Consider the following 55,851-nt stretch of genomic DNA (forward strand, 5'->3'; position numbering starts at 1 on the left):
CACAGCCCGCCAGCGACAGGAGCACGACCATCGCCGCGCGACCCAGGCCCGGCTTGAGCCGGCGTGCCACCTTGGCAGCACGGGTCCGAATGTCTGTTTCGTGCCTGATCCTCTCCATCCCCATCTCCGTTTTCGACGAGTCGTTCGTCGCTGTGGAAATGGTCAGGAGGCCGGTGTGTTCCGGCCATGACTCGTTCGAGTCAATCTCAGGCGCGCTACCGGCTTCAGTCCACCCGCCGCGCCCCGATCGCCAGGGCCCCGGCGGCGATCACGACCACCACCATCGCGGCGGTCAGCGACCAGTTGTGGGCGATCACGCCGATCAGCGGCGGGCCGATCAGGAAGCCGCTGTAGCCGATCGAGGACACCGCCGCGATGGCCGCCGCGCTGCTGCTGCCGGGCACCCGGCTGGCGGCGTTGAAGAGGATGGGCACGATCGGCGCGAGGCCCGCACCGATCAGCGCGTAGCCGATCATCGCCACCGTCGGCGAGGCACTGGCCAGCACGACGGCCATGGAGACGGCCGTCAGCGTGGCGCTGCTGCGCAGCAGCAGCTTCTCGCTGACGCGCGCGCGCAGGAAGTCGCCGCCGAAGCGTGCCGCCGCCATCGCGCCGGCGAAGACCGCGTAGCCCGCCGCCGCCCGGTCCTGCGGCATGCCCAGTTCCTGCTTGAGGTAGAGCACGCACCAGTCGTACATCACGCCCTCGGCCGTCATGCCCGCGAAGATCAGCAGGCCGATCAGCAGCAGCAGGCCCTGGGGCCAGACGAAGTGGCGCTGCTCCTCGCCCGGTGCCGGCGGGGCCGGTCGGGCGTCGAGCATCGAGCGGTTGGCGATCGCGAGCGCCACGGCCAGCAGCAGCGCCACGCCACCGAGCTGCGCGGCCGCCGGCACCTCGGCCCGCAGCATCGCGGCGGCCATCGCCGCGCCACCCATCGCGCCCAGGCTGAAGCAGCCGTGCAGGTTGCCCATGATGGGCTGGCCGCCATCCCGTTCCAGGGCCGTGCCTTCCGAGTTGATGCTCACGTCGAACACGCTCATCGACATGCCGAAGGCGACGCTGGCGAGCATCAGCACCCAGACCGACGGCCACAGCAGCGCACTGCCCAGCGCGCTGCACAGCACCAGGCCGGTGATGAGGCTGGCCCGGCGCGCGCCCAGGTGGCCGATGAAGCGCCCGGCGAAGAACACCGAGCTGACCGCGCCGACGGCGGCGCTGAACAGCACCGCCGACAGCACCGCCTCGTCGATGCCGTAGCGGTCCTTGATCGACGGGATGTGGGCGCCCCAGACGCCGCTGAGCACGCCCAGCACCGCGAACAGCGTGCGGGTGGCCCAGCGTGCGGCACGCAGGCGCTGCTGCTGCGGCGTGATGCCGGAGCCGGGCTCCAGCGTGGCCTGCAGGGCCGGCGTCATCGGATCGGGCGTGGTCATGGTCGCGGTTTCCTGGGCGGGGTTCAGAGCTTCACGGGTGCGCCGGTGCGGGCGCTTTCATAGACCGCGTCGAGCAGTTCCATGACGATCAGCCCTTCCTCGCCCGAGGCGGGGTGGGGCCGGTCGGCGAGGATGGCCTCGGCATAGTCGTGCATGGCCGACCGGGCCGGCGTCTTCGGCACGTGGATGTGGGTGTCGAGCTGCGCACCGCCGCCGTCGCTGAAGATGAAGGCCTCGAACTCGTAGCCCTCGCCGACGTTGCGCTGCAGCAGCCCGGCCTTCGTGCCCAGCAGCCGCGTCTCCATCAGCTCGGCCTGCTGGATGTGGGCGGCCCAGGAGGCCTCCAGCACCAGCGAGGCACCGTTCTCGAACTTGATGTAGGCGCTGGCCAGGTCCTCGACGTCGAAGGTCTTGCCGCTGGCCTGGGCCGCCTCGCGGGCGATCGGGTCGTAGGTCGCGCCCATCACCCAGGTCGGCTTCGGGTAGCCCATCAGCCACAGCGCGAGGTCCAGGCGGTGCACGCCCAGGTCGATCAGCGGACCGCCGCCGGCCAGCGCCTTGTTGCCGAACCAGCCGCCAAAGCCGGGCATGCCGCGGCGGCGATGCCAGACGGTGCGGCCGAAGTAGAAGTCGCCGAACTGGCCGGTCTCGACCTGCGCCTTCAGGGCCCGCGAGGGCGCGCTGAAGCGGTAGCTGAAGTTGATCATCAGCCGCTTGCCGGCGGCCTTCGCGGCGGCCAGCATCTCGCGGCCCTCGCTGGCGTTCATCGCCATCGGCTTCTCGCACAGCACATGGCAACCGGCGGCCAGCGCGGCCAGCGTCAGGTCCTTGTGGAACTTGTTGGGCGTGCAGACGCTGACCACGTCCAGCCCGCCAGCGGCCAGCATGGCCTCGGCGCTCGCGTGGCGGCCGGCGATGCCGAACTGCTCGCCGACCGCTTCGAGGCGGGCCGGGTCCGGGTCGGCGAGGGCGACGACCTCGACGTCCGGGTGCTGGCGCCAGCCCTCGATGTGCATGCGGCCGATGCCCAGGCCGATCACGCCGATGCGCAGCTTGCGCCCGTTCGGGGCGGTGGTGGTGACGCTGGCCGACGCGGTGGCCTGCTTCTGGTCGTCGGTGCCCGTGCTCACGTGATGTCCTTCTTGTCCTGCACCACGCCGGCCTTGGCGAAGTGGATGTTCTTCGGTGCGATCGGCTCCAGCGCCGGGCTCATCGGGCAGACGTCGACGATCTGCACGCGCGGGTTGGCCCACTGCACCGCGTTGGCGAGCACGCGCTTCACGTTGGCGTCGAAGTAGGTCGGATAGGCCTCGTGGCCGGGGCGGAAGTAGAAGATGCGGCCGTGGCCACGCTGCCAGCACAGGCCGGAGCGGAACACCTCGCCGCCCTCGAACCAGGAGATGAAGACCGTCTCGTCCGGCTGCGGCACGTCGAAGCGTTCGCCGTACATCTCCTCGTAGGGCAGCTCGAAGAACTCGCCCAGGCCGGCCGCGATCGGGTGCGAGGGCTCGACCACCCACAGGCGTTCCTTCTCGTCGGCCTCGCGCCACTTCAGCGAGCAGTTGGTGCCCAGCATGCGGCGGAAGATCTTCGAGAAGTGGCCCGAGTGCAGCACGATCAGGCCCATGCCTTCGAGCACGCGCTTCTGGACCCGGTCGACGATGGCGTCGGCGACCTTGCCGTGGGCCCGGTGGCCCCACCAGATCAGCACGTCGCAGTCGGCCAGGCGGGCCTCGGTCAGGCCGTGCTCGGGCTGGTCCAGCGTCGCGGTCGTGACCTCGACCGGCAGCGCGCCGGGGTTCAGGCCGGGCACCTCGCGCAGGCCGGCGGCAATGGCGCCGTGGATGCCTTCGGGGTAGATCGCCGCGATCGCGGGATTGGCTTGCTCGTGTTCGTACTCGTTCCAGACGATGACAGAAATCTTCGACTTCATCGGAATGTCTTTCAGGTGGGGAATGGGGGGGTCAATCCGCTTCGGAACATCCGAGCTTGCGAGAAGGACAGCCAGCAGGATAGATTCGGCGGGCTGCCCCTCTCAAGCGCAAGCAAAGCCAGAAAACTGCGATCGATGTCAAAAATCCTGGATCACCGACCCGACTGCCCGGCGCCCTTCGTCGACCCCGTCGACCGCCATCCCGACGTCGACATGGCGCTGGCTGCCCGGCTGCGTGCGCAGCTCGACGCCTTTGCCAACGGGCTGGGCCGCGAACACTGGCCGCTGCACCGGCCGGCCTCGGCGGGCGTGGCGCGGGGCGAGGGCCATTTCCACCTCGCGCCCGAGCTGTTCCTGCAGGTCTGCGGCTGGACCCGCTTCGGCCTGCCGCATGGCGCGGTGCGGGTCGGGCCGGGCGAGGCGCTGCTGATGCCGGCCCGGCTGCTGCACCACGAGCAGGTCGGCCGCGAGCCGGGTGGCGAGCCCTTCTGCAATGTCGTCCTCTATGCCGACGGCAGCGTGCTGACCTGCCACGTCGCGCACGAACATGCGCCCGGCACGCCCGGCATCCTCTACCTGGAGGCGCGCCAGCATGCCCAGGCCGCCCGCGCGCTCGACTGGCTGAGCCATGCCGCCGAGGTGCCCGACGTGCCTGAGGCGGCCGAAGCGGCCGACTGGCAGGTCCGCGCCCTGGTCATCGCCACGCTGGCCGGCGCACGCCGCGTGCTCGACGAGGCCGGCATGCCGGCGGCCCGCTCGGAGCCGGCCGCCGTTGCGCGGCTGCGCATGCTGATCCAGAACCAGCTCGGCGACCAGGACCTGAGCGTGCGTCGCCTGGCCGAGCAGAGCGGCGTGAGCGCCGACTACCTGTCGCATCGCTTCCGGTTGGCCAGCGGCGAGCACCTCGTGGCCTACATCAACCGCCAGCGCATGGAGCGCGCCGCCCGCCTGCTGGCCGACACCGACATGGCGGTCAAGGAGATCGCCTGGGCCTGCGGCTACGCCACGCCGGGCTACTTCATCCAGAGCTTCCGGCGCCACTTCGGCGACACGCCCGGACAGTGGCGCAGCGCCCACGCCCAGCCCGCCGCGCGGGTGGCCTGAGCGGGGTCCGGGCCGGTTCCGAACCCAACCGAATCGCGCAAAGCGCGGCATCATCCGCGCCACGCCGGAGACGGCACGGACCGCGGGCGCGGTCCGTCGCCCGGCGCATCGCCTGGAGGAGGAAACCGATGATCCCGACGCTGCAACCGCGCATGGCGCCCGCCGCCATCCTGGCCCTGGCCTTGGTCACCACCGCGCTGCCGGCCGCCGCGCAAGCCACCTTCACGCTGGAGAGCCCGGACCTGGCCTCCGGCACTTTCGGCAACGACTTCGTGCTGGGCGCCTTCGGCTGCCAGGGCGTGAACGTGTCGCCGGCGCTGGTCTGGCGCAATGTCCCGGCCGGCACGAAGTCGCTGTCGCTGCAGGTCCACGACCCGGATGCGCCCACCGGCGCCGGCTTCTGGCACTGGGCGGTCTACAACCTGCCGGCCAGCACGACCGGGCTGCCGCGCGGCGCGGGCAATGGCGCGGTCAAGCTGCCGGGCGCGGCCTTCGGCGGCAACACCGACTTCATGGACACCGGCGCGACCGGCGGCAACGGCAACTGGGGCGGCCCCTGCCCGCCGCAGGGCGACAAGCCGCACCGCTACAACTTCACCCTCTACGCCCTGGCCGTCGACGACCTCGTCGCCGCTGGCGGCGTCCCGCGCACCGGCTCGGCATCGCTGATGTCCTTCGTGCTGAACAAGGGCCTGGGCGACAAGCTGCTGGGCAAGGCGACGTTCACGGCGACGTATGGCCGGTGAGTGTTGGCCCCCGGTCACGCGGGTACGCGTGATCCGCCCCCCCCATGGGGGGCAGGCGCAGGCCGGCTTGGGGCGGCCCGGCGCCGGCCTGCGGGCGCGGCAGGTGAGGGTCCTTGCTTCGTTCGATGGTGTCGGCGATGGCATCGGAGACCTGTTCTTGCGGCGGGCCGGCGCCAGCCCTGCCGAAGCGTTCAACGGGGCTCGGGCTCGTGGCCGTGATTCCGCGGGGTCCTGGCGCGACGCTGCCGCCGACGCTCAATGCTTCAACCCCCGCGTTGCCGCCTGGGCGGCGCACCAGCCCTTGACCTGTTCGGGCGGGAGCGGGCGGCTCCAGGCATAGCCCTGGGCGGCGTGGCAGCCGACCTTGAGGAGCCAGGCGGCGGTCTCGGCGTCCTCGACGCCGGTGACGACGACCTGGGCGCCGAGGCCGGCGGCCAGGGTCAGCAGCGAGCTCAGCACGGCCGCGCCGCGGTCCGGGGCGCTGCCGCCCAGGCCGCTGTACAGGCGCTCGGGCGACGGGGCCGGCGCGGCATGGCCGGGGCTGCGGCCGAGGCTGCGCAGGTCGACCTTCAACTCGGCGAAGGCGCCCAGTTCGGCCAGCGCGAGGTAGGCCGACAGGCCGCTGCCGAGGTCGTCAACGATCAGTCGCACGCCCAGCTGGCACAGCCGGTGGATCACGTCCTGAGCCACCGCGCCGGGCTGCGACAGGGCCGTCGCCGGCAGTTCCAGCATCAGCGCCTTGGCCGGCCACTGGTGGGCCTCGAGGATGGCGCCCAACCGTTCGGGCAGGTCCGGGTCATCCAGCAGGCGGGCCGACAGGTTGATCGACAGGGCCGGCACCAGGCCCTGTTCGCGCCAAGGCGACGCGGCACGCAGCGCACGCTCGAGCATGCGGTCGGTCAACTGCGCGATCAGCGCGTGGTGCTCGGCGATCGGGATGAAGGTCGACGGGCCGACCGGGCCCCAGCTGGCGCTGTGCCAGCGTGTGAGCGCTTCGAGCCGGCGCAGGGTCCAGTCCAGGCTGCCATCGGCGCCGGGATGCAGGTTGACGACCGGCTGGAACACCAGCCCCAGCTCGTCTTGGGCCAGCGCGTGGGCGAACTGGGTGGCCAGCGCCTCTTCGGTCGGCGGCGGCCGCACGGCGTCGGCGCGCATCAGGGTCGCGGACTGTGCCGTGCCCGCTCCGGTGCCGGCGCGCAGGCCGAGGCGGGCGTCGTAGACCGCCACCTCGCGGCGGCTGTGCTGGGCCTGCTCCATCGCGGCCTGGGCATGCAGCATGACGCTGCGCGCGTCGGTGCCGTGCTGCGGGCACAGGGCGATGCCCACGCGCACCTTCGGGTCCAGCGAGCGGCCGTCGACCATCACCGGTCGGGCCAGCTGCTCGGTGATCTTGTGCGCCATCGCGGTGGTGCCGGCCACGCTGTTGTTGCCCAGCAGCAGCGCGGCAAAGGTGTGGCCGCCGATGCGGGCGTAGCTGTCCGATCGCCGACCCAGCCGCTTGAGCCGTCGGGCCAGGGCCTCGATCAGCGTGTCGGCGCCGGCGCTGCTGAGCGTGTCGGTGCTGCCCTGCGGCCATTCGAAGCCGATCACCAGCGTGGCGAAGGCGTTGCCGCCGCGCATGACCGAGGCCGCCGCCTGCTCAAGCCGGTCGAGGAAGAGTTCGCGGCTGGGCAGACCGGTCTGGCGGTCGGCCAGGCCCATGCGGCGCAGGCGGCTGTCGGACTCGGCCAGCGCGGCTTCGAGTTCGTGGCGGCGCAGCGCGCGCATCAGGCTGGCGTTGAGCCGCTCGAAGGGCAGGCCACCACCGGCGGCCTGCAAGGGGCTGTCGGGGCCGATGTCGCCGTAGCCCAGCAGCAGGGCCACGGGCTGGCCCGGCTGCGGCTGCAGCGCATGGCGCAACTCGCTTTCGAGTTCGCTGTGGGCGAAGTCGGAGGGCGGGCCGGAGAGGCTGTCCAGGCTGGTGTCGACGAAGGGCGCGGGCATCGAGTGCTCGCGCAGCAGGGCGGCTGCGTCGGCGCCGCTGAGGCCTTCGAGCTGCCGCAGGTCCAGGCCCGGCAGCTGGCCGCTGCGCAGGCCGGGTGGCACGTCGCCGCCGTCGTCGAGGATCACGATGCGCAAGGTCTTCATGGCGGTCGCGGCTCCCCGGAAACAGCGGTGGAAAAGCAGTTTTTGATGCTAGCACTCACCCAGGAAAAAACGGCTCATCGCCAGGGCGCAGGCCTCGGGCTGTTCCTCGGGGATGAAGTGGCCGGCGCCGAGGGCCTGTCCGGTCACCGGGCCTTCGCAGACGGCCTGCCAGTCGGCGATGGGATCGAACAGGCGGTGCACCACGCCGCGCTCGCCCCACAGCACGTGCAGCGGCGCGGCGACCTTCTGGCCGGCGCTGCGCGACATGCGGTCATGGACCAGGTCGATGCTGGCGGCGGCGCGGTAGTCCTCGCAGGCGGCGTGGATGCCGGCGGCGTTGCAGAAGCAGCGTTCGTAGTCGATCAGCGCCGGTGGCTCGATGTGGTCGAGCCCGCCGGCGCCCCAGCCGCCGAGCTTGGCGTGCAGGTAGTAGGTCGCGTTGCCGCCGATCATGCGTTCGGGCAGCGGTGCGGGCTGGATCAGGTGGAACCAGTGGTAGTAGGCGGAGGCGAAGGCCATGTCGGTGCGCTCGTACATCGTCAGCGTCGGCACGATGTCGATGACGCAGAGCCGGTCGACCCGCTGCGGATGGTCCAGCGCCAGCCGGTGCGCGACCCGGCCGCCGCGGTCGTGGCCGCAGACGTGGAAGCGGCGATGGCCCAGCGTGTCCATCAGCGCGATCAGGTCCTCGGCCATGGTGCGCTTGCTGTAGTTCGCGTGGTCGGCCAGGCCGGGCGGCTTGTCGGAATCGCCATAGCCGCGCAGGTCCGGCAGCACCAGCCGGAAGTGCGGCGCCAGCCGCAGGGCGATGCGGTGCCACAGCGCGTGGGTCTGCGGGAAGCCGTGCAGCAGCAGCAGCACCGGCGCGCTGTCGTCGTCGATCGGCCGACCGCCCAGGCGCGCGAACAGCCGCACGCCGTTGACGTCGAACTGCTGCGGGTGGAAGCCTTCGAACCAGGCGGTGTGCAGGCTGGACATGGTGTGCTCCGTGGGGAAGGTCAGCGGGTCCGGCCACGATGGCAGCCGGGCCCGACCGCGAAACAATAACCGCGCGCCGCTGTCCCTGCCTGCCCCGCTGGCAAGCCGGCCGCGCGCCCCGCCACTTGCCTGGCCACTAGCCCCGCCACTAGCCCCGCCACTTGCCCCGCCACTTGCCTGGATCGACGCCATGACCGATGCATCGCCTGCCCGCGACCTCCCGACATCCCCGACGCCATCCGGCTGGCCCGACGACGCCTTGCGCCTCGGCCCGCCTGCGCCCGGCGCCGACGGCCGCGCGCCGCTGCTGCTGATCACCGGCGGCAGCCGCGGCATCGGTGCGGCGACCGCCCGGCTCGCGGCGGCGGCGGGCTGGCAGGTGGCGCTGACCTACGCCAGCGACGCGGCCGCCGCTGCCAGCGTCGTGGACGCGTTGCACCAGCGTGGCCGGCGAGCCCGCGCCTGGCCGCTGGACGTGGCCGACGAGGCGCAGGTGGTCGCCGTCTTCGCCGAGGTCGATGCCTGGGCCCTTGCCGAGGGGCTGGCGCTGCGCGGCTTCGTCAACAACGCCGGCGTGGTCGACCAGGCCCGGCGCTGCGACGAGATGAGCGGCGAGCGCCTGCGCCGCATGGTCGGCATCAACCTGCTGGGCGCGATGTACGCGGCCCGCGAGGCGGTGCGCCGGCTGTCGACGCGGCATGGCGGTGCCGGCGGTGCGATCGTCAACGTGTCCTCGGTGGCGGCGCGGCTGGGCGCGTCCGGCCAGTACGCCGACTACGCGGCGACCAAGGCCGCGCTGGACACGTACACGCTCGGCCTGGCGCGCGAGGTGGCCGACGAGGGCGTGCGCGTCAACGCGATCCGGCCCGGGATCATCGACACCGCCATCCACGCCAGCGGCGGCCAGCCCGACCGGGCGCAGCGGCTGGCCTCGCAGATCCCGATGCAGCGCGCCGGCACGGCCGAGGAGGTCGCGCAGACCATCGTCTGGCTGCTGTCGCCGCAGTCGTCGTACACGACCGGCTCGATCGTCGAGGTGACGGGCGGACGCTGAGGCCGCCGCGGACGACGCGGGTCCGCTTCAGCCCGGACAGCCGTCGACCTGCCGCGCGCCGGGGCGGCACAGGTCGCGGTCCAGCCACAGCTCGTAGACGTCGCCGGCCGGACGGGCCAGCCGCAGGTGGACCAGATCGGCGGTCTGGCCGACCTGGTCGCTCGACATCCGCCGCATCCAGCGCGCCAGGCCCTGGTGGCTGGCGCCCTGGCTGCGGATCTCCGTGCGGCTGGGGGCCTGGTCGCCGACCAGCGCCAGTTCCGGCACCCGCCAGCCGGCCTCGGCCAGCTGCGTGGCCAGGCGCATCGCCAGCGGGCGCTGGGCCTCGTCGGCCAGCTGGATGTAGACGATGGGCTGCGGCAGGCGGGTGTAGCCGGTGATGCGCTCGCGCACCTGCTCGGCCTGGGCGCGGGCCTCGGGGCCCAGCACGGCGGCGGTGTCGACGAAGCGCAGCACCGCCTGCCGGTGCAGTACCAGCGTCAGCGGGCTGGCCTGTTCGAGCAGGCCCAGCGTGTAGCGCGCGGCCTCGGCCACGGCGGCCGAACCGGCGCGGTGCAGCAGGTTGGCCTCGGCCCGCTCGACGGCCATCGGCAGCACGTCCGAATGCAGCTGGCTGGAGACGGTCAGCTCGCTGGCGGCGCTCCAGCGCAGCTGCGGGTCGGCCGCGTAGAGCGCGTCCAGCCGCTGCGCCAGCTCGCGTTGCAGTTCCGAGGATGCCGGCACGCGCGAGGCGAGCAGCGCCAGCGCCGGCGCGTCGGCACCGAACAGCAGGTCGCTGGAGGGAGGCGGGCGCAGCGCGGCCAGGGCGGCCCGCTCGGCATGGGCGGCCACGGCCTCGATGTCCGGGCGAACGGACTTGCCGGCCGCACGCGCCGGGCCGCTGCCGGCGGCGGTCGGCTCCGCCGGGATCACCAGCCCGCCATCGGCCAGGACCGAGGCGACCGGTTCGACCGCCAGCCGATCGGTCGGCCGCAGGACCGCGCCCGGCTCGTCGTCGTCGGACAGCACGGCCATCAGCCGCAGGGCCTCCTGGCGGCGCGCGGCGGGCAGGCCGTCGTGGTCGCGCAGGGCGGCCGACAGGTGCAGGCGGGCCTGCACCAGGTCGTGCTCGCGCACCAGCAGGTGGGCGAGCTGGACATGCGCCAGGCCCAGTTCGGGCGCGGCCTCCAGCGCGCGTTCGTAGGCCCGCCGGGCGGCGACCAGGTCGGGCGTGACCGAGAACTGGGCCTGCTGCGCCAGCGTCATCTGGGCCTGGGCCTCGCGCTCGTCCATCGCCGCCAGCCCGACATGGGTCGCCGCGCCGATGGCCAGCGCCAGCGCACCGACACCGGCGAGCTGGCGCCAGGTCCGGCTGGCCGGCGCGCTGGCCTCGGCCAGCGGCGCGTCGCGCTCGTCGGGCAGGAAGCCCAGCGTCGCCAGCTCGGTGGCCAGTGCCGCCAGGTCGGTGCCCCAGTGGCTCTGGCGCAGCGCCAGCGCCGGCTGCGCGGCCAGCGAGACCAGGTCGGGCGGCAGGCCGTGGGCCATCAGGGGCGGCGTCTGGTCGATCCGCAGCGCCTGCAGGTGGGCCCGGCCGGCCTGGGCGGCCAGCAGGTGGCGGCGCACCGGCTCGATCGGGGCCTGCGCGCCGTCCGCGCCGGGGTCGGCTGGCAGGTCGGCGTAGTCGGGCGTCAGCAGCACCAGCAGCACGCTGCCGGGGCCGAGCAACTCGGAGACCTCGACATCGTCCTGGCGCTCGACCAGGTCGATGACCGGCTCGCCGAACAGCTCGCGCAGCCCGACGGCCAGACGCTGCGCGGCGCGCGCACCGGCGGCGCCCCGGTGGCTCAGGCAGATCGGTGCGTGGACGGGCATGGTCGGCTGGGATGGGGAATGGGTCAGATCAGGATCGGCGCCTGCGTCAGCAGGGTCGCCACCGGGCCCAGCGTGTACAGGTTGGGCGACTGTGTCGGCGGCAGGCCGGCGCGGATGCGGCTGTGGAACAGGCGGTGGTTGCCCTTGAACTTGCCGCCGTTCCAGACCTTCAGCAGCTGCTCGGTGAAGGCGCCGTTGTGCTCGCCGTCCATCGAGGTCTGGTTGTCCTGGCAGCCCGAAATCAGCACCACCGAGGCCTTGAAGCGGCTGACGATGCCGGTCAGGCGCGTGCTGTTGGGCGCGATCGTCAGGCTGGCCAGCACCGCGTCCGGATCGGCGCTGGCGGCGCGGCCGGCCGCCGTCCTGGCGATGTCGCGCTGGAGCTTGTCGTAGAAGGCCTGGTGGGCCGCGTAGGTGCGCCGCGCGACGGCGGTGGGCATCTGGCGCGGGCGCGGGCCGATGGGTGAGAGGCCGGGGATGGGCGGGGCGGCGCGGACCGAGGTGCCGCTGTGGCAGCTGTCGGTCAGCACGAGGATGCGCACGCCGGTGGCGAAGCGGCTCAGCGCGAGGTAGGTCTCGTCGTCGATCAGCTGGCTGTCGTAGAGGCACCAGGTCTCGTCGAGCTTGTCGTCCTCGTCACCGGTGACGTCGTCGACCTGGCCGCCGTGGCCCGAGAAGGACAGCAGGAAGTAGTCGCCCGAGACCAGCTTCTGCGCCGCCTTGTCCAGCTCGGCCAGCACCCGGGCGCGGGTCGCGGCCTTGGTCAGCAGCACGGTCGGCTTGATGCCGCGCGAGGTCGCGACGGCGGCCATGTCGCGGGCATCGGCCTCGCAGGCCACCAGGTCACCCGACCAGCCGCCGTAGTGCTTCGGGCTGACCGAGTTCAGGCCGATGTGCAGCGACAGGCCGATCGGCTTGCGCGCTGCCGGGGCAACGACCTTGCTGCCGGTCTTTTTCGCGGCCGCGCGCTTCGTGGCGGCGACCTGTTTCGTCGCGGCCTTCCGGGCGGTCGTCTGTTGCGCGGCTGTCTCGGTACGGGCTTGTGCCATGTCTTGCTCCTGAGCGTTCGTGATCTTGTGGTGACGGACCGTCGTCGACGGACCGCGCGCATCTGTGTGCCTTGGGGCACCAACGGCCGACGAGTACAGCGCACCGCTTCGCGCGCTGTCCAGTGCCGAGCCGTATCTGAAAGTGTCGATGTGCCGCGGATGCCTCAGAGGCCTCGGATGCCTCAGATGCAGCAGGCGACGTGTGCCAGCGGGTCAGCGCGACCGCGTGGCCTTTTTTGCCGCAACCTTTGCGGCGGCCTTCTTCACTGCGGCCTTCTTCGCCACCGGTGGTGCCGAACGCGCCCGGGCCGGTGGCTGGTCGGTCAGGAAGCTGTTGTTGACCCAGCCTTCCAGGTCGGTCGGGCCGGCCACCTCGACGCGGCTCCAGCGGCTGCCGATCTCCAGCAGCAGCAGCTCGGTGCCCTGCTTCAGCGCCGGCGCGACGGCCGGCGCCGAGGCGTCCGGGCCGCTGCGGATGTTCAGCGACGTGGCGGTGACCCAGCGGTGCGGCAGCGCGTCGTCCTCGCGGCCGATGGCATGGGCGCGCACCGAGGCGAGCGGGAAGGCCGGGCCCGGATCGGACTTGCGGCCAGGCGCGATGTCCTCGTGGCCGAGCACGTCCTCGAGGTGGTAGGTGCTGACCAGCAGCTCGGCCAGCTCGGTCGCCCGCGCGATCTGCACCGGCGTGTAGGCATGCCAGCCGCGCACCGGGCCGCCGTTGCGGTGGGCCGCCAGGCGCACCTCGCTGTCGGGGATGGTCAGGCCAAACCACGAGACATGGTGATCGCCGACCTTGTCGAGCACGCCGGCGTTGTCCATCTCGATGCCGATGCTGGCCGAGTTCAGGCCGGTCAGGCCGTTCCAGGCGCTGACGCCGGCATGCCAGGTCACGACGTTGAAGGGCGCCAGCTGGACGATCCGCCCGTCGCGTCCGAGCACCAGGTGGGCCGACGCGTTGCCGCTGGGCTTCTGCGTGCACAAGGAGGTCACGGCGCTCTCCATCGAGCTGCCGGCGGTGTAGTGCATCACCAGGTAGCGCGGGTTCAGCGGTCCGCCGATGTTGGGCGTGGCCTTGAAGGAACAGCCTTCGCCGACGAGCCGGTGGTTCTCGATGCGCAACATGACGGACCTCCTGGGTGAACGGGGCCCGATGTTGCGCTGAGCAGCCGGCGCTGCACCAGTGCCCCGTCGCCTGTTCGGGCCACGGGGGTGCCAACGATTTCGCAGTTCAGGACGGCGCGGCGCGGCCGGCGCCGAAGATCGTCTTGCGGCTGGCCTGGACCGGGGCGCCCCGTGTGGTGCCGGGCTGGCTACGATCGTGCCGCGGTTCCACAGCATCCCCAGGCATTCACACAGCACCCACAGGAGCGAGCGCATGGCCAGCAAGAACACCATCTGCCTCTGGTACGACGGCACCGCGCTGGACGCGGCGCACTTCTATGCCGAGACCTTTCCCGACAGTGCCGTGCGGACGGTGCTGCGGGCGCCGGGCGACTACCCCTCGGGCCACGAGGGCGACGTGCTGACGGTCGAGTTCACGGTCATGGGCATCCCCTGCCTGGGACTGAACGGCGGGCCGGCCTTCCGCCACAGCGAGGCCTTCTCCTTCCAGGTCATCACCGAAGACCAGGCCGAGACCGACCGCCTGTGGCGCGCCATCGTCGACCACGGCGGCCAGGAAAGCGCCTGCGGCTGGTGCAAGGACCGCTGGGGCCTGTCGTGGCAGATCACGCCGCGCGCGCTGATGGCGGCCATCGCCGACCCGGACCGCGCCGCCGCCAAGCGGGCCTTCGAGGCCATGATGGAGATGACCTGCATCGACATCGCCGCGATCGAGGCGGCCCGCCGGGGTTGAGCTGCCGGACGGAGGGGTCAGCCATCCACCGGTTGTAGCGGCGTCTCCAGCACGAGTTGATAGAAGGCGAGATCCAGCCAGCGGCCGAACTTGAAGCCGACCTGCGGCAGCGTGCCGACGTGGCGGAAGCCCATGCGCTCGTGCAGCGCGATCGAGCCGGCGTTGGACGCGTCGATGCCGCCGATCAGGCAGTGCTTGCCCTGCTCGCGCGCGGCGGCGATCAGCGCCTTCAGGATGGTCACGCCCAGGCCGCGGCCGCGGTGGTCCTTGTGGACGTAGACCGAGTGCTCGACCGAGTACTTGTAGGCCGGCCAGGCGCGGAAGGTGCCGTAGCTGCCGAAGGCCAGCAGGCGGCCGTCGGCATCCTCCAGGCCGATCACCGGGAAGCCGCCACGCGCCTTGGTCTCGAACCAGGTCTGCATGCTCTCGGGCGGCCGGGGCTGGTAGTCGTACAGCGCGGTCGACGTCGTGATCGCCTCGTTGAAGATGTCCAGGATGGCCAGCGCGTGGCGATCGACGGTGCAGGTGACAAGGTCGGGCACGGGGGCAGGGGCGGTCATCGGGGGGCTCCGGGGTCGGGGATCGGGGATGGCGGGTCGGCGCGATTCTGCGGCCCGCCCGGCTGCAATTGACGTCCGTTTGCTTGTGGGAACGCGGCCGTCGCATCAGACTGGCCCACCTGTGATCCCAAGCGGAGTAGGCCCATGATGCGACGTCTGATGTGCCGGCCCTTGCTGGCCGTGGTGCTCTCGGTGAGCGGCCTGCTGGCTGGAACCGGCGCGGCGCAGGCCGGGCCGCTGGACCAGAAGTACACCCGGGCCCAGGTCGAGCAGTGGCTCTACATCGAGATCTCGGACATCTTCCGGGCCTACCGCGAGGACGAGGACTACGACGACGAGGACCTGGTCGACGCCATCCTCGATGCGCTGGCCGACGCGCCGAAGGCCGGCATGTCGGCGCGCCATCGCCAGGTCCATGCCTACCTGCCGTACCGCGACCTGGTGGCTGAGATGGATGAGGCCGGCACGACGCTGCGCGAGGTGGTGGAACAGGCGGTCGCGGAGGCCGATGCGCTGGGCTGGCTTGACGCCCATCGCGCCCGGCCGATGCAGGCCGGCCTGCAACTGGCCCAGCGCGGCGACCTGAGTGGCCGCGACGGCAAGGTCAAGCCCGCCAAGGCGGCCGCGCGCTCGGCCCGCAACATCACCAACGTGGCCTTCCGCTAGCCCGCCGCATCGGGCCGCCATGGCGCTCGACGTCCTTGTCCTGGCGCTTGCGCTGGCGCTGGCCCTGGCCGGCGCGAGCGTGCTGCGCGAGACCGCGCAGCCCCCGGCCCGGCGCGCCTTCGCGGTCGTGACGCTGCTGGCGGCCGGCCTGCTCGCGGCGGTCCAGTGGGCGGGGGCACGGGGTGTCCTGGTCTTCAGTCCCGAACTCGGCGTGCTGATCGTCTCCGGCGGCGCGGCGGCCCGTGCCGCGCTGGCCGCCGGGCTGGTCGTGACCGGCGCGGCGGCCGGCCTGGGCTGGTGCGCGATCCGCCTGCACCACGGCCGGTCCGGGCACGCCGGCCGGCTGCTCGGCATCGGCCTGCTGGTCGGCCTGTCGGCCGCCTGGACGGTCAGGCCGCTGGGTGCCGACGAGGCCTCCGGTGTCCTGTCCACGGGCGCCGCGGCGCTGGGCGTGCAGTTCCTCTGGTCACCGCCGATGCTGGTGTGGACGGCGCTTTGCGCGGTCGCGATCGCCTGGATCGAACGACCGCAGCGCACGCCGATGGCCCGCGCCACCGCGCTGGCCGTCACCGTGGCGGGGGTCGGCCTGCTGCCCTGGCTGCGGCCGGGCTTTCTCGATCCCGCCCTGGACCCGCTCTGGCGCCTCGTCGCCTGGACCGCCTGGCCGCTGGCCGGCGGGCTGCTGCTGTGGCAGGCCTGGCGACAGGTCCGTGCCGGCTGGCCGGCCTGGCGCCAGCCGTTGGCGGGCTGGTGCCCGGGCGACACCGGCCGGGTGGCGGGCATGGCGCTGTGCGCCGTCGCCACGCTGGCGCTGTTGATGTGGCCGGGCTGGCCGCTCGACGCGGCGTTGGCGGGCCTGCTGGCCGGTCTGGGCCTGACGCTCGCCAGTCTGCAACCGCCGCCGGTCCATCCGGCCGACCCGGCTGGGCCGGCTGCGGGCGCCGCGCCCGCCTGGGCCGAACGCAGCGGCCGTGCGGCCGGGCTGTTGACCCGCGCCCTGCTGGCGCTGCTGCGCTCGCTGCGGTCGGTCATCGCGTCCTTCTTCAGCGCCAGCAGTGCGGCGGGGGCGGTGCTCAAGGCGCTGGCTGGCGTGCTGGTGCTGGTCGCCTTGAGCGAGATCCCCAACGCCGGCCACACCGTCGTGTTGCCGTTCCAGACGCCCGACGCCGAGCCGTTCAAGGGCTCCGGGCAGGCGCTGGCCGATCATGTCGTGGCCAGCCTGGCGCGACAGAACGACGAGCTGCTGCCCGACCTCAGCGTGCTCAAGGACCTCAAGCCCGCCGATGCGCTCGCCGCGCGCGCCACCAGCCAGGCCACCAGCACCATCGACGCGGCGCTGAAGAAGGATGTCGACCTCGAGTTCGGCGGCGTGAAGATCCCGCTCGGCGCGCTGGTCGCGCCGGTGCAGGCGCCGATGCGCACGCTGCTGGGCGTGCGCGTGGTCTCGGGCAGCCTGCACGTCAACCAGGACGCCCACACCCTGCTGGGCGCCAACTCGGCCGGCGACAGCTGGCAGGTCCGTGCGCCGCTCGACCCGGCCAGCGAGGACTGCCCGGCCTCGGCCGAGGCCGCCACCGCCAGGCCGATGGCCGCCGCGCCAGTGGCCGCCGCCGCAGCAGCCGCCGCCAAGCCGCCGCTCAAGGCCGCCGACGTCTTCGCGCCGATCGCCGACGAGCTGGCCTTCCGCATCCGCCGTGACGACCAGCGCACCGCCAGCCCCGGCATGACGCGCTCCTGGCAGGCCTTCAAGTGCTTCCGCGACGGGCTGCGGCACTGGCGCCGCTTCGAGCTGACCAATGGCTACGAGGAACTCGAACCGGCCGCGCGCAGCTTCCGCGAGGCCACCCGCATCGACCCGGCCTTCGCGCTGGCGCATTACCGGCTCGGGCTGGTGATGCAGAGCGACGGCCAGCCGGCCCAGGCCGTCGCCGCGTTGCAGGAAAGCCTTCGCGCCAGCCCCGACTTCCTGCCCGCCGCTGCCGCGCTGGCAACCACCTGGTGGGACTTCGACAGCTACGCCTTCCGGGCCGTGGTGCCGCCGGAGCAGGACGCGGCGGCCGATGCGTCCGCGGAGGGGTCTGTTCCGGCCGATGCACAACAGTCCCCTCCCGCGCCACAGGCCCCGCAGGCCCGCCAGACCGCGGCGACGTCGCTGTGGCTGGGCCTGGTCACGACCGACACGGCGGCGCTGGGCGCGGTCGACCGGGCCAGCGCCTACTACGGCCTGTGCAAGAAGGCCTCGCTCGACATCGGCGCGGCCCCGCCCGATGCGCCGCAGGCCGCCGCCGATGCGGTGATGCGGGCCTATTTCCACTGCAAGCGGGGCGAGTCCTCGTTCGCCCGGCTGCCGGCGACGCGCCGCGACGATCCGCGCGTGCGGCGCGCCGAGGCCCGGGTCCGCCAGGAACTGGGCGACGTGCTGCGGCGGCTGGTGCCCGCCGACCAGGCCGCGCGCCCGCAGGCGGCCGTGCTGGCCTGGCACTGCGCGCCCCAGGACACGGCCGCGGCCGATGCGGCGGACCCGTCCGGCCCGTCGGCCGCCTCGGCCCGGGTCTGGCGCCGCCCGTCCTACCAGGCCATGGCGCTGCGCTACCTGAGCCCGGCCGCGCAGGTGCTGGCCGACGACGCCGCGCTGCTGTGCCTGCGGGCCGGCTTGGCCGCCGCCACCGGCGACGACGCGCCGATGCGCGCGCTGGCGAGCACCGCGTCGGCCCACGTCAACCTGGCCTACGACCTGTTCTCGATGCGTGCCGACTGCCCCACCTGCCTGGCCGGCGCGATGGCGGAATTCCGCACCGCGATCCGGCTCGCGCCGGACGACGTCGACGCGTTGAACGGCCTGGCCTACGGGGTCGCCTTCGTCGCCGCCGAGGCCGCTGGCATGGCCGGCGCGGACCTGCCCTCAGAGGCCGACCTGCTGGCCGCCGAGGCCCACGCGCGCCGGGCCGCGTCGCTGTCGCGCGACTGGGTCAATCCGACCGCGCGGATCAAGAACGAGGCCGTGCTGGGCGAGGTCCTGCTGGCCCAGGGTCGCTACCACGAGGCGGTCGAGGTGCTCGAGGCCAGCCTGAAGGCGCTCGGTCCGGCGGCCGGCCACGCGGTCTTCCACCGGCTGCGACACGAACTGGTGCGCAGCGCGCTGTGCGCGGCCGACGCCGACCTGGGCGGGCGCGAGCCCAGCCCGGCGTCGGCCGCCAGCCTGTCCGCGCTGGACCGCCAGGCCAGCCGCTACCGCGCCCTGGCCGTGCAGGCCAGCGAGGAGATCCGCGCCAGCGAGCAGCGCCGCGGCATGCCGGTCTACGGCCGGGCGGACGGCGCACCCGACCCGCTGCGCCTGCCCTCGGTCTGCGCCAGCCGCAACGCCCGCGACCGCGCGCTGGACGAGCGCGCGGTCTACCGCCTGCGCCAGCCGCCGCGCATCGGCCGGCATGGGCTGTGCGGCCCGCAATGGGTCGAGGCGCGGGTGCAGGGTGCCGTGCCGGAGGGCCTCAAGCTGGAGGTGCTGGGCGGCGGGCTCGGCCAGTCGACGCCGGTCGATGCGGCCACCGGCCGGACCCGCCACCTGCCGATTGCCCAGCCACGCCGCGAGTCGCACCACCAGTTCGTCGCGACCCTGTCCGATGCGACCGGGCGGGTCTCGCAGCGCGTCTGGCTCGACACCACCCGGCCCAAGGACGATGCCTGCGCCGACAACCTGCTGACCGTCGAGTTCGAGTCCGCCAGGCCAACCATGTCCGCGCCCGCAGCGTCGCGGCGCTGACCGGGCGTGGCCCCGGCCCGCGAGCGTGTGCTGCCACCGATGCCGACACCGTTGCCGACACCGTTCCCGAAGCAACCGCCGCCGCCGTGACATCCCGCACCGCCGCCGAGGGCGGCGCGTTGACGTGCTTCGGTTCAAACCGTATAAACGATTTATATCGTTCAAACGTCGCGAGGCCGCATGCCGTTCGAGATCCAGCTCTGGTGGGGCTTCCTGTGTGCCGTCAGCGTCGTCAACCTGGCGGCGTGGCTGTGGACCGCGCGACGCCTGCGGGCGGCGCCGCATCCGGCCGATGTCCACGCCGACGACAGCCTGCACCGGCGCTGGCAGTTGCTGCTGTCGGCCGGCTATGTGCTGGGCTGCGCCCATCGTTCGTGGTGGCCGGTGTTCGACGTGCAGCGGCTCTGCCTGGTCGACCACTGGCTGTCCAGCGTGGTGATCGGCCGCAGCGTCGCGACCATCGCCGAGCTGTGTTTCGCGGCCCAGTGGGCGCTGGTGCTGCACAAGGCCGCGCGTGACACCGGCAGCCGCAGCACCGAGCGGGCGGCGCGCCTGATCGTGCCCCTGATCGTCGTGGCCGAGGTCTTCTCGTGGTACTCGGTGTTGAGCACGTCCAACCTCGGCCATGTCATCGAGGAATCGCTCTGGGGCGCCTGCGCGCTGCTGTTCGTGCTCGGCCTGGTGCCGATCTGGCCGCAGGTCCATGACCACCTGCGGCCGCGGCTGCGCCTGTGGGGCGCCGCCGGGCTGGCCTACGCGGTCTACATGTTCGGCGTCGACGTGCCGATGTACGCCGACCGCTGGCTGGCCGACGAGGCCGCTGGTCGCCACTACCTGAGCCTGGCCCAGGGCTGGGCCGACGTCTCGGCCCGCTGGATCGTCTCGCACCGCTGGACCGACTGGCGCAGCGAGGTGATCTGGATGTCGCTCTACTTCAGCGTCGCCGTCTGGCTCAGCATCGCGCTGGTCCATGCGCCGATGCGCTTTGGCACGCGGCCGGCGCGGCTGCGGTATGCGGTCGTCGTGGCGTCCCGGGAGAAGCTGCCGGCGTGACATCGGCCACCCGCTCGCCCCCATGCCGGGCGCCCGCGCCGCCCCGCGCCGCCAGGGCCGGGCGCAGAATGCCCCGATCGCGACGACACCGACATGCGGGGTGACGATGAGATGCAGCCTCCTGCCGGCCGGCCTGATCCGGGCGGCCGTGACAGCCTTGATGCTCCTGGCGGGCCTGCTGCCGGTGCGCACCGCTGCAGCCCCCGCCGCTGCCAGTGCCGTCAGCGCTGCCAGCGCCGCCGCCTCGCCCTGCACCCGCGTGGTCTTCTCGGCCAACCCCGACTACCCGCCCTACCACTGGGCAGAGGGCGACCGCCTGGTCGGTGCCAGCGTGGCGCTGACCGGGCGCATCCTCGATGACCTGGGCGTCGCCTGGGAGGCCCGCCACGTCGGTCCGTGGCCACGGGTGCTGAAGTCGGCCGAGCACGGCCAGATCGACCTGATCGTCAGCCTCAAGCCCACGCCCGAGCGCGAGGCCTACCTCGTCTTCACCCGGGCGCCGGCCTTCCCCAACCCGATGGCGGTGTTCGCCGCCAAGGCCCGGCCGGTCCGGTTCGACAGCCCGCAGGACCTGGTCGGCAAGCGTGGCGGGCGCACCGCCGGGGACCGCTTCGGCGACGCCTTCGACCGCTATGCCGAACAGGCGCTGACGCTCGAGGACGCCGACAGCCTGAGCGTCAACTTCAACAAGCTCGCGGCCGGGCGCATCGACTACGTCGTCACCGGCCTCTACACCGGCCGCGCGCAGCTGCTGCGGCTGGGCCTGAACGACCGCATCGTGCCGCTGCCCCGGCCGGTCAACGAGGGCGACGTCCACCACGGCTTCTCGCGCGCGAGCCCGTGCGCGGCGCTGGTCGATGCCGTCAACACCCGGCTGGCGGCGGCGCGCCGCGACGGTCTGCAGGGCCGGCTCCTGGAGGAGGCCTTGCAGCAATGGCAACGCAGCCCGGCCAACGGCCAGCGTCCATGAAGGACCGTCGCGGCATCGGCCGCCTGGCCTTCCGGCATGCGATGCTGGCCGCGCTGCTGGGCGTGCTGCTCGGCGCCGCGTTCAGCGTGCTGCAGTTCGGCGTCGACTACCGCCAGTCGGTCGAGACCGAGCGCCGCGAGATCCTGCAGATGATGGCCGTCATGCGCGAGCCGGCCGCGCAGGCTTGCTACAACCTCAACACCGAGGCCGCCCGGGTGGTGGTGCAGGGGGCGCTGTCCTACATGCCGGTCCAGCACGCCCGCCTGGTCAGCGACTTCGGCGAGACGCTGGCCGAGGGCGACAGCGACAAGGTTCCGGCCGATGCCGGCACGGCCTGGTGGACGCGCCTGATCGCGCCGACGCAGGACTACAGCCTGCCGCTGGACTTTGGCCCGTCGCACAAGCGCGTCGGCGAGTTGAAGGTGGTGACCGCCCAGGCGCCCCGCGTCGAGCGGTTCTTCCGTGACGCCGGGCGGGACATGCTGCTCAACGTGCTGCGCAGCGTCACCGTGGCGCTGGCGCTGGGCGTGCTGTCCTTCGTGACGCTGACGCGGCCGCTGACGGCCATCGCGCGGCGCATCGGACACGGGCCATCGAGTCCGCCGGACGTCCAGCCGCTGGCCGAGGCGGCCCGCTCCGACGAGATCGGCGAGATCGCCTCCGCCTTCGAGCGCTACGAGCGCGAGGCCGGCGAACGGGCCCGCAGCCTGGAGGCCGCCGCGCGGGCGCTGGCCGCCAGCGAGGTGCGCTATCGCCGCATCGTCGAGACCGCTGGCGAAGGCGTCTGGCAGGTCGACGGCGAGGGCGTCACCACGCTGGCCAACGAGGCCATGGCGCGCATGCTGGGCCGCAGCGTCGACCAGCTGATCGGGCGCTCGATGTTCGTCTTCGTCGACGTCGCCGACCGGCCGGCGGTGCAGGCCCTGTTGCGTCCGCGCGAGGGCCAGGACAGCGAGCGCTGCGACATCCGCTTCCTGCGTGCCGACGGCCACGACGTCTGGGCGGAGGTCTCGTCCTGCCCGATCGCCGACGCCGACGGGCGGTCGTCCGGCACGCTGGCGATGGTCACCAATGCGACCGAGCGGCGCCGCCGCGACGAGGAACTGCGCGCCACCAACGACCGGCTGACGTCGATGGTGGCCGACCTGGAGCGCCACAAGTCCGACATGGCCCACATCAGCGAGCTCAACGAGCTGCTCCAGTCCGCCCGCACCGAATCGGAAGCCTTCGAGGTCGTCCGCGCCACCGCGGCCGTGCTGTTTGCCGACTGCGCCGGCGCCGTCGCGGTGGCCGGCCCGGACGAGGACATGCACGTCGTCGGCCGCTGGGGCGACGGCTCCGATCTGCCCGACAGCTACCCGCGCACGGCCTGCTGGGCGATCCGCCGCGGCGGTGCGCACCTGCAGGCCGGCCGCCACGGCATCCGCTGCCGCCACGGCTCGCACGGCACGGCCGGCGCACAGCTGTGCACGCCGCTCTACGTCGAGGGCGAGCTGATCGGCGTGCTGCACCTTCATGACGGCCACGAAGGTCAGGAAGGCCACGCCGGCCACGCCGGCCACGCCGACCACCATGACCATGACCGGCCGGACGCGCACCCCGGTCACGAGGACGATCCGCACCGCCAGGGCCTGCTGGCCATCGATGGCCCGGTGCAGCAGCGGGTCGAGGTCTTCGGCGAGGTCGTCAAGCTCGGCCTGTCCAACCTGCGCCTGCGCGACAGCCTGCGCGAACAGGCCCTGCGCGACGTGCTGACCGGCCTGCCGAACCGCCGCCTGTTCGACGAGACGCTGCCGCGCGAGCTGACCCGCTGCCTGCGCGCCGGCGAGCCGCTGACGCTGGCGATGGTCGACGTCGACCACTTCAAGCGCTTCAACGACCGCTACGGCCACGACGCCGGCGACCGCGTGCTGCGCGCGGTCGCCGAGGTGCTGGTCCACAGCATCCGCGCCAGCGACATGGCCTGCCGCTACGGCGGCGACGAGTTCCTCTGCCTGCTCCCCGGCCTGTCGGCCCAGGACGCCGCCGCCCGCTTCGAGGAAGCCCGCACCCGCATGGCCGAACAGGCCGGCCACGCCGGCCTGCCGGTCGAACCCATCACCTTCACCATCGGCCTGGCCACCGCCCCGACCTGCGGCACCGACATCCCCGACCTGACCCGCGCGGCGGACGCGGCGTTGTACGTGGCGAAGGGGAAGGGCAGGGATCGGGTGGAGGTGGCGGTTGGGGTGGTGGTGGAGGTTTGAAGGGCGGCGGAAATGCGGCGGTTGTGGGGTGGCGGAATGAGGGTGGGGGATGACGGCGTTCGGCCAAGAACCGTCGATGAGGTCCGGCTGCTTTCTGGAAGCTCATGTCGTCATCCGCACGAGGCCTACGGCAACAGCTTCAACCCCAGCTCTTTCAAGAAGCCGTTGTGCTTGTCCTTCGCCGCCGCGATCTCCTTCTCGAGATCCAGCAGCGCTTGGTGTGTGCGATCCAGATCGATTTCCGCCTCACCCACCGCCGTGCTGATGTAGCGCGAGATGTTCAGGTTGAAATCGTTCTTCTCGATTTCGGCCATCTCCACCCGGCGCGAGTAGCGCGCCTCTTGCTCACGGAACTGGTAGGTCTTGATGATCTTGGCGATGTGCTCGTCGGTCAGCTGGTTCTGGCGCTTGCCTTTGACGAAGTGTTCTGCCGCGTTGATGAACAGCACGTCGTCCGGCTTCTTGCACTTCTTCAGCACCAGGATGCAGACCGGGATGCCCGTGGAATAGAACAGGTTGGACGGCAGACCGATGACGGTATCGATGTGCCCGTCCTTCAGCAGCTTGGTGCGGATGCGCTCTTCAGCCCCGCCCCGGAACAGCACCCCGTGCGGCAGGATGATGGCCATCACCCCTTCGTCCTTCAGGAAGTGAAAGCCGTGCAGCAGAAACGCAAAGTCCGCCGCCGACTTGGGCGCCAGGCCGTGGTTCTTGAAGCGCACGTCGTCCGCCATGGCCTCGCCCGGCTCCCAGCGCAGGCTGAAGGGCGGGTTGGCCACGATGGCGTCGAACTTGGGCTGCTTGGCCGGGTTCAGCTCGCGCAGCTTGTCCCACTCGTTGGCCAGCGTGTCGCCGTGGAAGATCTCGAACTCCGTGTCCTTCACCCCGTGCAGCAGCATGTTCATGCGCGCCAGGTTGTAGGTGGTGACGTTCTTCTCCTGGCCGTGGATCTTGCCGATCGTGCCCCCTGCCTGTTGCACGCGGCGGCGCACGTTCATCAGCAGCGAGCCCGAGCCGCAGGCAAAGTCCATCACGCTGTCCAGCCGTGGCCTCACCCCCGTCTTGGGCTCCTGGCTGTCCAGCGTGACGATGGCCGACAGCACGTCTGACACCTGCTGCGGCGTGTAGAACTCGCCCGCCTTCTTGCCCGAGCCGGCCGCGAACTGGCCGATCAGGTACTCGTACGCATCGCCCAGCGTGTCCACGTCGGTGGAGAACGACGCCAGCCCCTCGGCAATCTTCTGGATGATGGTGCACAGCTTGGCATTGCGCTCGGTGTAGCCCTTGCCCAGCTTGTTCGAGGTCAGGTCGATCTCGGAGAACAGGCCCTGGAAGGTGCTCTCGAACGACTCGGTCTCGATGTACTTGAAGCCCTCTTGCAGCGTGTTCAACAGAAACGCGTCTTGCGTGCGCGCCATGTTGGCCACGGCGCTCCACAGGTGCTCTGGCTGGATGACGTAATGCACCTTGCGGCGCATCTGCTTCTCGAATGCAGGCACATCGCCGCGGTTCTCTTCATACCAAACCTGCAGCGGCGTGCTAGCCCCGGTCTGCTTCAGCACGTCTTCGCTGATGTCCGGGTAGTCGCTGCCCAGCTCCTTCTTCGCTGCCGTCTCGTAGTTGTCCGACAGGTATCGCAGGAACAGGAACGACAGCATGTAGTCGCGGAAGTCGTCCGCGTCCATCGCGCCGCGCAGCTGGTCGGCAATCGCCCACAGCGTCTTGCCCAGTTGTTTCTGTTTTTCTTCGGTCATTTCTTCGGGCGATTCTTGAGGGTGTTTTCCAGCGCCTTCAGCTCGGCCTCGTCTTGCTGGTCGGCCTGCGCTGCCTCTTGCTGCTTGCGGCGGTGGTCATAGTCCAGGTACAGCGAGTGGGTGGTGCTTTCCATCTGCGCATGGCTGACCGTGCCCGCGTGCGTGAGCACCGGGAAGCCGTTGCTGCTGATGATCTGGTCCACACTCTGGCGCCAGAAAGCCATGCGGATTTCTTGCCGGCTCTTGGTTCGCAGTTCCGCCGTTTCCAGAAAGATCACCACCAACCGGTTCAGGGTGTCGATCTCGTCGGCGCTCAGGTAATTCTTCGCGACCACGATGTCCGACTTGCGCACCTGGGTGCCCTTCCAGTGCAGCAGGCCAAAGTGCGGGTCAGCGGGGTTGGCCCGAGCCGTGATGAGTTCGGCCGCCGTTTTCTGCGTCACGGCGTACAGCAGCACGTTCTGCACCGTGGCAAAGAACTGCTGGGTGGCCTGGTCCGTCTTGTCGTAGTCGCTGGAGAGCGCAAACAGGTCGCGCACCTTCTGATAAAAGCGCTTCTCCGAGGCCCGGATGTCCCGGATGCGCGCCAGCATCTCGTCGAAGTAGTCCGGGCGGCCGTCCGGGTTCTTCAGCCGCTCGTCGTCCATCACGAAGCCCTTGGTCAAGAACTCCTTGAGCACGGTGGACGCCCAGCGGCGGAACTGCACGCCGCGCGGCGAACGCACCCGGTAGCCCACGGCCAGGATGGCGTCGAGGTTGTAGTGCGCCACCCGGTAGTTCTTGCCGTCGGCGGCAGTTGTCAACCGTTGGTTGACAACTGAATCGGCGCTCAACTCCTGCTCAGCAAAGATGGCCTTCAGGTGCTTGGCAACGTTCTGCTTGCTGGTCTGAAACAGTTCCGCCATGTCCAACTGCGAGAGCCAGACCGTGCCCAGATCGGCCCGCAGCTTGATCTGGCTGCGACCGTCTTCGGTGGTGTAGAGGATCAGGTCGTTCATGCTGCAGCGTCTTCCGACGAGGGAAACAGTTGCTGCATCAGGCCCTGCTTGTGGGTCTTGAGGGTGTCGAGGGTCTGTGTGGCGGTGGTGATGAGCGCGTCGAGGCTGCCGAGGCAGTTGGCGATGCGTTGTTGTTCGGGGACCGAGGGCAATAGAACCGTGACTTCACGCAGGATTTCGTTGTTGATGTTCTTCTGTGCCCCTGTTGTCGCGACCTTATTCAGGTTCTCTTTCTGACCCCGCATGATGAGTTCGAGAAAGACGGGGACAACGTCCTTTTTGGAAATGAGGCCGACCACGCTGTCGGTAAAGCAGCCTTCCGTCTGTAGCAATCCAGTGTCCCCAATGTTTGCAGCGATTGTGATCAACACAATCGGGGGCTTGAACAGCTTGCTCACTGCCAATCCCGCTTCGTTCAAGGACTGGCTCGCAACGACAGTTCCGCCCCCCGACTTGACAACGTCGCCGGTTTGGATGAAGGGATATCGGCCACCGAAAAACCTTGGATCGTTACGCGGCCGGTGGGAGAACTTGCCACGTTGAATATCGCAAACGGTGCCGAGCTTTCGCTCCTTCCACTCCCCGGCGTCCTGAAACTCAGGGAACCGTAAGCGCGGTTGGGTTTCGCCTTCGCGAGGAAACAGCTGCTGCATCAACCCTTTTTTGTGGGTCTTGAGCGCCTCCACCTTGCGCCGTTGCGCGGCGATCAGTTCGTCCAGGGAATCCAGGCAGTCAGCGACTTTATGTTGTTCAGCGGGCGCAGGGGCAGGAATCTGCAGTTCAGAGAACTGCTTGTAGCTGATCATCTTTCCGTCACGGAGGCCTTCGAGGTTCTTTGTGAGGATCTGAATGAATCGGTCGGTCTTCAGGTAGTGCTTGAAATAGGCGTTACTTCCCGCTGCGCTCCGCCTCAGAATGACATATGCCGGGCTGCAGATGCCGTGGTACTGCGAGTATTCAATGCCGCCCTGAAATGAGCGCAGGCTGATGATGAAATCACCGACCTGAATGACTTTGTAGCTCTCGATGCTCTTTTCGCTGACCGAGACATGGTAGTCAATCAGGTCGCGCGGAATGGCGCCGTGCTCTTGTGTGATTGCCAGCACCGGGAGGCCTGGCTCCGGGCTTTTGTCGCTGACCTGATCAAATAGACGATTGCCAGGCCGCACCTCCCATCCAGTTGCTCCCCGAAACTCCGGAAACCGCAACTTCGGAATCAGCGCGTTCGTGGCTTTGTCCTTCATGGCGCTGGTCTTCATGCCCCCGCCTCCTGGCTGATCTGGCTGATGAAGCGTTCCATCTCTTCCTTGCGGTGCTGGGTGTCGTCCGGCAGGTCACACAGCTCGGCCAGGTGCGAGAAGGACAGGTGGTGGATCCATGTGGGAGACGCCGACTCCCGTTTGGGCTCTGGTGGTGCGGCCAGCGCCGCTGGCAAGGCCGCAGCCCCAGCGCCCGCCAGCCATTCGGGAGACAGCGTCTCCCGAATCTGCGGGTACACGCTGTAGAAGAGCCGGCAGCGGCGCAGCTCGCGGGCGTCCACCCGCTTGAGCCCGGTCGCCGCCAGGCGCTGGGCCAAGGCGGGCAAGAGCCTTTCGCCATAGGCCGCGCGGTCTTTGCCCTGCTGCTCGAACGCCACGATGCGGTGGCCGATCAGCCAGTTGCGCATGGTCAGGCTCGTGTTGACGGCCTTGGCCGCCAGGGTCTGCGATGGGCCATGGATGCGAACGATGGCGGACACCAGCGCATCAAAGTCGCCGGGTGTGACGGATGGCGCCGAAGGCTTGTTCACGGGTAGGGGCGCCTTCTTACTGCGCATAGGCGCTGAGTCCTGAAATCTCGCGCCCCTGGGCGCGTTTGTTCAGCAGGGGCATCAGTTGGGCCATCAGTGCGGTCTCGGCTTGCGCTCGCGCCTTCCAGCCGAGTTGAAGCGGTTCCATGAGTGCACTGAGGGCGTCGCCGTCGAGGATCAGGCGTTGCAGTGTCTGGTCCACAAAGGCTTGCAGGGCGGGGGTGGCCAGGCCGTGCTGGGTGGCGATGGTGGCCAGCTCGGCGCTGTCGCGTTCCTTCTTGAAGCGGAGGTAGCCCTCGCGGATGGCGGTTTCGCTGAGGCCTTCGCCCGCCTTCAGGGTGTTGATGTACGCGGCGATGTCGTCGCGCTCGTTCATGAACTTGGCATCGGCCGCGATGATGCCGATGAGCTGCTCGCGGCTCATCTTGAGTCTGCTGCCGCCCGTGCCCTGCTGGGTGAAGCGGGACATCAGACCCATGATGTAGTCGTAGTCGATGACGGCGCTGGCGAACAGCACGAACTCGAAGTCGAGCGGGTCCACTTCGTCGGCGGTGGCTTGGTTGTCTGTGCCGGGCAGGGTCTTGCCCTGCTGGGCCTTGAGGCGCTGGGCGGTGTCGAGGTACACGCCACGGAAGGCTTGCAAGTCTTCGCGCGGCAGGATGGCTTCGATGGCGGCGGCGTTGTCGGTGGTGAGGTCGGTGTACTGGTCCAGCTGGGTCTTGAGGCGCTGCACTTCCTTGAAAGCCTTGATGAAGGCGGCGCGGGCGTCGTCCCCCTTGAGCTGGGGCACGGCTTCGGCCGCGCAGGGCAGGCCCTGGGTCTGCATGAAGTCGGCCAGCTTCTGCACGGCAGCGTCGAGCTTTTCAATGACCACGGGGGCTTTGTCCACCAGCCAGATCTTGCGTTCTTCCTCGGTGGCGTTTTCACCCGAGAACAGGGCGATGGCTTCGTCCACGTTGGCTTGCTGCTGGCGGAAGTCGAGGATGTTGCCGTAGGGCTTGCTGCCGTTGAGCACGCGGTTGGTGCGCGAGAAGGCCTGGATGAGCCCGTGGTACCTGAGGTTCTTGTCCACGTACAGCGTGTTCAGGTACTTGCTGTCAAAGCCGGTGAGCAGCATGTCGACCACGATGGTGATGTCGATCTTCTTGGCAGCGGGGAAGTCGGCATTGGGCCATTGCTGGTCCTTGATGCGCTTTTGAACGTCCTGGTAGTACAGGTCGAATTCGCCGATCTGGTGGTTGGTGCCGTAGCGGGCGTTGTAGTCGGCCAGGATGGCTTTGAGTGCGGCCTTCTTGCCTTCGGGGTCTTCCTCGTTGTCGGCCTTTTCCTGCTGCAGGTCCTGCTGCAGTTGCTTCACGTCGGGGTTGCCTTCGGCCGGGGGTGAGAACACGCAGGCGATGTTCAGCGGCTGGAAGGCCGGGTCGGCGGCCTGCTTTGCCATTTGCAGTTCGTGGAACAGGCCGTGGTATTCGATGGCGTCGTTGATGCTGGCGGTGGCCAGCACGGCGTTGAAGCGGCGGCCGGCGGTGGCGATGTCGTGCTTGGCCAGGATGGCTTCGACCACGGCTTTCTTGGCCAGCGGTTCGCCGGGCTTGGGCGGGGGCACCTTGTTTTTGGGGCCCTCGGGCTTGTAGTAGTCCACGTGGAAGCGCAGCACGTTGGCGTCTTCAATCGCGTGGGTGATGGTGTAGGCGTGCAGCTGTTTCTGGAACAGGTCTTCGGTGGTCTTGAACTGGCCTTCTTCGCCTTCGAACTGTTTGGCGGTGGCGTTCTTCTCGAAGATGGGCGTTCCGGTGAAGCCGAAGAGCTGGGCCTTGGGGAAGAAGGTCTTGATGGCCTCGTGGTTGTCGCCAAACTGCGAGCGGTGGCATTCATCGAAGATGAAGACGATGCGCTTTTCGCTCAGCGGTTCAAGCTGTTCCTTGTAGGTCTTGAGGTCGTTCTTCTTGCGTTGTTTGTTGCGCTTGCTGTTCTCGTCCAGCGCCAGGCCCAGCTTCTGGATGGTGGTGACGATGACCTTGTCGGCGTAATCGTCTGACAGCAGGCGCCGCACCAGCGCGCCGGTGTTGGTGTTCTCTTCGACGCAGCCTTCCTGGAAGCGGTTGAATTCTTCGCGGGTCTGGCGGTCCAGGTCCTTGCGGTCGACCACAAAGAGGCACTTCTCGATGTCGGGGTTGTCCTTCAACAGTGTCGACGCCTTGAAGGATGTGAGCGTCTTGCCGCTGCCGGTGGTATGCCAGATGTAGCCGTTGCCGCTGTTCTGGTGGATGCACTCCACGATGGCCTTGACCGCATACACCTGGTAGGGCCGCATCACCAGCAGCTTCTGTTCGCAGGCCACCAGCACCATGTCACGGCTGATGGCCTGGCCCAACGTGCATTTGGGCAAGAAGGCCTCGGCGAAATGGTCGAGGTGGGTGATCTTCTTGTTGGCCTCGTCGGCAAACTGGTAGATCGGCAGGAAGCGCTCGTCGGCGTTGAAGGCGAAGTGCCGCGCGTTGTTGTTGGCGAAGTACCAGGTGTCGGTGCGGTTGCTGACGATGAACAGCTGCAGGAAGCACAGCAGGGTCTTGCTGTAGCCGTTGCCGGGGTCGTTCTTGTAGTCAACGATCTGCTCCATGGCGCGGCGCGGGCTGATGCCCAGCGTCTTGAGCTCGATCTGCACGCAGGGCACACCGTTGATGAGGATGAGAACGTCGTAGCGGTGGTGGCTGTAGTCGGTGTTGATGCGCAGCTGGTTGACAACCTCGAAGCTGTTCTTGCACCAGTCCTTGATGTTGACCAGGGTGTAGTTGAGCGGGGTGCCGTCGTCGCGGGTGAATGTTTCTCGCTCACGCAGCTTCCGGGACGCGGTGAAGACGTCGGGCGTGACGATGTCGTCCAGCAGGCGGCTGAACTCTCCGTCGGACAGGTGGACCCGGTTCAGGGCTTCGAACTTCTCGCGGAAGTTGCGTTCCAGCGCGGCGCGGTCCCGGATGTCGGGGCGGTACTCGTACTTGAGGCTCTGGAGTTTGCCGATGAAGCCGTACTCGATGTGCTCTTCCTTGACGACGGGGCTCGGTGCGCCGGATAGCGGACCGTAATCAGACTTGGACGAAGGCATGGGGTAACGAAACGAGTAGGCGATGGACCGACAGGCTGCGCGACGAGCGGGCGGGGACGGATTGTGGCCGTTGGCCCATGAAGTGCGACGTCCTGAGCGCCTCCATTTTGGGGAGAGCTGGCCTGGCATCGGCTGGATGCGTTTGCCGGCCACCCACGCTGGAGAAAAAATCCAAGGCAGTACCTGATCCGTTTCGTGGCCAGAAGCCGCAATGAACGCCAATGGCCGCTCATGGGCAGGCTTGTCCATAGGCTTTGTGTCGGAACTGGGTCGTTATCAGCCGACCCAGTCCATCCCCCACATCGACCGCATCCCACCCGCAGCCGTTCAGCCCGCGTCCCGCCTTCTCCGCGCCACCAGCGCATACCTCACCGCGCCGATCACCAGGCCCAGTCCCGCCAGACCGAACAGCGCCATCACCGCGTGTTCGCCCGCGCTGAGGCGGATGCCTTCGGCGATGTGGCACAGGGTGTCGGTGGCCTTGCAGGTGAGCGGGCCGCTGTGGCCGCGGCGTTGCCAGGCGAACCACAGGCCGGCGCTGCCCATGGCGGTGGTGCACAACATGGCCCAGCCATTGCCGCGGTCCAGGGTCAGGTGAGGGGCGGCTGACATGACGACCGCGAAGCTGAACCAGCCCACGTGCGCCCAGCCAGCGTCCGGCCAGGTGAACCACTGCACCAGCACGAAGCCGGCCAGCACCAGGCAGGACAGTGTGGTCAGCGCGGCAAGCGCCTTGCCTGCGGCGACCAGGGAGACGGGCCAGCGCAGCACAGGCGGGCTGCGGCGTTTCGCCGATCGCGCTCGGTCAGCGGGGTTCATGGGCATCTCCTTCTGACGCGGATGCATGAGCCTGCCACAGGCATCGCCGAGCCAGCACGGTCTGCCGCTTGCGCGTCACGGCGGATGGCCGCTGCCCTTTCCAGATTCGCCCAAGGCCACCGAGACCCTGGCCGATTCCGCCGTGCTCTTCGCGGTGCGGAGGGCAAGACTCAGGGTTTTGCCTCCCATCCTCCCCCCGCTTCACCCCGGCAGACTTCGCCCCTGCCGAACACCCGAGCTCACCATGTCCACCACCCCCGACCTCACCCTGCGCCCCTGGTCCGCCTGCCTGCCCGACGATGCCGACCGGGCCCTGCTGCTCGGCCGCATGGACTTCGGCGCCGGCCCGACGCCGGTGCTGCTGCGGGGTGGCGAGGTGCATGACCTGAGCCGGGTGGCGCCGACCGTGTCGGCGCTGCTGGAGTCGCTGCCGGCGGGCGCGCCGATGCCGGCCGGCACGCGCGTCGGCACCGTCGCCGACGTGGCCGCCGATCCGAAGGTGCGGCTGCTGGCCCCGGTGGACCTGCAGTGCGTCAAGGCCTCGGGCGTGACCTTCGCGGTGTCGGCGCTGGAGCGCGTCATCGAGGAGCGCGCGCGGGGCGACGCGGCGCGCGCCCAGGCCATCCGCGCGACCTTGTCCGAGCGCATGGGCGGCGACCTGCGCGGCGTCAAGCCGGGCTCGGAGCCGGCGCAGCGGCTCAAGGCCGCGCTGCAGGCCGACGGGCTGTGGTCGCAGTACCTGGAGGTCGCCATCGGCCCCGATGCGGAGATCTTCACCAAGGCCCCGGTGCTGTCGGCCGTGGGCGCGGGCTCGGACGTCGGCGTGCGGGCCGATTCGAGCTGGAACAACCCCGAGCCGGAGATCGTGCTGGTCTGCGACAGCCAGGGCCAGGTGCGCGGCGCGGCGCTGGGCAACGACGTCAACCTGCGCGACATCGAGGGCCGCAGTGCGCTGCTGCTGGGCAAGGCCAAGGACAACAACGCGTCCTGCTCGATCGGGCCCTTCATCCGCCTGTTCGACGCGCACTACACGCTGGACCACGTGCGGGCCTGCGAGGTCACGCTGGAAGTCCACGGTGCGGATGCCTTCGTGCTGAACGGCAAGAGCTCGATGGACCAGATCAGCCGCGACCCGCTCGACCTGGTCGGCCAGACCCGTGGCCGCGACCACCAGTACCCGGACGGCTTCGCGCTGTTCCTGGGCACGCTGTTCGCGCCGGTGGCCGACCGCGGCGCGCCGGGGCAGGGCTTCACCCATCACCCGGGCGACCGCGTGCGCATCGCCTCGCCGGCCTTGGGCGCGCTGGAAAACCGCGTCGTCTTCTGCCACGAGGCGCCGCCCTGGACCTGGGGCCTGGGCGCGCTGATGCGCAACCTGTCCGCGCGCGGCCTGCTGCGCCAGCCCTGATCACGCGTCGACACCTCATCCCACAAGCAACCATGAGCACCGCCATCTACCCCAGCCTGTCCGGCAAGCGCGTCGTCGTCACCGGCGGCGGCTCCGGCATCGGCGCCGCGCTGGTCGAAGCCTTCGTGCGGCAGGACGCCCAGGTCTTCTTCCTCGACATCTGCGACGACGAGGCACAGGCCCTGGCGGTGCGCCTGGCGGGTGCCAGGCATGCGCCGCGCTTCCTGCACTGCGACCTGACCGACCTCGACCAGGTCGGCGCGACCTTCGCGCAGATCCTCGCGACCAGCGGCGGCGTCGACGTGCTGGTCAACAACGCCGCCAACGATGACCGCCACACGCTGGCCGAGATCACGCCCGCGTACTGGGACCGCCGCATCGCCGTCAACCTGCGCCACCTGCTGTTCTGCAGCCAGGCGGTGGTGCCGTCGATGCGGTCCGCCGGCGGCGGGTCCATCGTCAACATGGGCTCGGTGTCCTGGCACCTGGCCTTGCCCGACCTGGTGATCTACGAGACCGCCAAGGGCGGCATCGAGGCCATGACCCGCGCGCTGGCCCGAGACCTCGGCGGCGACAGGATCCGCGTCAACTGCGTCGTGCCGGGCGGCATCCGCACGCCGCGCCAGGCCCGGCTCTGGCACCACCCGGACGAGGAGGCCCGCATGCTCGCGGCCCAGTGCCTGAAGGAACGCGTGGACCCGGAACACGTCGCCGCGATGGTGCTGTTCCTGGCCTCGGACGACGGCCGCATGTGCACGGCCCACAACTACTTCGTCGATGCGGGGTGGCGATGAACACGAGCCTTTCAAGGGACGTTCCAAAGGACGTCACCTGCGTCTGGCCGCTCGCGGCCACCCTCGGCGAAGGACCGGTCTGGTCGGTGCCCGACGCGTGCCTCTGGTTTGTCGACATCAAGCGCCACCAGCTGCACCGCCATGTGCCGGGCACCGAGGGCGGCCAGACCTGGGCGCTGCCCGGCCAGGCCGGCTTCGCGCTGCCGGCGAAGGGCGGTGCGTCGTCGACCGGCGGTGAACTGGTCATCGGCCTGCCCGGCGAACTGCGGGCCTTCGACCCGCGCAACGGGCAGAGCCGGCCGCTGCTGCGCTTCGAGCAGGACCGGCCCGGCAACCGCCTCAACGATGCCCACGTCGATGCCGCCGGCCGGCTCTGGTTCGGATCGATGGACGATGCCGAGACCGCGCTCAGCGGCGCGCTGTATTCGTGCGTGCAAGGCCGCCTGACGCGCCACGACGACGGCATCTGCATCACCAACGGCCCGGTCACCAGCCCGGACGGCCGCACGCTGTACCACACCGACACGGTGGCCCGCGAGATCCATGCCTTCGACCTCGCGGCCGATGGCACGACCTCGGGCAAGCGGCTGTTCCTGCGCTTCGGCGACGACCACGGCTGGCCCGATGGCAGCAGCGTCGATGCCGAGGGCTGCCTGTGGGTCGCCTTCTTCGGCGGCTGGGGCGTGCGCCGCTATGCGCCGGATGGCCGCTTGCTGGCCGTCGTCCCGCTGCCCTGCGCCAACGTCACCAAGCTCGCTTTCGGCGGCCCCGACCTGCGCACCGCCTACGTCACCACCGCGCGCAAGGGCCTGGGCGAGGTCGATCTCGCCGCGCAGCCGCTGGCCGGTGGCCTGTTCTCCTTCACGGCACCCGCGCCGGGCCTGCCGTCGACCGCCTGGGACTTCCCTGCATGACCGAGCCTCGCATCCCTGTCCGTCCCTTCCGATCGCGCGAATGGTTCGCCAACGCCGATCGCATCGACCAGACCGCGCTCTACCTCGAGCGCTTCATGAACCACGGCCTGACGCCCGCCGAGCTGCGCTCGGGGCGGCCCATCATCGGCATCGCCCAGACCGGCAGCGAGCTGTCGCCCTGCAACCGCATCCACGTCGAGCTGGCGCAGCGGGTCAAGGACGGCATCCGCGACGCCGGTGGCATCCCGCTCGAATTCCCGGTCCACCCGATCTTCGAGAACTGCCGCCGCCCGACCGCCGCGATCGACCGCAACCTCGCCTACCTGGGCCTGGTCGAGATCCTGCACGGCTACCCGCTGGACGCGGTGGTGCTGACCACCGGCTGCGACAAGACCACGCCATCCGGCGTCATGGCCGCCAGCACGGTCGACCTGCCGGCCATCGTGCTGTCGGGCGGGCCGATGCTGGACGGCTGGATGAACGGCGAGCGCGTCGGCTCCGGCACGGTGATCTGGCGCAGCCGCCGCCAGCTGGCCGCCGGCGAGATCGACGAGGAACAGTTCCTCGACGCCGCCGCCGCGTCAGCGCCCTCGGCCGGCCACTGCAACACCATGGGCACGGCCTCGACCATGAACGCGCTGGCCGAGGTGCTGGGCCTGTCGCTGCCGGGCTGCGCGGCCATCCCCGCGCCCTACCGCGAGCGGGCGCAGATGGCCTACGCGACCGGCCGGCGCATCGTCGACATGGCCTACGAGGACCTGCGGCCCTCGCGCATCCTCAGCCGGCGGTCCTTCCTCAACGCCATCGCGGCGGTGACGGCGCTGGGCGGCTCGTCCAACGCCCAGCCGCACCTGCATGCCATGGCCCGCCATGCCGGCTTCGAGCTGTCGGCCGAGGACTGGAAGCAGGCCCACGACATCCCCCTGCTGGTCAACCTGCAGCCGGCCGGCAAGTACCTGGGCGAGAGCTTCCACCGCGCCGGCGGCGTGCCGGCGGTGCTGGCCGAGCTGATCCGGGTCGGCCGGGTCGACGGCGCCTGCGCGACCGTGACCGGCCAGACGCTGGCGGCCAACGTCGAGGGTCGCCGCAGCCTCGATGCGGACGTCATCACGCCCTACGAGCAGCCGCTGATGGAGAAGGCCGGCTTCCTGGTGCTGGCCGGCAACCTGTTCGACTTCGCGATCATGAAGACCTGCGTGATCTCGCCGGACTTCCGCCGCCGCTACCTCAGCCGCCCCGGCGCCGAAGGCATCTTCGAGGGCCGCGCCATCGTCTTCGACGGCCCGGACGACTACCACGCCCGCATCAACGACCCGGCGCTGGCGATCGCCGAGGACTGCATCCTGGTCATGCGCGGGGCCGGCCCGATCGGCTTTCCCGGCTCGGCCGAGGTGGTCAACATGCAGCCGCCCGATGCGCTGATCCGGCGCGGCATCACCAGCCTGCCGACGCTGGGCGACGGCCGGCAGTCGGGCACGTCCGACAGCCCGTCCATCCTCAACGCCTCGCCCGAGGCGGCGGCAGGTGGCGGCCTGGCCTGGCTGCAGACCGGCGACCGCATCCGCGTCGACCTGAATGCCGGCCGCTGCGACATGCTCGTGCCAGACGAGGAACTCGCGCGCCGCCGCACGGCCGGCCTGCCGGCCATCCCGCCCAGCCAGACGCCGTGGCAGGAGATCTACCGCGCGACCGTCGGCCAGCTCGACAGCGGCGCCTGCATGGAGCTGGCGCTGAAGTACCGGGCGGTGAGCGACGTGACGCCGCGGCACAACCACTGAGGGCTTGAGCCTGACCGGAGGACCGCGCAGATGCGCATCCGTCCGGCTTCATGGGGTGCCGCGCCGGCCCCGACGCGACTCACTGCAGCGTCTCGCCGCCGTTCGGCGAGGCGGCTGCGGCGACGCCGCCGAGCGCGGCCTGCCAGGTCCGCATCGGGATGTGGTGGGTCAGGCGGTGCAGGGCGCAGTCCAGCAGCGTGGCATGCAGCTCGTGGCCGATGCCTTCGGCGATGTCGATGGTGGCGTCGCTGCCTTCGAGCTGGGCCAGGTGCTGCATCGCGTCCTTCGCGTGGCGCACGGGGATCACCGGATCGGCGCTGCCATGGAAGAAGTGCAGCGTGGTCAGCTTGGGCGCCTGTGCGGGCAGGCTGGCGTAGCGGCCGCTGAAGGCCAGCACGCGGCCGGCCAGGCCGTCGTTCGCGGCGATGGCTTCGAGCGCCAGGATGGCGCCCTGCGAGAAGCCGACCAGCGCGGTCGCGGCCTCGCCGATGCCCAGGCGCTGCTGGTGGGCGCGCACGTCGGCGACGAAGCGTGGCAGCACGGCGGCGACGCGTGCCGGCCGGTCGGCCTCGACGTCGCCGCGGATCGAGAACCACTGCCGGGCCGAGCCGTCGTGCGGCATGCCGTCGAAGGGGTCGTAGCCCTGCAGCGAGATCACCGCCGCTTCCGGGAAATGGGCCTGCAGCACGCGGCCCAGCGGCAGCAGGTTGGCCGCGTTCGCGCCCACGCCGTGCATCAGCAACAGCAGCTGGCGCGGCGCGCCGGTGCGCGGCATCAGGGCGAGGTCTGCGGTGTGGGTGTCGGTGCGCGAATCGGTGGTCATGGCGGTCATCTGAAGATCGGGACGAAGCGGATTCTCCCGCCCGCCCGGCCCGCCACGGTTGCCCGGCTTTGAATGCAGCGTTGCTGGATGCTGGCTCCGGCCGCCTTCACGCCGCCTTCACGCTGCGATGGCGGCGGCGATGTCGGCCGCGAAGGCGTCGACCGATTCGGGCGTGGTGTCCCAGGCGCACATGAAGCGGCAGCCGCCGCCGGCGATGAACTCGTAGAAGCGCCAGCCCTTGGCGCGCAAGGCCGTGGCCGCCGCAGCCGGCAGGCGCGCGAACACCGCGTTGGCCTGCGGCTCGTGCAGCACCTGCACGCCCGGCAGCGCCCGGATCGCCGCATGCAGGCGCTGTGCCATCGCGTTGGCCTGGCGCGCGTTGGCCAGCCAGGTGTCGTTCTCCAGCAGGCCCAGCCAGGGCGCGGAGATGAAGCGCATCTTGGAGGCCAGCTGGCCGGCCTGCTTGACGCGCCAGGCGAAGTCGGCACTCAGGTCGCGGTCGAAGAAGACGACCGCCTCGCCGACCGGCAGGCCGTTCTTGGTGCCACCGAAGCACAGCACGTCGACGCCGGCCCGCCAGGTGATGTCGCTCGGGTGGCAACCCAGCGTGGCCACCGCGTTGGCGAAGCGCGCGCCGTCCATGTGGACCTTGAGGTGGCGGCGCTTGGCGATCGCGGCGATGGCGCGGACCTCCTCGATCGAATAGACCGTGCCCAGCTCGGTCGCCTGGGTGAGGCTGACGACCTTGGGCTTGGGGTAGTGGATGTCGCGACGCTTGGTGACCATCGCCTCGACCGCATCGGGCGTGAGCTTGCCCAGCCGCCCGGCCGCGCTGTCGGCATCGGCCAGCAGCAGCTTGGAGCCATTGGAGAAGAACTCCGGCCCGCCGCACTCGTCGGTCTCGATGTGCGCCACCGAGGTGCAGATCACCGAGTGGTAGCTCTGGCACAGCGAGGCCAGCGCCAGGGAGTTGGCCGCCGTGCCGTTGAAGACGAAGTAGATGTCGCAGTCGGTCTGGAACAGCTCGCGCAGCGACTCCGACACCCGCTGCGTCCAGCCGTCTTCCCCATAGGCCGGCTCATGCCCGCTGGCCGTGGCCTCCTGGAACCACCGCGCCGCGTTGGGGCACATGCCGGCGTAGTTGTCGCTCGCAAATTGCTGGGTCATGTCTGCCCCTCGGTCGACGGGTACGTCGCCCGATCCCCTGAGGGGATGGCAGGCCGGCTTGGGGCGGCCCGGCGCTCGGCCTGCGGGCGCTGCGATCGACGTTCAGCAAGCATGCGATTCCTTCGACGGCTGAGATCAGCTCGCTGCGTAGTCCGCCACCGGCACGCAGCTGCAGAACAGGTTGCGGTCGCCATGCACGTTGTCGACGCGGCCGACCGGGGACCAGTACTTGCCGCGGCGCAGGCTGGCGACGGGGTAGGCGGCGACCTCGCGGCTGTAGGGGTGCGGCCAGTCCTCGGTCAGCAGGCTGGCGGCGGTGTGCGGGGCATGCTTGAGCGGGTTGTCCTCGCGTGGCCAGAGGCCGCGTTCGACCTGGCGGATCTCCTCGCGGATGGCGATCATGGCGTCGCAGAAACGGTCCAGCTCGGCGCGTGGCTCGCTCTCGGTCGGCTCGACCATCAGCGTGCCGGCGACCGGGAAGCTCAGCGTCGGGGCGTGGAAGCCGTAGTCGATCAGGCGCTTGGCGACGTCCTCGGCGGTCACGCCGGAGCTGTCCTTGAGCGGGCGCAGGTCGAGGATGCATTCATGCGCCACGCCGCCACCCTTGACGCCGGCGATGCCGCCGCTGAAGTGGATGTCGTAGTGGTCGGCCAGCCGTGCGGCGACGTAGTTGGCGCTCAGGATGGCCGTCTCGGTCGCGGCCTGCAGGCCGGCCGCGCCCATCATGCGAACGTACATCCAGCTGATCGGCAGCACCGCCGCATTGCCCAAGGGTGCGGCGCTGACCGCACCGATGTTCTGCCCGGTGCCGGCCAGGCCGCCGCTGCGGTGCGCCGGCAGGAAGGGCACCAGGTCCTCGACCACGCAGACCGGGCCGACGCCGGGGCCGCCGCCGCCGTGCGGGATGCAGAAGGTCTTGTGCAGGTTGAGGTGGCTGACGTCGCCGCCGAACTGGCCCGGTGCGGCCACGCCGACCAGCGCGTTCATGTTGGCGCCGTCGACGTAGACGCGGCCGCCATGCTCATGCACCAGCGCGCAGATCTCGCCGACGTGGGTGTCGAACACGCCGTAGGTCGACGGGTAGGTGATCATGATCGCGGCCAGGCGATCGCGGTGCTGCTCGCACCTGGCGCGCAGGTCGGCCAGGTCGATGTTGCCCTCGGCATCGCACTTCGTGACCACCACCTGCATGCCGGCCATCTGGGCCGAGGCCGGGTTGGTGCCGTGGGCCGATTCGGGGATCAGGCAGATGTCGCGGTGGCTGTCGCCGCGGCTGGCATGCCAGGCCTGGATCACCAGCAGGCCAGCGTATTCGCCCTGCGAGCCGGCATTGGGCTGCAGGCTGATGCCGGCATAGCCGGTGGCCTGCGACAGCCAGGCGCACAGCTGCGCATCGAGTTGCGCATAGCCGGCCAGCTGGTCGGCCGGTGCGTAGGGATGCACCTGGGCGAACTCGGGCCAGGTGATCGGGATCATCTCGGCCGTCGCGTTGAGCTTCATCGTGCAGGAGCCCAGCGGGATCATGCTGCGGTCGAGCGCCAGATCCTTGTCCGACAGGCTGCGGATGTAGCGCAGCATCTCGGTCTCGCTGTGGTGGCTGTTGAAGACCGGGTGCGTCAGGAAGGCGCTGTGGCGGCGCAGCGCGGTGGGGATGCGCAGCTCGATGCCCTCGCGCTCGATCGCCTCGACGCTGGGCAGCGACTGGCCCGGCGCGGCGAACACGCCCCACAGCAGCGCGAGGTCCTCGCGGGTGGTGGTCTCGTCCAGCGCGATGCAGAGGTATTCGCCCCAGTAGATGCGCAGGTTGGCGCCGGCCGCGACGGCCTTGGCGGCCAGTTCGGCGGTGCGTGCGCCGGTGTGCAGGCACAGGGTGTCGAAGGCGCTCGGGTGGCTCAGCGCATGACCCAGCTGTTCCAGCCCGCGCGCCAGCACGGCGGCGTAGGCGGCCACGCGGGTGGCGATGCGCGTCAGGCCCTCGGGGCCGTGGTAGACCGCGTACATGCTCGCGACGACGGCCGGCAGGACCTGCGCGGTGCAGATGTTGGAGGTCGCCTTCTCGCGCCGGATGTGCTGCTCGCGGGTCTGCAGCGCCAGCCGGTAGGCCGGTGCGCCGTGGCTGTCGATGCTGACGCCGACCAGGCGGCCCGGCATCGAGCGCTTGAAGTCGTCGCGGCAGGCCATGAAGGCCGCATGCGGGCCGCCCGCGCCCATCGGCATGCCGAAGCGCTGGGTGCTGCCCACGACGATGTCGGCACCCCATTCGCCCGGCGGCACCAGCAGCGTGAGCGCCAGGATGTCGGCCGCGACGATGAAGGCGGCCGAGCGGGCATGGACCTGCTCGACGTCGGCACGCAGGTCGTCGATGCGGCCGCTGGTGCTGGGGTACTGGGCCAGCACGGCGAAGTAGTCGTCGCCGGCCAGCGCGGCATCCCATTCGGCGGCCGAGTTGGCCAGCTTGACGACCAGGCCGAGCGGCCGGGCGCGGGTCTGGATCACCTCGATCGTCTGCGGGTGGCAGTCGCCCGCGACGATGAAGGTGTTGCCCTTGGCCTTGGCGCTGCGGCGCGCCAGCGTCATCGCCTCGGCGGCGGCGGTGGACTCGTCCAGCATCGAGGCGTTGGCGATCGCCATGCCGGTCAGGTCGCAGACCAGGGTCTGGAAGTTGACCAGCGCCTCCAGCCGGCCCTGGCTGATCTCGGCCTGGTAGGGCGTGTAGGCGGTGTACCAGGCCGGGTTCTCGAGGATGTTGCGCAGGATGACGCCGGGCGTGTGGGTGCCGTGGTAGCCCTGGCCGATGAAGCTGCGCAGCACGCGGTTGCGGCTGGCCAGCGCCTTCAGCTCGGCCAGCGCGGCGGCCTCGGAGGCGGGCGGTGGCAGGTCCATCGCGGCGGCGCGGCGGATGCTCGCCGGCACGATCGCGTCGATCAGCGCGGCCCGGCTGGCGCTGCCGATGACCGACAGCATGTGCTGCTCGTCGGCGGCATCGGGGCCGATGTGGCGGGCGGTGAATTCGGCGGGGTTCTCGAGCGCGGTCAGGCTGACCGGGGTGGTGCGGGGATGCTGGGCGGGCATGGTGGCGGCGGTGAAGGGGGAGGCGGCCGGACCGCGGCCCTCAGGCGCGGCGGTCCGGGCGGGCGATCAGAGCGTCTTGAGCAGGTCGTCGTAGCCGGTCTGGTCGAGCAGGCCGGCGAGTTCGGCCGGGTTGCTCAGCTTGACCTTGAAGAACCAGCCCAAAGCCAGCGGATCGCTGTTGGCCAGGGCCGGATCGGCGCGCAGCGCCTCGTTGACCTCGACCACCTCGCCGCTGACGGGCGCATACAGGTCGGCGGCCGCCTTGACCGACTCGACCACGCCGGCGACCTCGCCCTTGGCGAAGGTCGCACCGACGGCGGGCAGGTCGACGAAAACTACGTCACCGAGCGCGTCCTGCGCATGCATGGTGATGCCGACCACGGCCGCGCTGGGGTTGGCGGCGTCGATCCATTCGTGGTCGGAGGTGAACTGGAGAGGCATGTGTGGCTCCTGGAAGCAGAGGACAAGAAGGTGTCTGGAACGTGGACAAGGGCGACCGGTGCGGCGCACGGCGCGCACCGGTCGCGGGTCGGGCCGAGCGACGGCCCGCCCGGGCGTCGCTCAACCCCGGAAGTATCGGTGCGGCGCGAAGGGCATCGCCACGACCTTCATCGGCAGGCGCTTGCCACGCACCTCGGCGTGCAGCGTGTTGCCGGGCGCGGCGTGGTTGGCCGCCACGTAGGCCATCGCGATGGGCTGGTTGACGCTCGGTCCAGTGGTGCCGCTGGTGACGGTGCCGAGCTTGCGGCCCTGGGCGTCGTGCACGGTGGCGCCCTCGCGCACCGGGACGCGTTCCAGGCCGACCAGGCCGACGCGCTTGTGGGTCACGCCCTGGGTCAGCTGGCCCTCGATCACCGAGGCACCGGGGTAGCCGCCGGCGCGCGCGCCACCGGGGCGGCGCACCTTCTGGATCGCCCAGCCGAGGCCGGCCTCGATCGGCGAGGTGGCGGCGTGGATGTCGTGGCCGTAGAGGCACAGGCCGGCCTCCAGGCGCAAGGTGTCGCGCGCGCCCAGGCCGGCCGGCTGGACCTCGCCCTGGGCGAGCAGCGTGCGGGCCAGCGCGATCGCGTGGGTCGCTGGCACGGAGATCTCGAAGCCGTCCTCGCCGGTGTAGCCCGAGCGGGTCACGTAGCAGTCGGCACCGGCCAGCGCGTAGTGGCCGCCGGTCATGAAGGTCAGCGAGGCGACGCCGGCGTTGATGCGGGCCAGCGCGTCGACCGCCTTCGGGCCCTGCAGCGCGAGCAGCGCGCGCTCGGGCATCGGGATCACCTGGCAGCGGTGGCCGATGTGGGTGATCAGATGGCGCGTGTCGGCGTCCTTGCAGCCGGCGTTGACGACCAGGAACAGGTCGTCGGCTCGGCGCGTGATCATCAGGTCGTCCAGCAGCCCGCCGGTCGGGTTGGTGAAGTAGCCGTAGCGCTGGCGGCCCACGCCCAGGTCGACCACGTCGACCGGCACCAGGCTTTCGAGCGCCCGGGCGGCGTCCTCGCCGACCAGGCGCAGCTGGCCCATGTGCGAGACGTCGAACAGCGCGGCCGATTCGCGGCACTGGCGGTGCTCGGCCAGGATGCCGGCGGGGTAGTTGACCGGCATCGCGTAGCCGGCGAACGGGACCATGCGGGCACCGAGTTCGAGGTGCAGGTCGTGCAGCGGGGTTTGCAGCAGGGCGGACGTGGAGGTGTCGGCGGACATCGTGGGCTCCGAGGGCAGGGGGATGGGGCGCCATCCGGACCCGTCGACCTGGGTCGGCGGGTGTGCCCTCGCTGTCCGCTTTACCTGAGAGATTGACGGCCGGCGGTTGTGCCGCCGGGCCGCTTGCCCCTTCGGTGGACCGCATCGCGGCAGGGCCGCGGCGGTCTCTCTCCAGTGAGGTGACGTCTCTTGCGGAGACGTTGGCCAGTCCTTTTGCCTGAGCGTTCGAGCACCGGCTGCTGGACCGGACTCTGCGCCTTCGGCGGCCGGCCCGTCCTGCAGATTCGTCCGTGTTGATCGGACCTGCAGGGCGGCGGCTCTCTCCTGGCGGCGGCCAGTGTAGCCCAGGCTCCCTGGCCTGTCAGGGCCTCGCCGGGCTCATTCCCAGGGCGGCGGCTCGTCGCTGGCGGGGGTGTCCGGCAGGCGTGGCGGCAACGCGGCAGGCGCGTCGACCGGCGCGTACAGGCCCGGCTGCTGCTCGCCGCCGAGCGCGTCCAGCAGGTCCGGGATCAGCCGGATCAGCTCGCCGGTGGCGATGGCCGCATCGGCATCGAAGGCCTCGTCGGCATCACGGCTGTTGCCCGTCGGCTGGCCCTCGTGGACGCCGTCCAGGAACTCGATCTTCTTGAGCACCATCTGCTCGGTCAGCATGAAGGACACGCGGCCGTTCCAGGTCAGCGCCAGGCGGGTCGGGCGCTTGCCCTGCTCGATGTGGCTGCGGACCTCGTCGGTGTCGAGCGGGTGACGGGCATAGCGCACCACCGACTTGGACTCGTCGGGTGCCTTCAGCTCGCAGTCGCGGTCGATCGTGAAGACGGCCGGCGGCTCGATCGCGGCCTCGGGCGGCTCGCCATCCGCCGCATGCGTCGCGCCGGCCAGCAGCCAGCCGGCCATCGCGGTGGACGGCGCCAGCGCGGTGTGGATGGGCTCGATCGAGAAGCCGGCCAGGCCCTTGGTCAGCAAGGTGATGACCTCGTCGGCGCGGGCCGTGCTGGCCGCGTCGATCATCAGCAGGCCTTGTTCCGGCGCGATCCAGACCGGCAGGCCGATCTGCCGGGTGAAGGCCTGCGGCAGCAGCTCCAGCTGGGCCTGGTCCTTCATGTCCTTGCGCTGCTTCTTGCCGGGCTTGCGGCCGGTGTCGGCCTCGATGCGCTCGGCCATCTCGTCGATGCGGCGCTTGACGACCGAACCGGGCAGCACCTTCTGCTCGACCATCAGCCGCATCAGCCAGTGGCCGCCGACCGGCTCGACCAGCGTGCCGTGGGCACGCCCGCGCGGGGCGACCCAGCCGGCCGAGATCGGCTGCGTCGCGCCGCAGGGGATGAAGGTGGCGGCGTCGGCCGCCTCCTGCAGCGCGGCCAGGTCGGGTTGCCAGGTCTCGGCCAGGCGGTAGATCAGCAGGTTCTTGAACATCGCAAAAATGACTTTCGGCATGGGCCAGCCGGTGCGCGGCGGGCGCACGCGGCGGCGGTGATGGGGAGGTGTCCCGGCGACGACGGCGAGGTCGTCCGGCCCGGACTCAGCGCAGCGCCGGCAGTCCGCGCAGCACCGGCTCGATGCCGCTGGCAAAGGCGGCGTGCGCGTTGGCGTCGAAGTGGATGCCGTCGACCGGGCTGACCGACCAGAGCGTCGCGCCGTCGACGTAGGTGCAGCCGTGGGCATGGGCGACGTCGGCGACGTGGCCGGCCAGGCGGCGCGACTTCTCGGCCCCGCCGGCGAACAGCTCGCCCAGGCCGCCGACCTCGAGGATGGGCGTCGGCGCGACCAGCACGATGTCCGGCGCGCGGCCGTTCGGGCCCGAGGCGCTGCCCTGGATCATCCGCACCAGCTGCGCCAGGCCCTGCGCGATCTCGAAGGGCGACAGCCGGAAGCGCGCCTTGAGGTCGTTGGTGCCGAGCATCAGCAGCACCGCGTCGATCGGCCGGTGCGAGGCCAGGCAGGGCCGCAGGTAGCTCGCGCCGGACATCGCCACGGTGATGCCCTCGATCGGGTCCTCCAGCACGGTGGTGCGACCGGGCAGGCCCTCCTCGACCACCTGCACCGAGGGCGCCAGCGCGGCCGCCAGCCGGCCGGTCCAGCGCAGGCCCGGCGGCAGGCGCGAGCCGGTGACCGGGTCGCTGCCCCAGGTGTTGGAGTCGCCGTAGCAGAGCAGGGTCTTCATGGTGGGGCTTTCATCAACGGTGGAAGGCACGACGGGGGGTCAGACGCCGCGTGCCCGATCCGCCTTGAACTGGGCACGGAAGGCCTCGAAGCGGCCCTGGTCGAGCGCCTCGCGGACCTCGCGCATGAGGTTCAGGTAGTAGTGCAGGTTGTGGATGCTGGCCAGCATCGGGCCGAGCATCTCGCCGCAGCGGTCGAGGTGGTGCAGGTAGGCGCGGCTGAAGCCGCCGGTGGTCTTGCCCGACGCATCGGTCGTGCCGGCGCAGGCGTGGCAGGCGCAGGTCTCGTCGATCGGGCGCTCGTCGGTCTTGTGGCGGGCGTTGCGGATCTTCAGGTCGCCGTAGCGCGTGAACAGGTGGCCGTTGCGGGCGTTGCGGGTCGGCATGACGCAGTCGAACATGTCGACGCCGCAGGCCACGCCGTCGACCAGGTCCTCGGGCGTGCCCACGCCCATCAGGTAGCGTGGCTTGTGGGCCGGCAGGCGGTGCGGCGTGTGGGCCATGATGCGCAGCATCTCGTCCTTGGGCTCGCCGACGCTCACGCCGCCGATCGCGTAGGCGGGCAGGTCCAGCGCGACCAGCGCGTCCAGCGATTCCTGCCGCAGGTGCTCGAACATGCCGCCCTGCACGATCCCGAACAGCGCGTTCGGGTTGGCCAGCCGCGCGAACTCGGCCTGGGAACGCCCCGCCCAGCGCAGGCTCAGTTCCATCGACTCGCGCGCTTCCTTCTCGGTGGTGATGTGGCCGACGCCCTTGGCGCCCTGCCAGTAGGGCGTGCACTCGTCGAACTGCATGACGATGTCGCTGTTGAGCACCGTCTGGATCTGCATGCTGACCTCGGGGGTCAGGAACAGCTTGTCGCCGTTGACCGGCGAGGCGAAGCGCACGCCTTCCTCGCTGATCTTGCGCATGTCGCCCAGCGACCAGACCTGGAAGCCGCCGGAGTCGGTCAGGATCGGCCGCTCCCAGGTCTCGAAGCGGTGCAGGCCGCCGAACTGGGCCATCACGTCCAGGCCGGGACGCATCCACAGGTGGAAGGTGTTGCCCAGGATGATCTGGGCGCCCATGGCTTCCAGGTCACGCGGCATCACGCCCTTGACGGTGCCGTAGGTGCCCACGGGCATGAAGATCGGCGTCTCGACGACGCCGTGGTTGAGCGTCAGTCGGCCGCGGCGGGCGTGGCCTTCGGTGCCCAGGAGTTCGAAGTTCAGCATGGGCGGGATTGTCTCAGCCCGCCCGCCGTTCTCACGGCCGACGTGCCGGGCGCGTCGCCGTCCAGGACGCGATCTCGCCGCGGCCGATGCCCAGGTCGCGCAGCTCGTGGGCATCCATCGCCATCAGCACGGCCCGGTCGGCGCGACGCCGGGCCGACTCGGCGCGCAGGCTGGCCAGCGCCGCGAACAGGGCCAGCGCGGCGGCCTGCAGGTGGCGCGCGGCGCGGCGGAACTGGTGCGTGCTGGCGTCGCCGGGGAAGGCGGCGGGCAGGCTGCCCAGGCCGGCGGCGAGGGTGACGAGGGTGGCGGCGGTCATGGCGGGCTCCGGTGTCGGGTCGGTCGGGTGGTCGGTGGTGGGTGGGGTGTCGTCGTCTCGGGAGCCTCGATGGTGCGGGGCGGCAAGCTGTCTGAAAAGTTGAATGTGCTGACGCCTATGATCAGCTTTCCTGACGTCAGACCCGACCCTCGCCATGCGCCACCTGAACCTCGACCAGCTGCGCACGCTGGTCACCATCGCCGACCTGGGCACCTTCGCGGCCGCCTCGCAGGCGCTGCACCTGGCGCCGCCGACGGTCAGCCTGCACATCCGCGAGCTGGAACAGCGGCTCGGCGCCAGCCTGCTGGAACGGGGTTCCCGCGGGGCCGTGCCGACCGCCGCCGGCGCGCTGCTGGTCGAACGCGGACGGCGCCTGCTCAAGGACGCCGACGATGCCGAGGAGCAGGTCCGCCGCAGCGCCCACGGCCTGGCCGGCAAGGTCAGCCTGGCGACCTCGACCGGCGTGCTGGTCTACCTGCTGCCGCATGTGCTGGCGCGGCTGGCCGAGCGGGCGCCGGAGATCGACGTGGAGGTCAGCATCCTCGGCTCGATCGAGACCGTCGGCCGGCTGCGCGCCCGCACGCTGGACCTGGGCATCGTCGCGATGCCGCAGCCGGCCGAATCCGAGCTGGTGCTGAGCCCCTGGCGACGCGACCTGATGCTGGCCTTCATCCCGCCGGGCTGGGACGCGCCCGAGGTCGTCACGCCGGACTGGCTGGCCGAGCGGCCGATGATCGCCAACGGCTCGGCCACGCTGACGCAGAAGCTCGCGCTCGGCTGGTTTGCCCGTGCCGGCCTGCAGCCGCGCGCCCGCATCGAGCTGAACTACAACGAGGCGATCAAGAGCCTGGTCTCGGCCGGCTACGGTGCGGCCGTGCTGCCGGCCGAATGGGTGCCCGACGGCGCGCCCGCGCTCGGCCCGGACGGCATGCCGTTGGCCCACAGCCCGTCGAACATGCCGATGCAGCTGCGCCCGCTCGATCCGCCGCTGCCGCGCGAGCTGGCGCTGGCGCATCGGCCCGAAGGCCAGCTCGATGCCGCCACCCGGCAGGTGCTGGAGACGCTGCGCGGCTTCGCGTCGGTCGCCTGAGCGGATCGGCGATCCCCATGAAGAACGGGGCCCGCAGGCCCCGTTGGTCGTCGACCGGCGGCTTGTTGCTCAGTCGGTGAACTTCGAGAACACCAGCGTCGCGTTGGTGCCGCCGAAGCCGAAGCTGTTGGACAGCACCGTGTGCATCGGCGCGTCGCGGCGCTCGCGCAGGATCGGCAGGCCATCGGCGGCCGGATCGAGGTTCTCGATGTGGGCCGAGGCGGCGGCAAAGTCGTTGCGCAGCATCAGCAGCGAGTAGATCGCCTCCTGCACGCCGGCCGCGCCGAGCGAGTGGCCGGTCAGCGACTTGGTCGAGCTGATCGCGGGGATGCTGTCGCCGAAGACCTGCCTGACCGCGCCCAGCTCGGCCAGGTCGCCCACCGGCGTCGAGGTGCCGTGCGCGTTGATGTAGTCGACCGGCGTCTTCACCGTGGCCAGCGCCTGCTGCATGCAGCGCACCGCGCCTTCGCCGGACGGCGCCACCATGTCGTGGCCGTCCGAGGTGGCACCGAAGCCGACCAGCTCGGCCAGGATGTTCGCGCCACGGGCCTGGGCATGTTCCAGCGACTCCAGCACCATCATGCCGCCGCCGCCGGCGATCACGAAGCCGTCGCGCGAGACGTCGAAGGCGCGCGAGGCGCTGGCCGGCGTCTCGTTGTACGAGCTGGACATCGCGCCCATCGCGTCGAACAGCAGCGACAGCTCCCAGCTCTCCTCCTCGCCGCCGCCGGCGAAGACGACGTCCTGGTTGCCCCAGGCGATCAGCTGCGCGGCATGGCCGATGCAGTGGGCGCTGGTCGAGCAGGCCGAGGTGATCGAGTAGTTCACGCCCTTGATGCCGAACGGCGTGGCCAGGCAGGCCGAGACCGTGCTGCCCATCGTGCGCGTGACCATGAAGGGGCCGACCCGCTTGATGCCCTTGGCGCGCAGCGTGTCGGCGGCCCAGACCTGGTTCAGGCTGGACGCACCGCCCGAGCCGGCGACCAGGCCGGTGCGCGGGTTGGAAACCTGCTCCGGCGTCAGCCCGGCATGCGCGATCGCCTGCTGCATCGACACGTAGGAGTAGGCCGCCGCGTCGCCCATGAAGCGCATGGTGCGGCGGTCGATCGTGGCCTCGAGGTCCAGCGTCGGGCGACCGCTGACCTGCGAGCGCATGGCCTTCTCGGCATAGGCGGGGTTGAACGTCAGGCCGGAGCGGCCCTCGCGCAGGCTGTCGAGCACCTCGTCGGCGTTGTTGCCGATGCTCGAGACGATGCCGTATCCGGTGACGACGACGCGGCGCATCAGAAGTCTTCCGTCGAGGTGAACAGACCGACCTTCAGGTCGGTGGCGGAGTAGATCTCGCGGCCGTCCGCGTACATGCGGCCGTCGGCGATGCCCATCACCAGCTTGCGTTCGATGACGCGCTTGAGGTCCAGGCGGTAGGTGACCTTCTTGACCGTGGGCAGCACCTGGCCGAAGAACTTGACCTCGCCGGCGCCGAGCGCGCGGCCACGGCCGGGGTTGCCGCGCCAGCCGAGCCAGAAGCCGACCAGTTGCCACAGGGCATCCAGGCCCAGGCAGCCCGGCATGACCGGATCGCCCTCGAAGTGGCAGCCGAAGAACCAGAGGTCCGGGACGATGTCCAGTTCGGCCTCGATGGTGCCCTTGCCGAAGTCGCCGCCGGTGTCGTCGATGCGGACGATGCGATCCATCATGAGCATGTTGGGCAGGGGCAGGCGGGCATTGCCCGGACCGAACAGCTCGCCACGTCCACAGGCCAGCAGCTCGTCGCGGCTGTAGCTGTGGCGGCCGAGGTCTCGCTGGCTCTGGCCAGGGGCGGCGGGCATGCCTGTGGACGGCATTTGGGGTGCATTCATGGTGGTCGGCGCTTCGGGTGGGCCGGCCGGTCTCGCGGGACCTGCCGGCTTCAGGGCTTCAAGGGGGACGCTTTGTTCAGGACGCGACTGTAGCTTGCGCGATCGGCGATTTTCGGTCTTCCGGGGCGCTCTGTGACAGCCCTTCGCGTCGAAAGAGGGCGGGGAAGTTACCCAGTTGACGGGCCTGGCGCGGGCCCTCACCGGCCTGGCGCTGGATCAGCCCGGTGCCGATCCGCCGCGCATGCCGGCGCACGGATCCTCGCGCGGCTGTCGTGCGGTCTCGATGCGCAGGTCGTAGGGCGCGATGCCGGCGTGGCCTGACGGGTCGTCGTCCTCGCCCTCGCCACCCCGTTCGCCACCACGCTCGCCACCCCGTTCGACCAGCCCGACGACCACCGCCTGCGACGCCAGCGACGGGCCCAGCCAGCGCGGCACGCCCAGGTCGCGCCGGACGTGGCCGTTGCCCGCCAGAAGGACGACCGCGCGGTCCTGCGCCGGGCCGGCCGCGCGCGTCACCTCGGCCGCCATCGCCTGGTCACGCGCAAGCTGCGCGGCGGCCATGCGACGGGCCAGCGTCGCGTCGACCATGCCGCAGTGCGAGGCCTCGATCAGCCGGGCTTGCTCGGCCAGCAGCGGCTCGGGCACGGCGGCATCGAAGCCGGTGGCGGCCAGGCCCTCGCGGATCACGCGGCGGGCGTTCTCGCGCGACACGTTGACGGCCACCAGCGGCAGGTCGTGCTGCAGTGCGCGTTCGAGGTAGGGCCGGTAGAAGGTCCAGTCCCAGCCGCTGTTCGGGCCGTCCAGCGCGGCGATGCGTGCGGCGGCGTCCTGTGGCCGCCCGCTGGCGCGGGCTTCGGCGACCAGCCGGTCGATCTCGGGCTGGCGCTCGCGGTCGAGCTGTTCCATCAGCAGCGCCGGCCGCTCGCCGCGCGCCAGCAGGTCGTCCAGCGCGCGCAGCCGCAGCGCATGCTGTCCGGCGTTGTCATGGACCTCGCCGAGCAACCAGATGCGGCTGCGCGCCGGGTCCAGCGTCAGGTCGGGCGTCCTGGCCGGTGTCCTTGCCAGCACCGCCTCGCGTGGCGGGGCCATGCAGCCACCCAGGAGCAGCACGAGGAAACAGGTGAGCCATCGGTTGCGGAGCGTCATGGCCACACGATAGCGTCCCGCGAGGCGCTTCTTGCAAATGCGAATGGTTCGCATTAAACTGGTGACATGTCGGAAGCAGCCCCTCAGACCTCCAGCGCCCGGACACCGGAACGCGATGCCGCGCCCTCGTCGGCCGTCGCCGAGGGTGGCCCGCGCCGCCTGCGCAGCGTCGATCTGCTGCAGGGCGCGGACGAGGTGCTGATCGAGCACGAGGACGCCTGCTACCGGCTGCGTCGCACCTCGCTGGGACGCTTGATCCTGACCAAGTGAGGCGCGGGCCGACACCCGTCGCCACCCGCCTTTCCGACCTTCTCTCGCAGATTCGCGGCCCAGCCCATCGCCAGGTCATGCGTCGCCGGCCCCCTTCGGGTCGTCGACCCCGCAATCGGATGCCAACCCGTTGTGTGGAAGCTGACCCATGGCCGATCGCCTGTCGAACCAACCTGATCTTCTCGTCCGCCCGTCGCGGGCCGCGTCGCTGCTGCCGCTTGGCGCCCTGGCCTGTGGCCTGGGCATGCTGGGCAGTCCCGCCTGGGGCGCCGACGAGGCGGCGGTGAGCGATCCCGTCACGCTGCCGCGTGTCACCGTGACCGCGCCCGACCTGCCCGAGCAGGGCCGCGACGGCCTGCAGGTCACGCGCACCCGCATCGGCAAGTCCGAGCAGGACCTGCGCGACCTGCCGCAGTCCATCAGCGTCGTGACCGAACGCCTGATCGACGACCGCAACCTCGACACCCTCAAGCAGGCGCTGACCCAGACTGCCGGCATCACCTTCCTGGCGGCCGAAGGCGGCGAGGAGGACATCCGCCTGCGCGGCTTCTCGCTGCAGGCGACCGGCGACATCTTCATCGACGGCATGCGCGACCCGGCCTTCTACGACCGCGACGCCTTCAACTGGGACCGGCTGGAACTGCTGCGCGGCTCGGCCTCGATGCTGTTCGGCCGCGGCTCGACCGGCGGTGCGGCCAACCAGGTCACCAAGCAGGCCTACCTGATGGACGGCCAGCAGGTCGACCTGACGCTGGGCAGCCACGCCTACCGTCGCCTCGTCGGCGACGTCAACGTCGTGACCGGCGAGGACGCCGCGCTGCGCCTGAACGCGATGGTCACGAAGGCCGACAGCGACGGCGCCGGCAACCGCCTCGACAAGCGCGGCCTGGCCGGCAACTTCCGCTGGGGCATCGGCCACAAGGACGAGTTCGGCGTCTCGCTCTACCGGCTGGAGAACCGCAACGGCATGAACTACGGCCTGCCGTGGATCAGCCCGACGGCCACCTCGGCGGCGGCCGACCGGACGATGATCTCGTCGCTCGACCCGAACGCCTCCTACGGCATGGCGAGCGACCGCAACGTCGGCACCGCCACCACCGCGACCTTCGACCACAGGCACCGCTTCGACGCGGACAGCGCGCTCAAGACCACCGTGCGGCGCGGCGCCTACAGCCGCGACCAGCGCGCGAGCACGATCCGGCTGTGCCAGCAGACCACCAACCCGACGACCGGCGTGGTGACCAACCCCGGCTGCCCGACCGTGCTGCCAACGCTGGACACCTTCAGCGACGCGACCGTGTTCACGCGCGGCACCCAGCTCAAGATCCAGGACCTCGACACCCTGCAGGCGCAGAGCGACTTCAGCACCCGCTTCGAGGCCCTGGGCCTGCGCCATGAATGGGTCAGCGGCATCGACCTGGCGCGCGAGGAGAAGGTCGTCTATGCCGCCAGCACGCCCGCTGGCGTCGACCTGACGAAGCCGCGCACGACCGCCGGCACGCCGGACGACGGTGCCCGGATTGACGAAGACGCCCGCCTGCTGCGCACTGGCAGCGGCTTCGTCAACCACAACGTCGGTCTCTACGCCCAGGACCTGGTGAGCGTCGCCGAAGGCTGGAAGCTGCTGGGCGGCCTGCGCTACGACCGCATGCGCGGCGATTTCGAGCAGATCGCCGCGAACGGCGCGGGGACGCGCCACGAACAGAAGATCGGCGAGTTCAGCAAGCGCCTGGGCGTGATCTGGCAGCCGACCGCGCGACACAGCTTCCACGCGTCCTGGGGCAGCTCGTTCAACACCTCGGGCGACTCGTATTCCTACAACGCGCTGAGTGCCAACACCGCGCCGGAGCAGAGCCTCAACACCGAGATCGGCGCGCGCATCGAGAGCGAGGACAGGCAGTTCACCACCCGCGTCGCGCTGTTCCGCTCGGTCAAGACGAACGAGCGCAACACCGACCCCGACACCGCCGCGACCGCGCTGCTGCTGTCGGGCAAGCGGCATGCGACCGGCCTCGACATGGACGTGACCGGCCGCCTGACGCGCGACTGGGACGTCTACCTGTCCTACATGTGGATTCCCGATGCCCGCGTCGACGTGGCCGCGCCGACCGCGACCACCTTCGGCAACCGCGCCGGCGACCGGCCCGGCCTGACCCCGAAGCACAGCGGTTCGGTCTGGAGCAGCTGGCAGCTCACGCGCGCGTTGCGGCTCGGCACCGGCGTCAACTTCCGCAGCGCCAGCACGCCGGCCGACCAGCAGGCCGTCGGCGCGATCACCTCGCCCGGCTACGGCACGCTGGAGCTGATGGGCGAATACGCCATCGAGCCCGATCGCACCGTCATCAAGGCCAACCTCGCCAACGTCACCAACAAGCTCTACGGCGCCAGCCTCTACCGCGGCCACTACGTGCCGGGTGCCGGCCGCACGCTGCAGGTGACGGGCACGCTGAAGTTCTGACCGACGTCCTGCTTTCCCGAACCTTCGAGGTCCGCCCCATGCTGCTCCACGTCCCCCAGGTCCTGAACGCCGCCGAGCTGGACCACGCCCGCACGCTGCTGGTCGACGCGCCCTGGGGCGATGGCCAGGTCACGGCGGGCGTGCAATCGGCGCAGGTCAAGAACAACCAGCAGCTGCCGCAGGCTCACGCGCTGAGCCAGTCCTTGCAGCAGATCGTGCTGGCCGGCCTGAACCGGCATGCGACCTTCTTCTCGGCCGCCCTGCCCAAGAAGATCTTCCCGCCGCTGTTCAACCGCTACGGCGGGCAGGCCAATGCCTTCGGCAACCACGTCGACAACGCGGTGCGCTTCGTCACCCGCGGGCCGCAGACGGGCCAGCGGGTCCGCACCGACGTCAGCTGCACGCTGTTCCTGGCCGATCCGGCCGACTACGACGGCGGCGAACTGGTGATCGAGGACACCTACGGCAGCCAGCGCGTCAAGTTGCCGGCCGGCGACCTCGTGCTCTACCCCGGCACCAGCGTGCACCGGGTCGAGCCGGTCACGCGCGGGGCCCGCGTGGCGAGCTTCTTCTGGCTCGAGAGCATGGTGCGCAGCGACGAGCAGCGCCGCCTGCTGTTCGACATGGACCGCCACCTGATGCACCTGCGCCAGACGGTCGGCGAGACCGATGCCGGCGTGATCGGCCTGACCGGCACGTACCACAACCTGCTGCGGCAGTGGGCCGAGACATGAGCACGGCGAGCCCGTTCGATCCGCTCGGCCCGCGCGGCCGCATCGCGCTGGTCATCACGGCGCTGGCTGCGCATGTGACCGCCGGCGTCCCCCTCTGGTGGCAGCGCCCGGCGCCGTCGACGCCGGCCAGCCTGGCGCTGTTGCAGGTTGACTGGGTCGAGGCGCCGGTGCCACATCCCGCACCGGTGATGCCCAAGCCCGCGATGCCCAAGCCCGTGACGCCGATGCCCGTGATGCCGATGCCCATGACCCCCGCGCCGCCGCGTCCCGTCGCCGAACCGGCCCGGCCGGTGTGGGCCGCACCCCCCGTACCCGCCGCGCCTGCGGTGCTGGCGGCGGCGCCGTCGGCCGATCCGGCACCGGCGCAGGCGCTGCCAGCGGTGGCGCAGCCGTTGCCGCCATCCATGCCGTCCACCATGCCGTCCGCCATGCAGCCACCCATGACGCCACAGGTCGCAGCGCCGTCGGCGACGGCCGCCCCGCACCGTGTCACGCTGTCGGCCACCGACTGGGTCCGACCGCCCGTCTACGCCTACCCGCGCGAGGCCCAGCGGCGGCGCGAGCAGGGCGTGGTGGCCGTGCGCATCCTGTTCGACACGCAGGGCGTGCCGCGCCAGGTGAGCCTGCTGCGCAGTTCCGGTTCCGCCGCGCTCGATGACGAGGCGCTGGCCAAGGCGCGCGGCTCACGTGCCCGGCCGCGCCTGCAGGACGGCGTGCCCGTCGAGTTCCTTGCCGACACCGAAGCCGAGTTCAAGTTCTGACCCAGGAGAGATGGCGCCATGCCCAACCCCGTGATGTCCCCGGCGACCGATGTGGTCGCCAACCCCGTCGCGACCGCAGTTGCCCAGTCGGTTGCCGAGTCGGTTGCCCAGGCGGTTGCCGCCACCCCCGTCGACGCCGGCCTCGGCTTCGGGCATGTCATCGGCCAGTCCGATGCGGTCGGCAAGGCCTTGCTGGCGGTGCTGCTGCTGATGTCGGTGGCCTCGTGGGCGCTGATCCTCGTCAAGGGCATCGGCGGCGCGCTGCAGCGGCGCCACAGCCGGCGTTTCCTCGACTTCTTCTGGAACGCGCGCTCGCTCGACGCGGTCCAGGGCGAGCTGCAGATCCAC

The 55,851-nt window shown here is 70.7% G+C and carries 47 protein-coding genes and 2 riboswitches (2 of these 49 cut by a window edge); of the genes, 19 read left to right on the forward strand and 28 right to left on the reverse strand.

From position 1 onward, the window contains the following. The 4 genes from Q8X39_RS12490 to Q8X39_RS12505 all read right to left on the reverse strand — a co-directional run. On the reverse strand, window positions 1–70 hold the start of the coding sequence (locus Q8X39_RS12490) for a S41 family peptidase (RefSeq protein WP_305750012.1). The gene continues 1,469 nt to the left of window position 1, outside the view; 70 of the gene's 1,539 nt are visible here — the first part of the coding sequence; its start codon is at window positions 68–70; the stop codon falls past the left edge of the window. A 154-nt stretch (window positions 71–224) separates the two neighbouring features. Further along, window positions 225–1,433 (reverse strand): MFS transporter, encoded by a 1,209-nt coding sequence (locus tag Q8X39_RS12495; protein WP_305750013.1) that lies wholly within the window; start codon window positions 1,431–1,433, stop codon window positions 225–227. Window positions 1,434–1,456: 23 nt separating this feature from the next. Then, a complete protein-coding gene (locus tag Q8X39_RS12500; protein WP_305750014.1) occupies window positions 1,457–2,563 on the reverse strand; it encodes a Gfo/Idh/MocA family protein in 1,107 nt (368 codons plus the stop codon). Continuing rightward, a complete protein-coding gene (locus Q8X39_RS12505) occupies window positions 2,560–3,366 on the reverse strand; it encodes a ThuA domain-containing protein (protein WP_305750015.1) in 807 nt (268 codons plus the stop codon). The genes Q8X39_RS12500 and Q8X39_RS12505 overlap by 4 nt, the downstream gene beginning before the upstream one ends. 135 nt (window positions 3,367–3,501) lie before the next feature. Here Q8X39_RS12505 and Q8X39_RS12510 point away from each other — a divergent pair, with 135 nt between their 5' ends. Together Q8X39_RS12510 and Q8X39_RS12515 are read left to right on the forward strand one after the other, a co-directional pair. Beyond that, window positions 3,502–4,470, forward strand: a complete 969-nt coding sequence (locus tag Q8X39_RS12510; RefSeq protein WP_305750016.1) for a helix-turn-helix transcriptional regulator — start codon at window positions 3,502–3,504, stop codon at window positions 4,468–4,470. 128 nt (window positions 4,471–4,598) lie between these two features. Beyond that, the gene (locus Q8X39_RS12515) at window positions 4,599–5,216 is read left to right on the forward strand and encodes a YbhB/YbcL family Raf kinase inhibitor-like protein (protein WP_305750017.1); all 618 of its coding nucleotides are present in this window, start codon (window positions 4,599–4,601) and stop codon (window positions 5,214–5,216) included. A 255-nt stretch (window positions 5,217–5,471) separates the two neighbouring features. Here Q8X39_RS12515 and Q8X39_RS12520 read toward each other — a convergent pair whose 3' ends face one another. Beyond that, complete coding sequence (locus Q8X39_RS12520; RefSeq protein ID WP_305750018.1) at window positions 5,472–7,343, reverse strand: bifunctional diguanylate cyclase/phosphodiesterase; 1,872 nt, start codon at window positions 7,341–7,343, stop codon at window positions 5,472–5,474. Window positions 7,344–7,391: 48 nt separating this feature from the next. Beyond that, entirely contained in the window at window positions 7,392–8,321 is a 930-nt protein-coding gene (locus tag Q8X39_RS12525; protein ID WP_305750019.1) for an alpha/beta fold hydrolase, read from the reverse strand. A gap of 190 nt (window positions 8,322–8,511) precedes the next feature. Between Q8X39_RS12525 and Q8X39_RS12530 the strand changes: the two genes are divergently transcribed. Next, a complete protein-coding gene (locus Q8X39_RS12530; protein WP_305750020.1) occupies window positions 8,512–9,375 on the forward strand; it encodes an SDR family oxidoreductase in 864 nt (287 codons plus the stop codon). Window positions 9,376–9,402: 27 nt separating this feature from the next. Here the strand turns inward: Q8X39_RS12530 and Q8X39_RS12535 are convergent, their stop codons facing one another. The 3 genes from Q8X39_RS12535 to Q8X39_RS12545 form a co-directional block, all read right to left on the reverse strand. After that, entirely contained in the window at window positions 9,403–11,226 is a 1,824-nt protein-coding gene (locus tag Q8X39_RS12535; RefSeq protein ID WP_305750021.1) for a tetratricopeptide repeat protein, read from the reverse strand. Window positions 11,227–11,249: 23 nt separating this feature from the next. Continuing rightward, complete coding sequence (locus Q8X39_RS12540) at window positions 11,250–12,275, reverse strand: caspase family protein (RefSeq protein WP_305750022.1); 1,026 nt, start codon at window positions 12,273–12,275, stop codon at window positions 11,250–11,252. 213 nt (window positions 12,276–12,488) lie between these two features. Continuing rightward, window positions 12,489–13,397 (reverse strand): N-acetylmuramoyl-L-alanine amidase, encoded by a 909-nt coding sequence (locus tag Q8X39_RS12545; RefSeq protein WP_305750023.1) that lies wholly within the window; start codon window positions 13,395–13,397, stop codon window positions 12,489–12,491. Between the two features lie 253 nt (window positions 13,398–13,650). Between Q8X39_RS12545 and Q8X39_RS12550 the strand changes: the two genes are divergently transcribed. Beyond that, window positions 13,651–14,130 carry a VOC family protein gene (locus Q8X39_RS12550; protein WP_305750024.1) on the forward strand — a complete coding sequence of 160 codons (480 nt, stop codon included), beginning with the start codon at window positions 13,651–13,653 and terminating at the stop codon, window positions 14,128–14,130. 17 nt (window positions 14,131–14,147) lie between these two features. Here Q8X39_RS12550 and Q8X39_RS12555 read toward each other — a convergent pair whose 3' ends face one another. Further along, complete coding sequence (locus tag Q8X39_RS12555; protein ID WP_305750025.1) at window positions 14,148–14,690, reverse strand: GNAT family N-acetyltransferase; 543 nt, start codon at window positions 14,688–14,690, stop codon at window positions 14,148–14,150. 144 nt (window positions 14,691–14,834) lie between these two features. On the opposite strand from Q8X39_RS12555, the gene Q8X39_RS12560 reads away from it, so the two are divergent. The 5 genes from Q8X39_RS12560 (at window position 14,835) to Q8X39_RS12580 (ending at window position 23,385) form a co-directional block, all read left to right on the forward strand. Next, window positions 14,835–15,356, forward strand: coding sequence for a hypothetical protein (locus Q8X39_RS12560; RefSeq protein WP_305750026.1), 522 nt, complete (start codon window positions 14,835–14,837; stop codon window positions 15,354–15,356). A 19-nt stretch (window positions 15,357–15,375) separates the two neighbouring features. Then, on the forward strand, window positions 15,376–19,116 hold the full coding sequence (locus tag Q8X39_RS12565; RefSeq protein WP_305750027.1) for a tetratricopeptide repeat protein: 3,741 nt from the start codon (window positions 15,376–15,378) through the stop codon (window positions 19,114–19,116). Window positions 19,117–19,296: 180 nt separating this feature from the next. Continuing rightward, window positions 19,297–20,169 (forward strand): hypothetical protein, encoded by an 873-nt coding sequence (locus Q8X39_RS12570; protein ID WP_305750028.1) that lies wholly within the window; start codon window positions 19,297–19,299, stop codon window positions 20,167–20,169. Between the two features lie 106 nt (window positions 20,170–20,275). Then, the gene (locus Q8X39_RS12575) at window positions 20,276–21,139 is read left to right on the forward strand and encodes a substrate-binding periplasmic protein (protein ID WP_305750029.1); all 864 of its coding nucleotides are present in this window, start codon (window positions 20,276–20,278) and stop codon (window positions 21,137–21,139) included. After that, window positions 21,136–23,385: a diguanylate cyclase gene (locus Q8X39_RS12580; protein WP_305750030.1), complete on the forward strand. Its 2,250-nt coding sequence runs from the start codon at window positions 21,136–21,138 to the stop codon at window positions 23,383–23,385. Before Q8X39_RS12575 ends, Q8X39_RS12580 begins: the two co-directional genes overlap by 4 nt. 125 nt (window positions 23,386–23,510) lie before the next feature. On the opposite strand, the gene Q8X39_RS12585 is transcribed toward Q8X39_RS12580, so the two are convergent. The 6 genes from Q8X39_RS12585 to Q8X39_RS12610 all read right to left on the reverse strand — a co-directional run bounded on the left by Q8X39_RS12585 (window position 23,511) and on the right by Q8X39_RS12610 (window position 31,854). Further along, the gene (locus Q8X39_RS12585; RefSeq protein WP_305750031.1) at window positions 23,511–25,139 is read right to left on the reverse strand and encodes a type I restriction-modification system subunit M; all 1,629 of its coding nucleotides are present in this window, start codon (window positions 25,137–25,139) and stop codon (window positions 23,511–23,513) included. After that, a complete protein-coding gene (locus Q8X39_RS12590) occupies window positions 25,136–26,137 on the reverse strand; it encodes a virulence RhuM family protein (RefSeq protein ID WP_305750032.1) in 1,002 nt (333 codons plus the stop codon). The genes Q8X39_RS12585 and Q8X39_RS12590 overlap by 4 nt, the downstream gene beginning before the upstream one ends. After that, window positions 26,134–27,396, reverse strand: a complete 1,263-nt coding sequence (locus Q8X39_RS12595) for a restriction endonuclease subunit S (RefSeq protein ID WP_305750033.1) — start codon at window positions 27,394–27,396, stop codon at window positions 26,134–26,136. Before Q8X39_RS12595 ends, Q8X39_RS12590 begins: the two co-directional genes overlap by 4 nt. Further along, window positions 27,393–27,926: a DUF1016 N-terminal domain-containing protein gene (locus tag Q8X39_RS12600; RefSeq protein WP_305750034.1), complete on the reverse strand. Its 534-nt coding sequence runs from the start codon at window positions 27,924–27,926 to the stop codon at window positions 27,393–27,395. Before Q8X39_RS12600 ends, Q8X39_RS12595 begins: the two co-directional genes overlap by 4 nt. A 16-nt stretch (window positions 27,927–27,942) precedes the next feature. Continuing rightward, a complete protein-coding gene (locus tag Q8X39_RS12605; protein ID WP_305750187.1) occupies window positions 27,943–31,029 on the reverse strand; it encodes a type I restriction endonuclease subunit R in 3,087 nt (1,028 codons plus the stop codon). Between the two features lie 327 nt (window positions 31,030–31,356). Further along, window positions 31,357–31,854, reverse strand: coding sequence for a hypothetical protein (locus tag Q8X39_RS12610; RefSeq protein WP_305750035.1), 498 nt, complete (start codon window positions 31,852–31,854; stop codon window positions 31,357–31,359). A 238-nt stretch (window positions 31,855–32,092) separates the two neighbouring features. Between Q8X39_RS12610 and Q8X39_RS12615 the strand changes: the two genes are divergently transcribed. The 4 genes from Q8X39_RS12615 to Q8X39_RS12630 are packed head-to-tail and all read left to right on the forward strand — an operon-like array spanning window position 32,093 to window position 36,742. Continuing rightward, window positions 32,093–33,256: a fumarylacetoacetate hydrolase family protein gene (locus Q8X39_RS12615; RefSeq protein WP_305750036.1), complete on the forward strand. Its 1,164-nt coding sequence runs from the start codon at window positions 32,093–32,095 to the stop codon at window positions 33,254–33,256. Window positions 33,257–33,288: 32 nt separating this feature from the next. Then, window positions 33,289–34,050 (forward strand): D-xylose 1-dehydrogenase, encoded by a 762-nt coding sequence (xylB, locus tag Q8X39_RS12620; RefSeq protein WP_305750037.1) that lies wholly within the window; start codon window positions 33,289–33,291, stop codon window positions 34,048–34,050. Beyond that, window positions 34,047–34,964, forward strand: coding sequence for an SMP-30/gluconolactonase/LRE family protein (locus tag Q8X39_RS12625; protein WP_305750038.1), 918 nt, complete (start codon window positions 34,047–34,049; stop codon window positions 34,962–34,964). The genes xylB and Q8X39_RS12625 overlap by 4 nt, the downstream gene beginning before the upstream one ends. Next, the gene (locus Q8X39_RS12630; protein WP_305750039.1) at window positions 34,961–36,742 is read left to right on the forward strand and encodes an IlvD/Edd family dehydratase; all 1,782 of its coding nucleotides are present in this window, start codon (window positions 34,961–34,963) and stop codon (window positions 36,740–36,742) included. Before Q8X39_RS12625 ends, Q8X39_RS12630 begins: the two co-directional genes overlap by 4 nt. Window positions 36,743–36,821: 79 nt before the next feature. Here the strand turns inward: Q8X39_RS12630 and ypfH are convergent, their stop codons facing one another. From ypfH to Q8X39_RS12675, 9 genes are all read right to left on the reverse strand, one after another. After that, window positions 36,822–37,565 carry an esterase gene (gene ypfH, locus Q8X39_RS12635; protein WP_305750040.1) on the reverse strand — a complete coding sequence of 248 codons (744 nt, stop codon included), beginning with the start codon at window positions 37,563–37,565 and terminating at the stop codon, window positions 36,822–36,824. 117 nt (window positions 37,566–37,682) lie between these two features. Continuing rightward, window positions 37,683–38,732 carry a threonine aldolase family protein gene (locus Q8X39_RS12640; protein ID WP_305750041.1) on the reverse strand — a complete coding sequence of 350 codons (1,050 nt, stop codon included), beginning with the start codon at window positions 38,730–38,732 and terminating at the stop codon, window positions 37,683–37,685. Between the two features lie 135 nt (window positions 38,733–38,867). After that, on the reverse strand, window positions 38,868–41,804 hold the full coding sequence (gene gcvP / locus Q8X39_RS12645) for an aminomethyl-transferring glycine dehydrogenase (protein ID WP_305750042.1): 2,937 nt from the start codon (window positions 41,802–41,804) through the stop codon (window positions 38,868–38,870). A 66-nt stretch (window positions 41,805–41,870) separates the two neighbouring features. Further along, the gene (gene gcvH / locus Q8X39_RS12650) at window positions 41,871–42,245 is read right to left on the reverse strand and encodes a glycine cleavage system protein GcvH (protein ID WP_305750043.1); all 375 of its coding nucleotides are present in this window, start codon (window positions 42,243–42,245) and stop codon (window positions 41,871–41,873) included. 120 nt (window positions 42,246–42,365) lie between these two features. After that, a complete protein-coding gene (gcvT, locus tag Q8X39_RS12655) occupies window positions 42,366–43,496 on the reverse strand; it encodes a glycine cleavage system aminomethyltransferase GcvT (protein WP_305750044.1) in 1,131 nt (376 codons plus the stop codon). A 61-nt stretch (window positions 43,497–43,557) separates the two neighbouring features. Further along, window positions 43,558–43,681: riboswitch (glycine riboswitch) on the reverse strand. 10 nt (window positions 43,682–43,691) lie between these two features. After that, window positions 43,692–43,833, reverse strand: a riboswitch (glycine riboswitch). 41 nt (window positions 43,834–43,874) lie between these two features. Further along, window positions 43,875–44,909, reverse strand: a complete 1,035-nt coding sequence (locus tag Q8X39_RS12660) for a recombination-associated protein RdgC (protein ID WP_305750045.1) — start codon at window positions 44,907–44,909, stop codon at window positions 43,875–43,877. A 106-nt stretch (window positions 44,910–45,015) separates the two neighbouring features. Continuing rightward, on the reverse strand, window positions 45,016–45,657 hold the full coding sequence (locus tag Q8X39_RS12665; protein WP_305750046.1) for an SGNH/GDSL hydrolase family protein: 642 nt from the start codon (window positions 45,655–45,657) through the stop codon (window positions 45,016–45,018). A 39-nt stretch (window positions 45,658–45,696) separates the two neighbouring features. Beyond that, window positions 45,697–46,869: a tRNA guanosine(34) transglycosylase Tgt gene (gene tgt / locus Q8X39_RS12670; RefSeq protein WP_305750047.1), complete on the reverse strand. Its 1,173-nt coding sequence runs from the start codon at window positions 46,867–46,869 to the stop codon at window positions 45,697–45,699. 31 nt (window positions 46,870–46,900) lie between these two features. After that, complete coding sequence (locus tag Q8X39_RS12675) at window positions 46,901–47,185, reverse strand: DUF1127 domain-containing protein (RefSeq protein WP_305750048.1); 285 nt, start codon at window positions 47,183–47,185, stop codon at window positions 46,901–46,903. A gap of 154 nt (window positions 47,186–47,339) precedes the next feature. On the opposite strand from Q8X39_RS12675, the gene Q8X39_RS12680 reads away from it, so the two are divergent. After that, on the forward strand, window positions 47,340–48,275 hold the full coding sequence (locus tag Q8X39_RS12680; RefSeq protein WP_305750049.1) for a LysR family transcriptional regulator: 936 nt from the start codon (window positions 47,340–47,342) through the stop codon (window positions 48,273–48,275). 69 nt (window positions 48,276–48,344) lie between these two features. On the opposite strand, the gene fabB is transcribed toward Q8X39_RS12680, so the two are convergent. The 3 genes from fabB to Q8X39_RS12695 form a co-directional block, all read right to left on the reverse strand. Beyond that, window positions 48,345–49,559 carry a beta-ketoacyl-ACP synthase I gene (gene fabB / locus Q8X39_RS12685; protein ID WP_305750050.1) on the reverse strand — a complete coding sequence of 405 codons (1,215 nt, stop codon included), beginning with the start codon at window positions 49,557–49,559 and terminating at the stop codon, window positions 48,345–48,347. Then, window positions 49,559–50,104, reverse strand: coding sequence for a 3-hydroxyacyl-[acyl-carrier-protein] dehydratase FabA (fabA, locus tag Q8X39_RS12690; RefSeq protein ID WP_305750188.1), 546 nt, complete (start codon window positions 50,102–50,104; stop codon window positions 49,559–49,561). The genes fabB and fabA overlap by 1 nt, the downstream gene beginning before the upstream one ends. A gap of 246 nt (window positions 50,105–50,350) precedes the next feature. Further along, a complete protein-coding gene (locus Q8X39_RS12695) occupies window positions 50,351–51,280 on the reverse strand; it encodes a ChaN family lipoprotein (RefSeq protein ID WP_305750051.1) in 930 nt (309 codons plus the stop codon). A 66-nt stretch (window positions 51,281–51,346) separates the two neighbouring features. Between Q8X39_RS12695 and hemP the strand changes: the two genes are divergently transcribed. From hemP to Q8X39_RS12720, 5 genes are all read left to right on the forward strand, one after another. Next, window positions 51,347–51,550, forward strand: a complete 204-nt coding sequence (hemP, locus tag Q8X39_RS12700) for a hemin uptake protein HemP (protein ID WP_305750052.1) — start codon at window positions 51,347–51,349, stop codon at window positions 51,548–51,550. 148 nt (window positions 51,551–51,698) lie between these two features. Then, a complete protein-coding gene (locus Q8X39_RS12705; RefSeq protein ID WP_305750053.1) occupies window positions 51,699–54,008 on the forward strand; it encodes a TonB-dependent receptor in 2,310 nt (769 codons plus the stop codon). Window positions 54,009–54,046: 38 nt separating this feature from the next. Further along, entirely contained in the window at window positions 54,047–54,742 is a 696-nt protein-coding gene (locus Q8X39_RS12710) for a Fe2+-dependent dioxygenase (RefSeq protein WP_305750054.1), read from the forward strand. Then, window positions 54,739–55,503: an energy transducer TonB gene (locus Q8X39_RS12715; protein ID WP_305750055.1), complete on the forward strand. Its 765-nt coding sequence runs from the start codon at window positions 54,739–54,741 to the stop codon at window positions 55,501–55,503. The genes Q8X39_RS12710 and Q8X39_RS12715 overlap by 4 nt, the downstream gene beginning before the upstream one ends. An 18-nt stretch (window positions 55,504–55,521) precedes the next feature. Continuing rightward, a protein-coding gene (locus Q8X39_RS12720; RefSeq protein ID WP_305750056.1) for a MotA/TolQ/ExbB proton channel family protein crosses the window boundary here: on the forward strand, window positions 55,522–55,851 show its 5' end (the start). The gene runs 546 nt beyond the window's last position; 330 of the gene's 876 nt are visible here — the first part of the coding sequence; its start codon is at window positions 55,522–55,524; its stop codon lies beyond the right edge, outside the window.

The organism is Leptothrix discophora, assembly GCF_030705305.1.
GTDB classification, from domain to species: Bacteria; Pseudomonadota; Gammaproteobacteria; order Burkholderiales; family Burkholderiaceae_C; genus Sphaerotilus; species Sphaerotilus discophorus.

Coding starts and splice junctions, on each gene's coding strand:
- Q8X39_RS12585 (WP_305750031.1), bottom strand. CDS start 25,139: ATGACCGAAGAAAAACAGAAACAACTGGGCAAGACGCTGTGGGCGATT.
- Q8X39_RS12715 (WP_305750055.1), top strand. CDS start 54,739: ATGAGCACGGCGAGCCCGTTCGATCCGCTCGGCCCGCGCGGCCGCATC.
- tgt (WP_305750047.1), bottom strand. CDS start 46,869: ATGCTGAACTTCGAACTCCTGGGCACCGAAGGCCACGCCCGCCGCGGC.
- Q8X39_RS12570 (WP_305750028.1), top strand. CDS start 19,297: ATGCCGTTCGAGATCCAGCTCTGGTGGGGCTTCCTGTGTGCCGTCAGC.
- Q8X39_RS12625 (WP_305750038.1), top strand. CDS start 34,047: ATGAACACGAGCCTTTCAAGGGACGTTCCAAAGGACGTCACCTGCGTC.
- Q8X39_RS12610 (WP_305750035.1), bottom strand. CDS start 31,854: ATGCCCATGAACCCCGCTGACCGAGCGCGATCGGCGAAACGCCGCAGC.
- Q8X39_RS12520 (WP_305750018.1), bottom strand. CDS start 7,343: ATGAAGACCTTGCGCATCGTGATCCTCGACGACGGCGGCGACGTGCCA.
- Q8X39_RS12605 (WP_305750187.1), bottom strand. CDS start 31,029: ATGCCTTCGTCCAAGTCTGATTACGGTCCGCTATCCGGCGCACCGAGC.
- Q8X39_RS12530 (WP_305750020.1), top strand. CDS start 8,512: ATGACCGATGCATCGCCTGCCCGCGACCTCCCGACATCCCCGACGCCA.
- Q8X39_RS12705 (WP_305750053.1), top strand. CDS start 51,699: ATGGCCGATCGCCTGTCGAACCAACCTGATCTTCTCGTCCGCCCGTCG.
- Q8X39_RS12505 (WP_305750015.1), bottom strand. CDS start 3,366: ATGAAGTCGAAGATTTCTGTCATCGTCTGGAACGAGTACGAACACGAG.
- Q8X39_RS12615 (WP_305750036.1), top strand. CDS start 32,093: ATGTCCACCACCCCCGACCTCACCCTGCGCCCCTGGTCCGCCTGCCTG.
- xylB (WP_305750037.1), top strand. CDS start 33,289: ATGAGCACCGCCATCTACCCCAGCCTGTCCGGCAAGCGCGTCGTCGTC.
- Q8X39_RS12710 (WP_305750054.1), top strand. CDS start 54,047: ATGCTGCTCCACGTCCCCCAGGTCCTGAACGCCGCCGAGCTGGACCAC.
- Q8X39_RS12540 (WP_305750022.1), bottom strand. CDS start 12,275: ATGGCACAAGCCCGTACCGAGACAGCCGCGCAACAGACGACCGCCCGG.
- Q8X39_RS12525 (WP_305750019.1), bottom strand. CDS start 8,321: ATGTCCAGCCTGCACACCGCCTGGTTCGAAGGCTTCCACCCGCAGCAG.
- Q8X39_RS12575 (WP_305750029.1), top strand. CDS start 20,276: ATGAGATGCAGCCTCCTGCCGGCCGGCCTGATCCGGGCGGCCGTGACA.
- ypfH (WP_305750040.1), bottom strand. CDS start 37,565: ATGACCACCGATTCGCGCACCGACACCCACACCGCAGACCTCGCCCTG.
- Q8X39_RS12680 (WP_305750049.1), top strand. CDS start 47,340: ATGCGCCACCTGAACCTCGACCAGCTGCGCACGCTGGTCACCATCGCC.
- gcvH (WP_305750043.1), bottom strand. CDS start 42,245: ATGCCTCTCCAGTTCACCTCCGACCACGAATGGATCGACGCCGCCAAC.
- Q8X39_RS12535 (WP_305750021.1), bottom strand. CDS start 11,226: ATGCCCGTCCACGCACCGATCTGCCTGAGCCACCGGGGCGCCGCCGGT.
- fabB (WP_305750050.1), bottom strand. CDS start 49,559: ATGCGCCGCGTCGTCGTCACCGGATACGGCATCGTCTCGAGCATCGGC.
- hemP (WP_305750052.1), top strand. CDS start 51,347: ATGTCGGAAGCAGCCCCTCAGACCTCCAGCGCCCGGACACCGGAACGC.
- Q8X39_RS12580 (WP_305750030.1), top strand. CDS start 21,136: ATGAAGGACCGTCGCGGCATCGGCCGCCTGGCCTTCCGGCATGCGATG.
- Q8X39_RS12595 (WP_305750033.1), bottom strand. CDS start 27,396: ATGAAGACCAGCGCCATGAAGGACAAAGCCACGAACGCGCTGATTCCG.
- Q8X39_RS12675 (WP_305750048.1), bottom strand. CDS start 47,185: ATGACCGCCGCCACCCTCGTCACCCTCGCCGCCGGCCTGGGCAGCCTG.
- Q8X39_RS12560 (WP_305750026.1), top strand. CDS start 14,835: ATGATGCGACGTCTGATGTGCCGGCCCTTGCTGGCCGTGGTGCTCTCG.
- gcvT (WP_305750044.1), bottom strand. CDS start 43,496: ATGTCCGCCGACACCTCCACGTCCGCCCTGCTGCAAACCCCGCTGCAC.
- Q8X39_RS12545 (WP_305750023.1), bottom strand. CDS start 13,397: ATGTTGCGCATCGAGAACCACCGGCTCGTCGGCGAAGGCTGTTCCTTC.
- Q8X39_RS12590 (WP_305750032.1), bottom strand. CDS start 26,137: ATGAACGACCTGATCCTCTACACCACCGAAGACGGTCGCAGCCAGATC.
- Q8X39_RS12695 (WP_305750051.1), bottom strand. CDS start 51,280: ATGACGCTCCGCAACCGATGGCTCACCTGTTTCCTCGTGCTGCTCCTG.
- Q8X39_RS12640 (WP_305750041.1), bottom strand. CDS start 38,732: ATGACCCAGCAATTTGCGAGCGACAACTACGCCGGCATGTGCCCCAAC.
- Q8X39_RS12550 (WP_305750024.1), top strand. CDS start 13,651: ATGGCCAGCAAGAACACCATCTGCCTCTGGTACGACGGCACCGCGCTG.
- Q8X39_RS12630 (WP_305750039.1), top strand. CDS start 34,961: ATGACCGAGCCTCGCATCCCTGTCCGTCCCTTCCGATCGCGCGAATGG.
- Q8X39_RS12510 (WP_305750016.1), top strand. CDS start 3,502: ATGTCAAAAATCCTGGATCACCGACCCGACTGCCCGGCGCCCTTCGTC.
- Q8X39_RS12515 (WP_305750017.1), top strand. CDS start 4,599: ATGATCCCGACGCTGCAACCGCGCATGGCGCCCGCCGCCATCCTGGCC.
- Q8X39_RS12660 (WP_305750045.1), bottom strand. CDS start 44,909: ATGTTCAAGAACCTGCTGATCTACCGCCTGGCCGAGACCTGGCAACCC.
- Q8X39_RS12555 (WP_305750025.1), bottom strand. CDS start 14,690: ATGACCGCCCCTGCCCCCGTGCCCGACCTTGTCACCTGCACCGTCGAT.
- Q8X39_RS12665 (WP_305750046.1), bottom strand. CDS start 45,657: ATGAAGACCCTGCTCTGCTACGGCGACTCCAACACCTGGGGCAGCGAC.
- Q8X39_RS12495 (WP_305750013.1), bottom strand. CDS start 1,433: ATGACCACGCCCGATCCGATGACGCCGGCCCTGCAGGCCACGCTGGAG.
- Q8X39_RS12565 (WP_305750027.1), top strand. CDS start 15,376: ATGGCGCTCGACGTCCTTGTCCTGGCGCTTGCGCTGGCGCTGGCCCTG.
- fabA (WP_305750188.1), bottom strand. CDS start 50,104: ATGCCCGCCGCCCCTGGCCAGAGCCAGCGAGACCTCGGCCGCCACAGC.
- gcvP (WP_305750042.1), bottom strand. CDS start 41,804: ATGCCCGCCCAGCATCCCCGCACCACCCCGGTCAGCCTGACCGCGCTC.